General features: G+C 32.6%; 59 protein-coding genes, 1 tRNA gene and 1 pseudogene (1 of these 61 running past the window's edge). 16 read left to right on the top strand and 45 right to left on the bottom strand.

The annotated features are described in order from the left end of the window. Both PXD56_RS13820 and uvrA read right to left on the bottom strand, forming a co-directional pair. Window positions 1-97 carry the 5' end (the start) of a hypothetical protein gene (locus tag PXD56_RS13820; protein WP_276493930.1) on the bottom strand. The gene continues 1085 nt to the left of window position 1, outside the view, so only the first 97 of its 1182 coding nucleotides appear in the window; the start codon lies at window positions 95-97; its stop codon lies beyond the left edge, outside the window. 163 nt (window positions 98-260) lie between these two features. Then, on the bottom strand, window positions 261-3041 hold the full coding sequence (gene uvrA / locus PXD56_RS13815; protein WP_276493929.1) for an excinuclease ABC subunit UvrA: 2781 nt from the start codon (window positions 3039-3041) through the stop codon (window positions 261-263). A gap of 244 nt (window positions 3042-3285) precedes the next feature. On the opposite strand from uvrA, the gene PXD56_RS13810 reads away from it, so the two are divergent. The 3 genes from PXD56_RS13810 (at window position 3286) to PXD56_RS13800 (ending at window position 5070) form a co-directional block, all read left to right on the top strand. Continuing rightward, window positions 3286-3867, top strand: coding sequence for an RNA polymerase sigma factor (locus tag PXD56_RS13810; RefSeq protein WP_276493928.1), 582 nt, complete (start codon window positions 3286-3288; stop codon window positions 3865-3867). 74 nt (window positions 3868-3941) lie between these two features. Further along, complete coding sequence (locus PXD56_RS13805; protein ID WP_276493927.1) at window positions 3942-4085, top strand: hypothetical protein; 144 nt, start codon at window positions 3942-3944, stop codon at window positions 4083-4085. Window positions 4086-4488: 403 nt separating this feature from the next. Continuing rightward, on the top strand, window positions 4489-5070 hold the full coding sequence (locus tag PXD56_RS13800; protein WP_036153733.1) for an RNA polymerase sigma factor: 582 nt from the start codon (window positions 4489-4491) through the stop codon (window positions 5068-5070). A gap of 232 nt (window positions 5071-5302) precedes the next feature. Here the strand turns inward: PXD56_RS13800 and PXD56_RS13795 are convergent, their stop codons facing one another. Beyond that, on the bottom strand, window positions 5303-5965 hold the full coding sequence (locus PXD56_RS13795) for an endonuclease III domain-containing protein (RefSeq protein ID WP_276493926.1): 663 nt from the start codon (window positions 5963-5965) through the stop codon (window positions 5303-5305). Window positions 5966-6020: 55 nt separating this feature from the next. Here PXD56_RS13795 and bcp point away from each other — a divergent pair, with 55 nt between their 5' ends. Continuing rightward, entirely contained in the window at window positions 6021-6473 is a 453-nt protein-coding gene (gene bcp, locus PXD56_RS13790) for a thioredoxin-dependent thiol peroxidase (RefSeq protein WP_276493925.1), read from the top strand. A 76-nt stretch (window positions 6474-6549) separates the two neighbouring features. Here the strand turns inward: bcp and PXD56_RS13785 are convergent, their stop codons facing one another. Then, entirely contained in the window at window positions 6550-8004 is a 1455-nt protein-coding gene (locus PXD56_RS13785) for a nucleotidyl transferase family protein (protein WP_276493924.1), read from the bottom strand. Between the two features lie 170 nt (window positions 8005-8174). Here PXD56_RS13785 and PXD56_RS13780 point away from each other — a divergent pair, with 170 nt between their 5' ends. Together PXD56_RS13780 and PXD56_RS13775 are read left to right on the top strand one after the other, a co-directional pair. Continuing rightward, window positions 8175-8951, top strand: a complete 777-nt coding sequence (locus tag PXD56_RS13780; RefSeq protein ID WP_276493923.1) for an MBL fold metallo-hydrolase — start codon at window positions 8175-8177, stop codon at window positions 8949-8951. Window positions 8952-8953: 2 nt separating this feature from the next. Then, on the top strand, window positions 8954-9469 hold the full coding sequence (locus PXD56_RS13775) for a hydrolase (protein WP_276493922.1): 516 nt from the start codon (window positions 8954-8956) through the stop codon (window positions 9467-9469). On the opposite strand, the gene PXD56_RS13770 is transcribed toward PXD56_RS13775, so the two are convergent. The 5 genes from PXD56_RS13770 to PXD56_RS13750 all read right to left on the bottom strand — a co-directional run bounded on the left by PXD56_RS13770 (window position 9466) and on the right by PXD56_RS13750 (window position 14749). Continuing rightward, window positions 9466-10125 (bottom strand): alpha/beta hydrolase, encoded by a 660-nt coding sequence (locus PXD56_RS13770; RefSeq protein WP_276493921.1) that lies wholly within the window; start codon window positions 10123-10125, stop codon window positions 9466-9468. The two genes, PXD56_RS13775 and PXD56_RS13770, sit on opposite strands and share 4 nt — an antisense overlap. A 4-nt stretch (window positions 10126-10129) precedes the next feature. Next, on the bottom strand, window positions 10130-10459 hold the full coding sequence (locus PXD56_RS13765) for a hypothetical protein (protein ID WP_036153748.1): 330 nt from the start codon (window positions 10457-10459) through the stop codon (window positions 10130-10132). A 1-nt stretch (window position 10460) separates the two neighbouring features. Continuing rightward, window positions 10461-11720 (bottom strand): dihydroorotase, encoded by a 1260-nt coding sequence (locus PXD56_RS13760; RefSeq protein WP_276493920.1) that lies wholly within the window; start codon window positions 11718-11720, stop codon window positions 10461-10463. A gap of 24 nt (window positions 11721-11744) precedes the next feature. Beyond that, window positions 11745-13661 carry a BatA domain-containing protein gene (locus PXD56_RS13755; protein ID WP_276493919.1) on the bottom strand — a complete coding sequence of 639 codons (1917 nt, stop codon included), beginning with the start codon at window positions 13659-13661 and terminating at the stop codon, window positions 11745-11747. 80 nt (window positions 13662-13741) lie between these two features. Further along, window positions 13742-14749 carry a glycosyltransferase family 2 protein gene (locus tag PXD56_RS13750; RefSeq protein ID WP_276493918.1) on the bottom strand — a complete coding sequence of 336 codons (1008 nt, stop codon included), beginning with the start codon at window positions 14747-14749 and terminating at the stop codon, window positions 13742-13744. Between the two features lie 158 nt (window positions 14750-14907). On the opposite strand from PXD56_RS13750, the gene PXD56_RS13745 reads away from it, so the two are divergent. From PXD56_RS13745 to PXD56_RS13735, 3 genes are all read left to right on the top strand, one after another. After that, a tRNA-Ser gene (locus PXD56_RS13745) sits at window positions 14908-14992 on the top strand. Window positions 14993-15159: 167 nt separating this feature from the next. Next, window positions 15160-15402, top strand: coding sequence for a hypothetical protein (locus tag PXD56_RS13740; RefSeq protein ID WP_276493917.1), 243 nt, complete (start codon window positions 15160-15162; stop codon window positions 15400-15402). A gap of 4 nt (window positions 15403-15406) precedes the next feature. Then, window positions 15407-16024 (top strand): hypothetical protein, encoded by a 618-nt coding sequence (locus tag PXD56_RS13735; protein WP_276493916.1) that lies wholly within the window; start codon window positions 15407-15409, stop codon window positions 16022-16024. Between the two features lie 10 nt (window positions 16025-16034). Here PXD56_RS13735 and PXD56_RS13730 read toward each other — a convergent pair whose 3' ends face one another. Further along, window positions 16035-16247, bottom strand: a complete 213-nt coding sequence (locus PXD56_RS13730) for a hypothetical protein (protein ID WP_276493915.1) — start codon at window positions 16245-16247, stop codon at window positions 16035-16037. A gap of 171 nt (window positions 16248-16418) precedes the next feature. On the opposite strand from PXD56_RS13730, the gene PXD56_RS13725 reads away from it, so the two are divergent. Beyond that, window positions 16419-16691 (top strand): helix-turn-helix domain-containing protein, encoded by a 273-nt coding sequence (locus PXD56_RS13725; RefSeq protein ID WP_276493914.1) that lies wholly within the window; start codon window positions 16419-16421, stop codon window positions 16689-16691. 340 nt (window positions 16692-17031) lie between these two features. Here the strand turns inward: PXD56_RS13725 and PXD56_RS13720 are convergent, their stop codons facing one another. The 3 genes from PXD56_RS13720 to PXD56_RS13710 all read right to left on the bottom strand — a co-directional run bounded on the left by PXD56_RS13720 (window position 17032) and on the right by PXD56_RS13710 (window position 18351). Further along, complete coding sequence (locus tag PXD56_RS13720) at window positions 17032-17499, bottom strand: MAG6450 family protein (protein ID WP_276493913.1); 468 nt, start codon at window positions 17497-17499, stop codon at window positions 17032-17034. Further along, entirely contained in the window at window positions 17489-17962 is a 474-nt protein-coding gene (locus PXD56_RS13715; RefSeq protein WP_276493912.1) for a Panacea domain-containing protein, read from the bottom strand. Before PXD56_RS13715 ends, PXD56_RS13720 begins: the two co-directional genes overlap by 11 nt. A 125-nt stretch (window positions 17963-18087) precedes the next feature. Beyond that, window positions 18088-18351 carry a hypothetical protein gene (locus PXD56_RS13710; RefSeq protein WP_276493911.1) on the bottom strand — a complete coding sequence of 88 codons (264 nt, stop codon included), beginning with the start codon at window positions 18349-18351 and terminating at the stop codon, window positions 18088-18090. Between the two features lie 141 nt (window positions 18352-18492). Between PXD56_RS13710 and PXD56_RS13705 the strand changes: the two genes are divergently transcribed. Continuing rightward, window positions 18493-19137 (top strand): DUF3592 domain-containing protein, encoded by a 645-nt coding sequence (locus PXD56_RS13705; protein ID WP_276493910.1) that lies wholly within the window; start codon window positions 18493-18495, stop codon window positions 19135-19137. A gap of 252 nt (window positions 19138-19389) precedes the next feature. Here PXD56_RS13705 and PXD56_RS13700 read toward each other — a convergent pair whose 3' ends face one another. The 7 genes from PXD56_RS13700 to PXD56_RS13670 form a co-directional block, all read right to left on the bottom strand. Then, window positions 19390-19563: a helix-turn-helix domain-containing protein gene (locus PXD56_RS13700; protein ID WP_276493909.1), complete on the bottom strand. Its 174-nt coding sequence runs from the start codon at window positions 19561-19563 to the stop codon at window positions 19390-19392. 307 nt (window positions 19564-19870) lie between these two features. Then, window positions 19871-20578 (bottom strand): hypothetical protein, encoded by a 708-nt coding sequence (locus PXD56_RS13695; RefSeq protein WP_276493908.1) that lies wholly within the window; start codon window positions 20576-20578, stop codon window positions 19871-19873. Then, window positions 20568-21065: a hypothetical protein gene (locus tag PXD56_RS13690; RefSeq protein WP_276493907.1), complete on the bottom strand. Its 498-nt coding sequence runs from the start codon at window positions 21063-21065 to the stop codon at window positions 20568-20570. Before PXD56_RS13690 ends, PXD56_RS13695 begins: the two co-directional genes overlap by 11 nt. Then, entirely contained in the window at window positions 21062-21493 is a 432-nt protein-coding gene (locus PXD56_RS13685; protein ID WP_276493906.1) for a hypothetical protein, read from the bottom strand. Before PXD56_RS13685 ends, PXD56_RS13690 begins: the two co-directional genes overlap by 4 nt. A gap of 5 nt (window positions 21494-21498) precedes the next feature. Continuing rightward, window positions 21499-21783 (bottom strand): helix-turn-helix domain-containing protein, encoded by a 285-nt coding sequence (locus tag PXD56_RS13680; protein ID WP_276493905.1) that lies wholly within the window; start codon window positions 21781-21783, stop codon window positions 21499-21501. 110 nt (window positions 21784-21893) lie between these two features. Then, entirely contained in the window at window positions 21894-23126 is a 1233-nt protein-coding gene (locus PXD56_RS13675; RefSeq protein WP_276493904.1) for a hypothetical protein, read from the bottom strand. A 32-nt stretch (window positions 23127-23158) separates the two neighbouring features. Further along, window positions 23159-24325, bottom strand: coding sequence for a tyrosine-type recombinase/integrase (locus PXD56_RS13670; RefSeq protein ID WP_276493903.1), 1167 nt, complete (start codon window positions 24323-24325; stop codon window positions 23159-23161). Window positions 24326-25001: 676 nt separating this feature from the next. Between PXD56_RS13670 and PXD56_RS13665 the strand changes: the two genes are divergently transcribed. Continuing rightward, complete coding sequence (locus tag PXD56_RS13665) at window positions 25002-26459, top strand: cryptochrome/deoxyribodipyrimidine photo-lyase family protein (RefSeq protein WP_276493902.1); 1458 nt, start codon at window positions 25002-25004, stop codon at window positions 26457-26459. A gap of 455 nt (window positions 26460-26914) precedes the next feature. Here the strand turns inward: PXD56_RS13665 and PXD56_RS13660 are convergent, their stop codons facing one another. The 4 genes from PXD56_RS13660 to PXD56_RS13645 form a co-directional block, all read right to left on the bottom strand. Next, complete coding sequence (locus PXD56_RS13660) at window positions 26915-27439, bottom strand: glutathione peroxidase (RefSeq protein ID WP_276493901.1); 525 nt, start codon at window positions 27437-27439, stop codon at window positions 26915-26917. A 99-nt stretch (window positions 27440-27538) separates the two neighbouring features. After that, a complete protein-coding gene (gene folE / locus PXD56_RS13655) occupies window positions 27539-28237 on the bottom strand; it encodes a GTP cyclohydrolase I FolE (protein ID WP_276493900.1) in 699 nt (232 codons plus the stop codon). Continuing rightward, complete coding sequence (locus PXD56_RS13650) at window positions 28200-28610, bottom strand: 6-pyruvoyl trahydropterin synthase family protein (RefSeq protein WP_276493899.1); 411 nt, start codon at window positions 28608-28610, stop codon at window positions 28200-28202. Before PXD56_RS13650 ends, folE begins: the two co-directional genes overlap by 38 nt. A 177-nt stretch (window positions 28611-28787) precedes the next feature. Then, on the bottom strand, window positions 28788-29015 hold the full coding sequence (locus tag PXD56_RS13645; RefSeq protein ID WP_276493898.1) for a hypothetical protein: 228 nt from the start codon (window positions 29013-29015) through the stop codon (window positions 28788-28790). A 199-nt stretch (window positions 29016-29214) separates the two neighbouring features. Here PXD56_RS13645 and PXD56_RS13640 point away from each other — a divergent pair, with 199 nt between their 5' ends. Continuing rightward, window positions 29215-30561 (top strand): GAF domain-containing sensor histidine kinase, encoded by a 1347-nt coding sequence (locus PXD56_RS13640; RefSeq protein WP_276493897.1) that lies wholly within the window; start codon window positions 29215-29217, stop codon window positions 30559-30561. Here PXD56_RS13640 and PXD56_RS13635 read toward each other — a convergent pair. From PXD56_RS13635 to PXD56_RS13550, 18 genes are all read right to left on the bottom strand, one after another. Further along, window positions 30543-31562 carry an adenosine deaminase gene (locus PXD56_RS13635; RefSeq protein ID WP_276493896.1) on the bottom strand — a complete coding sequence of 340 codons (1020 nt, stop codon included), beginning with the start codon at window positions 31560-31562 and terminating at the stop codon, window positions 30543-30545. The genes PXD56_RS13640 and PXD56_RS13635 overlap by 19 nt on opposite strands. A gap of 144 nt (window positions 31563-31706) precedes the next feature. Then, window positions 31707-32090, bottom strand: coding sequence for a DUF3037 domain-containing protein (locus PXD56_RS13630; protein WP_276493895.1), 384 nt, complete (start codon window positions 32088-32090; stop codon window positions 31707-31709). After that, window positions 32080-32859: a HipA family kinase gene (locus PXD56_RS13625; RefSeq protein ID WP_276493894.1), complete on the bottom strand. Its 780-nt coding sequence runs from the start codon at window positions 32857-32859 to the stop codon at window positions 32080-32082. Before PXD56_RS13625 ends, PXD56_RS13630 begins: the two co-directional genes overlap by 11 nt. Before the next feature lie 44 nt (window positions 32860-32903). Continuing rightward, entirely contained in the window at window positions 32904-33173 is a 270-nt protein-coding gene (locus PXD56_RS13620) for a hypothetical protein (RefSeq protein ID WP_276493893.1), read from the bottom strand. Between the two features lie 98 nt (window positions 33174-33271). Continuing rightward, window positions 33272-33949 carry a hypothetical protein gene (locus tag PXD56_RS13615; protein ID WP_276493892.1) on the bottom strand — a complete coding sequence of 226 codons (678 nt, stop codon included), beginning with the start codon at window positions 33947-33949 and terminating at the stop codon, window positions 33272-33274. Window positions 33950-34128: 179 nt separating this feature from the next. After that, entirely contained in the window at window positions 34129-34950 is an 822-nt protein-coding gene (locus tag PXD56_RS13610; RefSeq protein WP_276493891.1) for a hypothetical protein, read from the bottom strand. Window positions 34951-35080: 130 nt separating this feature from the next. Next, the gene (locus tag PXD56_RS13605; RefSeq protein ID WP_276493890.1) at window positions 35081-40516 is read right to left on the bottom strand and encodes an AAA domain-containing protein; all 5436 of its coding nucleotides are present in this window, start codon (window positions 40514-40516) and stop codon (window positions 35081-35083) included. Further along, the gene (locus PXD56_RS13600; RefSeq protein ID WP_276493889.1) at window positions 40491-41720 is read right to left on the bottom strand and encodes a M48 family metalloprotease; all 1230 of its coding nucleotides are present in this window, start codon (window positions 41718-41720) and stop codon (window positions 40491-40493) included. Before PXD56_RS13600 ends, PXD56_RS13605 begins: the two co-directional genes overlap by 26 nt. 1172 nt (window positions 41721-42892) lie before the next feature. Further along, window positions 42893-43627 (bottom strand): YoaK family protein, encoded by a 735-nt coding sequence (locus PXD56_RS13595; protein ID WP_276493888.1) that lies wholly within the window; start codon window positions 43625-43627, stop codon window positions 42893-42895. 256 nt (window positions 43628-43883) lie between these two features. Further along, window positions 43884-44084: a hypothetical protein gene (locus PXD56_RS13590; protein WP_276493887.1), complete on the bottom strand. Its 201-nt coding sequence runs from the start codon at window positions 44082-44084 to the stop codon at window positions 43884-43886. A 78-nt stretch (window positions 44085-44162) separates the two neighbouring features. After that, on the bottom strand, window positions 44163-45632 hold the full coding sequence (locus tag PXD56_RS13585) for a sulfatase (protein WP_276493886.1): 1470 nt from the start codon (window positions 45630-45632) through the stop codon (window positions 44163-44165). A 302-nt stretch (window positions 45633-45934) separates the two neighbouring features. Continuing rightward, window positions 45935-46330: a hypothetical protein gene (locus PXD56_RS13580; RefSeq protein ID WP_276493885.1), complete on the bottom strand. Its 396-nt coding sequence runs from the start codon at window positions 46328-46330 to the stop codon at window positions 45935-45937. Window positions 46331-46430: 100 nt separating this feature from the next. Further along, window positions 46431-46898 (bottom strand): hypothetical protein, encoded by a 468-nt coding sequence (locus PXD56_RS13575; RefSeq protein WP_276493884.1) that lies wholly within the window; start codon window positions 46896-46898, stop codon window positions 46431-46433. Between the two features lie 6 nt (window positions 46899-46904). Then, window positions 46905-49202, bottom strand: a complete 2298-nt coding sequence (locus PXD56_RS13570; protein ID WP_276493883.1) for an aminotransferase class III-fold pyridoxal phosphate-dependent enzyme — start codon at window positions 49200-49202, stop codon at window positions 46905-46907. A 195-nt stretch (window positions 49203-49397) separates the two neighbouring features. Beyond that, window positions 49398-50144 (bottom strand): DUF6882 domain-containing protein, encoded by a 747-nt coding sequence (locus PXD56_RS13565; RefSeq protein ID WP_276493882.1) that lies wholly within the window; start codon window positions 50142-50144, stop codon window positions 49398-49400. 351 nt (window positions 50145-50495) lie between these two features. Further along, the gene (locus PXD56_RS13560) at window positions 50496-50726 is read right to left on the bottom strand and encodes a hypothetical protein (RefSeq protein WP_276493881.1); all 231 of its coding nucleotides are present in this window, start codon (window positions 50724-50726) and stop codon (window positions 50496-50498) included. A 16-nt stretch (window positions 50727-50742) separates the two neighbouring features. Then, window positions 50743-51543: an SGNH/GDSL hydrolase family protein gene (locus PXD56_RS13555; RefSeq protein WP_276493880.1), complete on the bottom strand. Its 801-nt coding sequence runs from the start codon at window positions 51541-51543 to the stop codon at window positions 50743-50745. A 296-nt stretch (window positions 51544-51839) separates the two neighbouring features. Next, window positions 51840-52250 (bottom strand): OsmC family protein, encoded by a 411-nt coding sequence (locus PXD56_RS13550; protein ID WP_276494137.1) that lies wholly within the window; start codon window positions 52248-52250, stop codon window positions 51840-51842. A 467-nt stretch (window positions 52251-52717) separates the two neighbouring features. Here PXD56_RS13550 and PXD56_RS13545 point away from each other — a divergent pair. Continuing rightward, window positions 52718-53185, top strand: a pseudogene (locus tag PXD56_RS13545) (IS110 family transposase); the annotation flags it as partial. Further along, window positions 53180-53791, top strand: a complete 612-nt coding sequence (locus PXD56_RS13540; protein WP_338088468.1) for a transposase — start codon at window positions 53180-53182, stop codon at window positions 53789-53791. The pseudogene PXD56_RS13545 and the gene PXD56_RS13540, both read left to right, overlap by 6 nt. 442 nt (window positions 53792-54233) lie before the next feature. Here the strand turns inward: PXD56_RS13540 and PXD56_RS13535 are convergent, their stop codons facing one another. Both PXD56_RS13535 and PXD56_RS13530 read right to left on the bottom strand, forming a co-directional pair. Next, complete coding sequence (locus tag PXD56_RS13535) at window positions 54234-54461, bottom strand: hypothetical protein (protein WP_276493879.1); 228 nt, start codon at window positions 54459-54461, stop codon at window positions 54234-54236. 197 nt (window positions 54462-54658) lie between these two features. Next, entirely contained in the window at window positions 54659-55069 is a 411-nt protein-coding gene (locus PXD56_RS13530; RefSeq protein ID WP_276493878.1) for a hypothetical protein, read from the bottom strand. Between the two features lie 430 nt (window positions 55070-55499). Between PXD56_RS13530 and PXD56_RS13525 the strand changes: the two genes are divergently transcribed. Beyond that, the gene (locus PXD56_RS13525; protein ID WP_276493877.1) at window positions 55500-56555 is read left to right on the top strand and encodes an IS110 family RNA-guided transposase; all 1056 of its coding nucleotides are present in this window, start codon (window positions 55500-55502) and stop codon (window positions 56553-56555) included. A gap of 292 nt (window positions 56556-56847) precedes the next feature. Here the strand turns inward: PXD56_RS13525 and PXD56_RS13520 are convergent, their stop codons facing one another. Next, window positions 56848-57393 carry an outer membrane protein gene (locus tag PXD56_RS13520; protein ID WP_276493876.1) on the bottom strand — a complete coding sequence of 182 codons (546 nt, stop codon included), beginning with the start codon at window positions 57391-57393 and terminating at the stop codon, window positions 56848-56850. Between the last annotated feature and the right edge of the window lie 278 nt (window positions 57394-57671).

The following is a 57671-nucleotide window of genomic DNA, read 5'->3' as shown; positions in this document are numbered from 1 at the left end:
TATTGCTGTTTGCAACCTTATCTTCATTAATACCTGTAGCGAAAACACCTGTGGTGCTAAAAATAACCGCTGTCAATAATAGTACTAAGTTCTTCATAATATAAGGTTTTAAATCTGCCCCTTAGGCAGTTGTTCTAAATGTAAATATTTACATTCCCTTAGTACATTACAAACAGCGTGCCAAAAAATAAAAACTCTGATTATGCAATTGATAATCAGAGTTTTAAATATAAATTTGGTTTCTTGTTTTTTGAAGAATATTAATTTAATTTCTCTTTTAGGTAGCTCGCAGTATACGATTTTTTACTTTTTACAACCTCTTCTGGCGTACCCTCAGCTAGTAATTGTCCTCCATTTTCGCCACCACCTGGTCCAAGATCAATGATGTAATCGGCACATTTTATTAAATCTATGTTATGTTCAATGACTACAATTGAATGTCCTTTTTTAATAAGTGCATTAAAAGACTTTAGTAATTTTTGAATATCGTGAAAGTGTAATCCGGTCGTTGGTTCATCAAAAATAAAAAGCGCTTTGTCTTTTGTACTACCTTTTATTAAGAACGATGCCAATTTAATACGTTGCGCTTCACCACCGGATAGGGTAGAAGAAGATTGCCCCAATGTTACATACCCTAAACCTACATCTTGTAATGGTTTTAGTTTGGTAACAATTTTAGTCTGTTCTCCGCTTTCAAAGAACTGAATAGCATCGTCGATGGTCATATTAAGAACATCATCAATATTGGCATTGTTAAAGGTAACTTCTAGTACTTCTTTCTTAAATCTTTTTCCTCCACATGTTTCACATTCTAAGTGAACATCTGCCATAAACTGCATTTCTACAGTGATTTCGCCTTCACCTTTACATTTCTCGCATCGACCACCATCAACATTAAAAGAAAAATGTTTTGCCTGGTAGTTTCTTATTTTACTCAATTTTTGATTGGCAAATAAATGTCTAATATCATCATATGCCTTAATATAGGTAACCGGGTTTGAGCGTGAAGACCTTCCTATTGGGTTTTGATCTACAAATTCAACATGCTTAATGTGGCTAAATTTACCTTCTACGGATGTATACTGACCAGCCTTTTCTCCATAACCTCCAGTTTCCTTTAAAATTATAGGATACAATAATTTTTTCACCAAGGTACTTTTACCACTACCGGATACTCCCGTAACCACGGTCAACATATCTAAAGGAAAAGTTACATTTATATTTTTAAGGTTATGCTCTCGTACACCTTTAATTGAAATGTGGTTTTTAGATGTTCTTCTTTCTTTAGGTACTTTGATCTCCATCTTACCATTTAAGTACTGTGCGGTAAGTGATTTTGATTTTAGTATTTCTTTTAATGTGCCTTGGGCTACAACTTCACCACCATGTGTACCAGCTTCAGGACCTATATCAATCACCATATCTGCCGCTTTCATAATATCTTCATCATGCTCAACAACAATTACCGTGTTGCCTAAGTTTCGTAATGATATTAATACGTCAATAAGATTTTCAGTATCTCTAGGGTGTAAACCAATACTAGGCTCATCTAATATATACATAGAACCCACCAAGCTACTACCTAAAGATGTGGCTAGATTTATTCGTTGACTTTCCCCGCCAGATAAGGTGTTAGATTTTCTATTTATGGTCAAGTAGTTCAATCCTACTTTATCTAAGAACCCTAACCTTGTATTTATTTCAATTAAAAGTCTAGATGCAATTGTGGCATCACTTTCATTTAGTTGCAGTTCGTTAAAGAAAACAATTAATTTTTCAATAGATAAGCCTACCAATGATGAAATTGAAGCTCCGTCTACTTTTACATAATCTGTTTCTTGTCTTAGCCGTTTTCCGTTACAGATATTACATTTGGTTTTGCCTCTGTATCTAGAAAGCATCACTCTATTCTGAATTTTATAGCTTTTCTCCTCTAACATTCCAAAGAACTTATAAAGTCCTATAAAATGTGCATTACCATCCCATACCAATTGTCTTTGCTCCTCAGTAAGCTCAAACCAAGGTTTATGGATAGGAAAATCATATTTGTAAGCAGAATTTACCAATTGATCACGGTAAAAACTCATGCTTTCACCTCTCCACGGAAAAATAGCATTTTCATATACCGATAGCGCTGTGTTTGGTACTACTAAATCTTCATCAATACCAATTACATCTCCATACCCTTCACATTTAGGGCATGCGCCGTAAGGATTGTTGAAACTAAAAAGGTGGACGTTAGGTTCTAAAAAAGTCATTCCGTCCAATTCAAACTTATTGCTGAACGGAGTTTGTTTACCATCTGCCAACTCTTCGATCAAACATTCGCCCTTTCCTTCAAAGAAAGCGGTATCAACGGCATTCGCTAAACGATTGTAAAAGTCTTCATCATCTTTGGTGATAATTCTATCTATGACCAGATCGAATTTTTTACCAATATCTTCAGGAGCTTGGTCTATACGAAGTACTTGGTCATTATACTTTATACGTGCATAACCTTGTTTGGAAAATAGCTCTAATGATTTTAACGCATCTCTATCTTCGCGAATGGTAATAGGCGCTAAAAGTAGAAGCTTGGTGCCCTCGTCATATGTTTTTACATAATTTACTACATCTGTAACTGTATGCTTCTTAACTTCATTACCTGAAATAGGAGAGAAGGTCTTACCAATACGTGCGTATAATAATTTTATATAATCATATATCTCTGTAGTGGTACCTACCGTAGATCTAGGGTTGGTAGAATTTACCTTTTGCTCTATGGCAATTGCCGGTGCTATACCTTTTATATAATCTACTTTTGGCTTATCCAGTTTACCTAAAAACTGCCTAGCATAAGAAGAAAGGCTTTCTACGTAGCGTCTTTGACCTTCTGCATATAGGGTATCAAAAGCTAAACTTGATTTACCAGAACCTGATAAACCAGTTATTACAACAAGTTTATTTCTAGGTATTACAACATCTATATCTTTAAGGTTGTGCAGTTTTGCTCCTTTAATAATGATGTTTTCTTTCGGATTTACTTCGGCTAGTGTAGGCATACAAATATCTAAGTTTACAAAGATACGCTTTGCCTTTTTTCTGAACTAAAAAATGCCGTTTATCTAAAAATTGCACAAGAAATTTTCACATTTTTATAAGAGTATTTATTTTTTTATATCTTTGAGCTCTCACAAAAACTCAATTTGCCTATAACGCAACATTACTTTTAAAAGTTAGAATTTAACCATTAGACCCTTATTCACTATGAATTTGGGGCTGCTTTTTAACCCTACAAGTAACGTTATGGTAGTACAAGTTGAAGATTCCCAATTAGTAAAAAAATACATTCAAGGAGACGAAAAAGCTATAGAAGCTCTTATTAATCGTCATAATTCTCGCCTTACTGGTTTTATATATTCCAAAGTAGGTGACCGTGAGCTAACCGAAGACATTTTTCAAGATACATTCATGAAAGTTATACGTACCCTTAAAAGAGGTGCATATAATGAAGAAGGTAAATTTTTACCTTGGGTAATGCGTATTGCGCATAATCTTGTTATAGATCATTTTAGAAAGCATAATAGAATGCCAATGTATAATAGTAAAGAGAGCTATAATATATTTTCATTATTAGGTGACGATAAATTGAATGCTGAAAAGCAATTGATCAAAGAGCAGATAGATTCTGATTTGCTTAAAATGATTAAGGAACTACCTGAAGATCAGCAAGAGGTTTTAGAGATGCGAATTTATAAGGATATGAGTTTCAAAGAAATTTCTGATAATACAGGTGTGAGTATTAACACCGCTTTGGGTAGAATGCGCTACGCTTTAATTAACCTTAGAAAGCTGGTAGAGGTCAATAATATAGTTTTAACGAATTAATTGGTCACAGGTCGACTGGATCTACTATCTTCATCAATGTGTCGTTCTTTAGATGAACCTAAATAACACGTAGCATGGAAAATATATACACTAAAGACCAGAATAAAACTAAATTAGTTAAAGCTAAGCCAGAAACAATTCAGTTTTTGCTTTCTTATTCTAAGTCTTTAAATATTACAGAAGTAGACGGATTGCAGTTTGAGAGTAACTTAAACTAAAGTATTCTTACATTATATATATGAACCCTTAGGCATTGCCTAGGGGTTTTTTTATGTTCAAAATTGGTTTAGGACTGTTATTTACTGCTAGTAGGTGCCTTTTTCTTTGTAGGATTATGGAGTTTTCTATAGTTCCTTATATATAGGTATACTATTGTGGAGCTAATATTTAAGGGCTTTTAGGCTATTTTACTCTTTCCTACATTTCTTGGCGGAACTATCTGAAATTCTTTTTATTGTGTAGAAATATACTTTTTCGATGTTTCACATCAAAAAAACGCGGTTTGACAACATACTTTTTCCTACAGCCCCCCTTTTCTCTAGTTTTATATCAGAAATAAAAAACAAACCAATTAACTAAAAGGATTAACCCAATCTTAACCAATTAAAGAAAGTAACTCGTATGAAACTACAAATTGAAGACTCAGAATTAGTTAAAGATTACATCAACGGTAACGAAGCTGCCTTAGAAGTTTTAATTAACAGACACAATCAACGTATTACTAGTTTTATCTATTCTAAGGTTTTAGATCGGGATATCACAGAAGATATTTTTCAAGATACCTTTATTAAGGTAATCAAAACTTTAAAAAGAGGTAAGTATAGTGAAGAAGGTAAATTTTTACCATGGGTAATGAGAATTTCTCACAACTTGATTATCGATCACTTTAGAAGAAACAAAAGAATGCCAATGTTTGAAGGTAGTGATGACTTTAATATCTTCTCTGTAATAGGTGATGATAAGTTAAATGCCGAAAAACAATTAATAAAAAATCAAATTGATACTGATTTAAGACAACTAGTAGAAGAGTTGCCAGATGATCAAAAAGAAGTTCTTTTAATGCGTATCTATAAAGATATGAGTTTCAAAGAAATCTCTGAAAATACGGGTGTTAGCATTAATACTGCTCTTGGTAGAATGCGTTATGCTTTGATTAACCTTAGAAAAATCATTGAAAAAAACAATATAGTTCTTACGAATTAATTTGGAGTAGAAAATAGAATAAACAATATTTCCAAATTTGCTGCGTTATTTTATTGTAACAACGTAGGAAGTATGGAAAAAATTTACTCAGATTACCAAGAACAGACCGGATTTAACAAAGTTTGTCCGAAGACAATCAACTTCTTATTGAGCTATTCACAAGCCCTCTATGAATTTGAACACAAAGATTTAGAATTCGAAGTATTTTTGAATTAATAAACAAAACCCGCTTTTAGCGGGTTTTTTTCTTTTTATAGTAGTCGTTTAGTACCGTTTTTCTCCCAATTGTCTTCGTAATTATATCTTTTTCCAAATCCCAACCTCTTGCAGGTGAATATTCTCTACCATACCAGATAATTTGTAAATGAAGATCGTTCCAAATTTCTTTAGGAAATAAACGTTTGGCATCTTTTTCTGTTTGCACTACATTTTTTCCGTTCGTAAACCCCCATCTATATAGTAATCTATGAATATGTGTATCTACAGGAAAGGCAGGTATACCAAAAGCTTGTGAGATTACAACACTTGCTGTTTTATGGCCCACGGCCGGTAATTCTTCTAAATATTCTAGCTCTTTAGGTACTTCGCCATTATGTTTATCGATCAAAATTTGAGATAAACCATGAATACTCTTTGCTTTCATGGGTGAAAGACCTACCGGTTTTATAATTTCCCTAATTTCGTCAACACTTAATTTGATCATGTCATACGGGTTGTCTGCTTTTGCAAATAGTAGGGGGGTGATTTTATTTACCCTAACATCTGTACTTTGAGCTGACATTAATACAGCAATTAATAAAGTATATGGATCTTTATGATCTAATGGTACTGGAATTTCTGGGTATAGCTCTTTAAGAGTGGAAATTGTAAAAGCAATTTTTTCGGCTTTCGTCATTAATTGTTTAATTTTGATTGCAAATATTTAAACACAAATTTATAAAACTTCATTTATGAATACGTTAAAAGTTGGTGATAAAGTACCATCGTTCTCCGCAAAAGATCAAGATGGCAATACCATTACATTAGAGGACTATTCTGGTAAAAAATTAATAGTTTTTTTCTATCCAAAAGCAAGTACACCTGGTTGCACGGCTGAAGCATGTAATTTAAGGGATAATTATAAAGAATTACAATCTGAAGGCTATGAACTTTTAGGAGTAAGTGCAGATTCTGAAAAAAGGCAGGCAAAATTTAAAGAGAAATATGAGTTTCCTTTTCCGCTTTTGGCAGATGAAGACCATACCGTAATTAATGCGTTTGGTGTTTGGGGTTTAAAGAAATTTATGGGCCGTGAGTATGATGGTATCCATAGAAAGACTTTCGTTGTTGATGGTGAAGGTATTGTAACTAAAGTAATTGATAAAGTAAAAACTAAAGATCATGCAGCGCAGCTATTAGGTTGATATTTAGTTTGTTATATGTAAAAAAGCCCATTTTAAAATGGGCTTTTTTGCTTTTATTAAGCTTAAAACCAATTAGTTATTTGGTTTCTTGATCTTCAGTTTTGCGAGTAAATAATTGCTTTTGTTTGATGATTTCAGCAATACCTTCTGGTAACATTTGTTCCCATCCCTCATCATTGTTCATCAGTTTTTTAAGAACATCTCTAGAGAAAATATGCATTACTTCTGGTTCGTAATCTATGATATCCATTACCTTGCCGTTGTACTTAAAGAACTTATATAATTCTTTCATACGTGGGTGAACCTTTACGTTGTTACTGGTCATTATCTGACCGGTATCTGCATTTTTCATTGGGTATAGATACACTTGTAAATCTTTAAAGAACAACTTACCAAATGCTTCTAGAATGCCGCCACTTAAATGACGGTAGTATTTTTCATCGAATATGTCTACCAGGTTATTTACACCCATGGTCAAACCAATTCTATTTTTGGTATAGTTATTAAAATACTCTACCAATTTATAATATTCCTGGAATTTTGAAATCATTACAGAATGACCAAGAGAACAAAGTAATTCTGCCCTGTCCATAAAATCTTGCTCATCAATTTCACCAGATGCCTTAAGGTTAGAAAGTGTTATTTCAAAAATAACGATGGTATTGTTCTGATCAACGCCTTTATCACGAATGAAAATGTCATAAGACTTCTCAAACATATCTAAATTCACCTTGGTTACGGGTCTAAAACTACCACGCAATGCCAAGATATTCTTTTTGTAAAGTACGGCGGCAGGTAAAAGGTTGTTACCGTCAGGACCGAACATTACAGCATCTGTCATGTCATTTTTAATAAGTTGTAAACTCATTAATCGGTTATCAACCTCTTTAAAGTTTGGTCCAGAGAAGTTGATCATATCAATTTCTAATGTGTCCTTATCTATATGGTCATATAGATATTTCAACATCTTCTTTGGCTTGTGATACTTGTAAAAAGCACCATATATTAAGTTGACACCAAGAATACCTAAAGTTTCTTGTTGTAGCCTAGCTTCGTTTTGCTTGAAACGAATATGAAGAATAATTTCATCATATTCTTTTTGGTTAGGGTCTAGCTGGTAACGAATACCGATCCAACCATGACCTTTATATCTTTTAGAAAAATCTATTGTAGCTACAGTATTGGCATAAGAAAAGAATAATCTTTCAGGATGGTTTTCGCGACTAATACGCTCTTCCATCAATTGCATTTCATAATGCAGCATGGTTTTTAACCTTGCTTGGGTTACATAACGCCCATCAGACTCAATACCATAAATAGCATCACTAAAGTCTTTGTCGTAGGCACTCATTGCTTTTGCAATGGTACCGGATGCACCACCCGATCTAAAGAAATGACGTGCGGTTTCTTGACCGGCGCCAATTTCTGCGAAGGTTCCATATATATCCGGATTCAGATTTATACGTAGGGTTTTTGCTTTAATAGAGGGAATATTCTCAAAAACACTATCTCTTTTTAATACCGATGCCATTTTTTACCTGTTTAGCTTTTAACAAAGTTATAAAGAATGGTTGTGACATTTGGCAATAGGTGTAAAAAAAAGGTATAAGTTTCGGTTATTGTTTTTATTCCCTTTTAAATACAGCGATCTTATAATTTTCAATAACCAATTTTATTAAAAAGGAATTAAATTTGTACTACATGACTAATAAATTACGTGTTACTTTTTTAGGAACGGGAACTTCTCAAGGTATTCCCATCATTGGCAGTACGCATCCGGTTTGCTTAAGTGATAACCCTAAGGATAAAAGATTGCGGGTTTCTGTTTTACTTTCTTGGGACAATTTTAATTATGTAATAGATTGTGGTCCAGATTTTCGTCAGCAAATGTTACGACAAAACGTGACACATTTAGACGGTATTCTTTATACTCATGAACATTCTGATCATACGGCTGGCTTAGACGATATTAGACCTTTCTTTTTTAGGCAAGGTAACATTCCCATTTATGCACATAGTAGGGTAGTGCAATCTCTTAAAAAGCGATTTGATTATATATTTCAAGAAGAAAATAAATACCCTGGTGCACCAACAGTAGATATTAATTTTGTCAATAATAATGAGCCATTTCAAATAGGTGATATCATGGTTACCCCTATAAATGTATTGCATAATAAACTACAGGTATTTGGATATAGAATCGGAGATTTTACATATTTAACTGATGTAAAAACAGTACTGCCGGAAGAAATAAAAAAAATTAAAGGTTCTAAAGTAATTGTAGTTAGTGCTTTGCGAATAGAACCTCATATTTCTCATTTTAATTTAGAAGAAGCACTTGCTTTTATAAAAGAGGTAAATCCTGAAAAAGCATACTTAACACATATTAGTCACCTACTTGGTTTTCATGACGAAGTAGAAAAAATGCTGCCGAATAATGTACATTTGGCTTATGATAATTTAACAATCACATTATAATTATGAAGAGTAAAATATATCTTTATTTATTTCTATTTGTATCCTTAATCTGTCTTTTTTTAATGGTGAGCAGTGATAAAATGTCAAAGGATTATGAGAAGAAGTCTAAGTATAATATTGAAAAAATCTCAAATTTAGAAAATCAGATAGTAGCATTAAAAGATTCGGTTCAAAGGTCGTCCTTGAAAGTGTTAGATATGCAATATTTTTCATTAGAGAATAATGATGATGCATTGGCTTATTTTGAACACTTAAATTTGAAAGATCCCGCTGGTTATGTTGCCGATAAATTATTGGAAACCAATGCTCAAAAAGGGGATAATCCACTAGTGCCTTATGAGGGGATGGAGAGTGATTTTAAAATCAATAAAATTAAAGTTCTCAACCATAAATGGATACTTACCGATTTTTCTGATGGCAAATATTGGGGAGACCTTTTAATTAAATACGAATTGAAAGATGACCTTGGGGTAGATTTTACCTTGGTAGATCACTTGCTGTATACGCGTAGTAATTAGATTTTATCTGAAATCCATTTTTTAAGCGAGTAGAAGTTTTGCGGAGCAACGCCATGCCCTGCAGGAAATTCTTCGTAAACATACTTTATACCCAAATCTTCCAATAGTTTTGGTGCCTTTCTAGCCCAGTCTACAGGTATCACTTGGTCCATATCGCCATGAGAACTGTAGAAATTTAGATTATCAAAGTTGTTGACTTTGTACGAATCTATTAAGATAGATTCATTGATGTATCCGCTTAAAGCGATAATATTTTTTACTTTTTCTGGATATGACAATGCCACTGCATAGCTAAGAATAGTACCTTGGCTGAAGCCTAAAAGATTAACATTGTTCTCGTCTAAACCATAGGTGGAACAAGCTTCTTCAATAAAGTTCTTGATTTTATCACGAGAATCTATAGCCTGGTCGTCATCGCTCCATTTTCCCTTTTCATCATCAAAATTAATGGCATACCACGCATAACCGTAAGGTTGTAAAATATAAGGTGCACGTACGGTTATTATGCATAGTTCTTCTGGTAATTCCGGAGCAAAAGAAAATAGGTCTTCTTCATTACTTCCATAACCGTGTAGCATAAAAAGAACCGGAGGTTTTTTATCGGTTAGGCTAGATGGTCTCATGATGTGTTCTAAGGATAGGGGAGCTGTTGTCATTGTATTATTTGATAAAGGTGAACCATTTTTGAAAATACGGACCTACAATAGGTACTATTTGTTCTTTGTTGCTTAATGCGCCAATAAAGCCATATACCCAAAGTACTATATAGCAAAGGTACAGACCGTAAAGAGCGTATTGGTTAAACCATACGCTAGAAAAAATGGCAAAACCATGAAACATTAAGTGCAGACCAAATGCCTGCCTGGTATGAATTCTTGCAAAACGATACTGCGGTTCGTTATTCATAGATAAGGCAATTATAGCCCCAACTATAGTTAAGTAGGCAATTATTGCCGTAGTTCTACCTGGTATTTCGGGAGATTTCTCCATTTTAATTATTTAGTACTAATTGGTTATTTGCAATGCTACCTACTACTTTTCCTTTGATTGGCTTACCAATTGCTATAGCGTTTTTACTGGAGCTAAAGATTTGATCTTCTGAAAATTCATAAGTGTCATCTGTAGTAAAAAGCGAAAGGTTTGCTTCTTTGCCTACTTCTAACTGTGGCTCTTCTATTCCGAAAACGGAACGCCCTTTCGTTAGTAAAGAAATGGTTTCCTCAGTGTCAAAAAGTTCGTTTAGAATACCGAATATGCTTTCTAGTCCTATAGATCCAAAATCAGCATGGTCAAACTCTACATGTTTTAATTCTATATTTAGTGGAGTATGGTCAGATGTTACAAAATCTATAGTGCCGTTTTTTACTCCTTTTTGTAATGCTTTTATATCTGCCGTAGTACGTAAAGGTGGCATTACTTTATATTTTGTATCAAAATCTTCTAATGCGGCATCAGTAATGACAAGGTTGTGAGCAGCTACGCTACAAGATACCTGCAATCCTTTTTTCTTTGCATCGGCTATTAGCTTCACAGAATTTGCTGTAGATATTGTAGGTATAAATAATTTACCTCCCGTATATTCCAATACAAACAAATCTCGTGCTATCTGTAATTCTTCTGCTAGTGCAGGAATCCCCTTTAAGCCTAGTTTGGTGCTGGTAATACCTTCGTTGACAATTCCTTTTCCAGATATGCTTTTATCCAACGGAAAAGAAAACACCATACCATCGAAATTTTGAGCATATTGTAAGGCTATTTTTAAAAGGTTGGCATTTGCCATTGGGTGCTTATAATCATAAAAACCCAAGGCGCCGGCATTCTTCATATCATAAAGCTCTGCCAGTACTTCGCCTTCACCCTTTACCGTTAAATTGCCTAATGGGTGTAAATTCGTTAACTGATCTTTAGCAGCATTTTTTAGGTACACAATATCAGATGCAGAATCTGGTGTTGGGTGACTACTAGTATTTAGGATAACATCTGTAAATCCGCTTTTAGCAGCAGTTGCCAATCCGTTTTCAATAGTTTCTCTTTCTTCATGTCCAGGTTCTCCAAAACTAACTCCGCTGTCAAACCATCCTAGTGATACATGTAAATCTTTAATTGCTATGACCTTTGTTTTGCCGCTAGGCTCAATAGAGGTTTCAATAGCATCTATAATACCTTTTTTAATTAAAATATCCCTCTTCTTTAGATGAAGGTTTTTAGTACTCCCATTTACTATAGTAACTGATTTTAAAAGTATATTCATAGGGTATGGGTTGTTCGTTAATAGTTATTTTAAGAATTTTTGTAGTACCGTTTCTATTAGAACAAAAGCCAATGCTAAAATAGCAAACCATTTCCAAAACTCGTTTATGGTATTGTTATTTTGGCTTTCTAAAAAGAAATTTAATACTGATGTATTACTGTTATTTTCAGGCAGCGTAGTGTATAACAACTCGCTCTCTTTCCTATCGTTATTAAAACTGATGTGCCTAATGGTATTTTCATTATGTATGATTTTGTAGATACCGGCTTCTTTAGGGTTTTCTATAAAAGTTACCTGCACTTTTTTTGGAAGCACACGTTGCTGCGGAATGAATTCGTTTGTAGCGTTTGCTATTTTAATAATATCATCTTGTTGCAATGTAATTGGTAATTCTATTTCTAAATTGCTACCGTTAATTGCATACAATGGAGGTAGCTTTAGACTATTCATACCCATATTATAAAAGGCAGGAACAATCAATGGAGAATTCTTGAAATTAGAATTTTCACTACTGATTGCCGCACTAAAGAAATAGCCGTTTTGCGTGCCTACTAAAAATGGTTCGTTATTCTGAAAAGATAGTGCTACCGGTGCTTTGGTATTAAATTTATAACGCTTTTGAACACTTGGAAATTGAAAATCTGTCACTTTCTTATCAAATACATTCTCAAATAATGGATGCGCAGTCTTTACATTTGCTATGGATATTTCTTGTTCCATAATGTTAGAAAACTGAGTTTGGTTAAAAGTAGTCGATAACTGATTGTATGAAGTAGTATCACCATTTACGGCAGGAATCAATACAAAACTACCACTATTAGTGCTTAGAGATTTTAAGGCAGTTATTAGAGAAGTCGGTAAATTTGTTATTTCATTCAGGATTACTAAATCTTGATTTTCAATTGTACTATAGTTGAGTTGCGCCAAAGTACTACTGGTAAAATTGAACTCATCATTGGTGTATATGCGATTTAAATAATCTGCAGATGTAGTTCCTATTGCCAGTACTTTAATTTTAGACTTTTCGTCAATATTAAAATAGAACTGATTGTCATAATCCAATCCTGTATCCATAATGGCAACTTTGCCTAAAATAATCTCATTTGCGTTTATGGTAAACCGTACATCAGCCTTTTTGTTTCCATCAAAATTGGCTGCTGTTTTGGCTATTAGTTTATTGTTGTTAAATAAAGAAACGGGTATGGTCTGTTCTTTAGAATTTGTGGATATCTGTGCCACTAATTCTACATTGTCATTATTGCGCTCTGCAATAAAAACGGTATCTATAGCAGTATTGGTAATGATGTCGTTGGTAGGTTTTATAAACTGAATATTAACGCCGTTGGTTGAGTCTATAACCGAAAGGTCGCCCATTCGTTTTTGAAAATCTGATATGAGCACTAAATTTTTCTGTGCTGCTGCATTATTGGTGAAGTAAGTTTTTCCCTTTAAAATTATTTCAGAAATCCCTAATTGCTCTGAACCTACAGAAAGGTTAAGCAACTCGTTCTGTATGTCTTTTATATCAACATCCTTAAATACCTGTTTATTGGTAAATAGTGTAAACTTTTGATCAGAAGGTATGTTTTCTATGAAATCTTGAATGGTGTTTTTAAAAAGGCTACCGTTGTTAATTTGCCCGTTCATGCTAAAAGAATCGTCTAGATAAAAAACAGTTTCTTTTTCTTTTAGCGCAGTTTCATTAGCTATAAAAGGTTGTGCAAATGTGAAAACTAAAGCGGCAAGTAAGCCCATTCTAGTAAAGAGCAGAAGCCATTTTTTTAAGGTGCTGCTTTTTCTAGATTCAGAAACTACTTGTTTTAAGAACTTTACATTGGTAAAGGGTGTTTTCTTAAATCGGCGTAATTGAAATAGGTGAATTAGTATAGGAATGAGTAGTAGTAAAAGACCCCAAAGAAGTTCTGGATATTTAAATTGCATTCCTATTTTTGATTAAAGCAAAGATAATTATTTTGAAATTAGAAGCTTGTGAGATTGCAACTATTATTTTTGAACTTGGGTTAGCAAAAGAAGAAATAATCTACTGCTGGCTTTTGTTCTAAATCAGTAAAGAACGATCTGATTGTGTTTTGGTCATCTTCATTAGCTACGGTGATAATAGTTTTAGAGTGTTTTACGTCTTTTAGAGCAGAGAAGTGCTTTAACCGAACACCATAAATATCTTTTCCAATTTTCTTTTCATTATCGCATACCCATTGAAAAGGAATATTTTTCTCGACAAGAGAATTGGCAATAGTTTTTCCTTTCTTACCTGCACCCCAAACTACTAGGTTATTGTTGGGTTTGTATTCTAATTTTAAAAAGTAGTGCAACTTAATATCCAAGAAGTAGTTCTGTGCATAGTGTTCACTGGTTCTAGATGTTCTATTGTCATAATCTCGCCAGTAGTGTAGGGTAGTGGTGCATGGTATACATTTTAATCCCAATTCGTAAAAACGAAAAGCAAGGTCATAATCTTCAGGGTATCTATCTGGATTAAAGGCATCACTAGCTTCAAAGTCTTCTCTATACACCATCCAACAAGGGGAGGGTATTACACATTCTTTATATATCTCATTAAAATTTTCACCGGTAGCGGTCAATTTGTTCAACCACTTCTCATAACGGTCGTATCCATCGTTTACGCCCGCTTTTGAAAAATATTTGACTTTCCCAACGGCAAGACTTCCTTTTCCTTCCTGTAATAATGACTTTGCCATTATATTTATACGATCAGGTGCCATATAATCATCGGCATCCATTCTTGAGATAAAATCGCCGCTACTATGACTGTACGCTTTTCTAAGTGCCGTTATAATGCCTGACTTATCATTTGAAAGTATCTTAAATCTATAATCTATGGTCGCAAATTTATTTGCAATTGCTAAACTGTCATCGCTTGAATTATCGTTTACGGCAACCACTTCCCAGTTTTTATAGGTCTGATTTTGGATGGATTTTAGACATTCTTCAAAATATTCGCCAACATTTTTAAAAGGAATAAGGATACTTACAAGCGGTTTTGTCATCGTAGCAAGGTAATAAATAACTGAAATTCAACCTTTTCATTTCTTTGAAAATGTTTTGAAATAACGGAGATAAAAAATAATTAAGAAAAGGCTTTATTAGATAAGAAAACCTTTATATATTTGCACCCGCATTCAGGGAATACCTGATGAGGCACTCAGGAGAAATGGCAGAGTGGTCGAATGCGGCAGTCTTGAAAACTGTTGAGGGTCACACCTCCGGGGGTTCGAATCCCTCTTTCTCCGCTTTATAAATCCCCAATAAATTGTATATCAATTAGTTGGGGTTTTTTGATTCTTCAATTTGTACGATTATTGTATTGTAATCGTTCTTCAAGGTTATTTTGTACAAGATTTGTCGTTTTCTAATACCTGTCAATAATTGAAATAAAATATTGTGCTATTTTTAAATAATGGGATTATATGAATACATGATGTTACCGGAAACTGATCAATGGAATAATCTTTGGGAAAATAGTACATATTTGACTAACCATACTACCTCCAAACGAAAGTATAACCTCTACGCTTTGTACGCTTTTTTCGTTGAAGTTGAATACGACCCGAAAACCAATAAGATATTAGGTAAAGGGCATTTTAAAACTGGGGAAGCTTTGGATAGGTATTCTGGGAGTATTGATATAAATAAGATTTAGAATTATGGAAGGTAAGGAGAGAGCTGAGCTAAAGAATAAGATTTTGGAATTTCTACTGCCAATAGATGGCAATCCGCACAATGATCATATTTATTCCAAGATGGGTAAACCAGTAAAATCTTTAGCTCATTTTGATATAATATTAGATGAGATAATAAGGGAAGGCGAACGTTATATTTATTATAACAAATCGGGCGGTATGTTTTACCTTGGGTCAAATAATTTTACAGAGGAGTTTTTGATGGCCGGTGGTTTTGTAAATATGTATGAGAGCGAGTTGGAAGCTGAATTACAAGCTGCTAGCATTGCTAATCAGGAACAAGCTATAAGAAATCTTACCGAAGAAAATTTATCTCTCAGTAATCAGGTAGCTAATATGAAACTTAAAACTTACTTGATTCCACTTATAATCTCAGGAGTAAGTGCTGCAGTTGCAATAATTAGTTTGGTGGTTGCTAGTAAAAGCAATTCTAATAGTAGTTCTCAATCCGAAATAAGAAATATAGAAAATAAAATAGACAGTCTTAGAATTGACTTTAAAAAGGATAACGATATTCTAAAAGATAGAATCTATGAAGCTGAAATGCTTATAGCTGTTTATGAATCGGATAGCCTAAATTGAATCAATTGATTTAGCTTAATTCTTTTCCAACTAATACCTCAGCTTGCTCAAAGAACTCTATTAATCTTCTGTATCTGAAATGATGCTGTTTCCTACAATCTACATCGTCGGATATTTCCGATTCTATCCAACCCATAAATAATTCATTTATAGTCTGTTTAAAACTATTTGGTTCTGCACTTTGAAATAAATCTTTTACGGCATTCTCTAATTTACTTTCCATAAGTATTATTTTACTGGTTAATATCTATTAATTGCATCACAAATTTAACTCCTGCTTATCGAACTATAAAACATTTTTGATTAAAATTTAAATAATATATTTGTGATGTGTATTAAATATTATGATAGTATACTTATAGTGTATATTTTTGTGATACTAAATTTATACTAGATGTATACTATAAAAGAAATTGCAAAAGTTCAAAATGTGACTTTAAAGGATCTGGCGCTGCAAATAGACATGGCGCCTAATACATTGAGCCGGATTATCAACGGTGAAAATACAACGGTCGAAACATTACAAAGGCTAGCTAGTGCATTAAATGTAGAAGTAAGGGATTTATTCGTTAGTAATGGCACCCATGGGGTAATTGAACATAAAGGCAAGACATACAGGATAAACTCTTTAAAGGAGTTAAAGATACTGGCTGTTAAATTGAAGTAGCTTGTGCTATTCGATTACTTGTAACTGAAAATAATGTGAAGTAAAAACTGCAGGTTTTAAATTAGTATGGTGAAATTGGTCTGGAATATCCAATATAAAAAAGTCAAAAAATTATCGCTGGACTAAAACTATATGAAGGGGGTGGGGTCAAATATCCTGATTTTCTTATTCGTCAGTTTGCTTGATATACAGTATATCATATCACACAGTATATTATATATCAAATTTTTGATATTTTAAATAAACACTCTAGCTAGATGTAAACTCAATAGCGGAATATGAGTTTTGATAAATTGCTCTAAATTTTCCAACTACAAAAATACCAATCTCATTGAAATATTTAATCTAATAGCTTATGATCTCTATCAAGCCAACAAATATAGAATACTGCTTGACTTCTGAAACCATGAACCCTTATTGTTCTATTTACCCGTAACTCAAATATCGTAATATCAGAAGATAGATTTTCTTTAAATTCAGGATTAGGATATTTACTTAAATCTATTACCGTGTAGCCTAAACCCGATTTATTTTTTTTGTTCTTTGTAGCAGACCCGTACACGCTTGACCATGTTTTTTCATGAATTGAAGAATTAAATCTCCAAAATTCATTCATTTCTTGCTTAGTCCATTGATGAAAACATTGGTATGAGTACTGAATAAATCTCAGAGAGGTAAAAACTAATGAATCGTTTCCTTCCACATTATTATTAAATAAAGTGGTTGCCTCTTTATTAATAAACTTTGTTGTGGTATTTAGAGTGGCACTTTTGGGGATTAAACTTTTTTTTAAATGATTATTCCCCATCAACTTTAAGATTGGTGTAGTATTCAATCATAGATTCCGCAGTAATTTCCTCTGTAGAGCGTTCCCATGGTTTCAAATCTTTTCTTGCTATTATCCAAGGGGATTCTTGATGAGTCAATTTTTCTAGATAACTTGCTGAATGCTCTCCGTAAGTATCTAAAACTTCATTTAAAAGACTATCGATCTGATTATCAAGTTTAGGTATACTCAACTCCATTTTGCTAATATCAATACTATTCTCTCTTGGAATATCAGCAAATCTAGCGTATTGAGAAGGAACAACAGGACCATGAGCCCAAGCTTCTATTCTTTCTTCAAAAAGACTTGTACCATTATAAATAGTTAGACACCATGCTTGAGAATAATATAATAATTTTTGAAGCTTCAAAGGAGATATAGTATCCCCAGCATCTATATTAGTCTTGCTTAAAATCCAGTCCGATATTTGATTTACTTTATACATAACCCATTTCCCTTTTGCAAAAGTACATAGAAAAAGCATGCAAATAATACTGCTCACACAAAAAATAAATAAAACGCATATTTTAAATAGCTTATTTTTAAATAAATAAGACTTAGTCTAAGATTTTATTTCCTTTCCCTAACCCAATTATCAATTGGAACATTCCAATAGCCTAGTACTGGAATTATAAACATTATCACTCTTGAAGGATACTTGTAGTATAAATTGAAATTCAAAGTGTCAGGTTCAAATTGGACATAGAAGCCATCCATCGATAAAGGCTTGTTTTCATATAATTCTGCATCTTTTCTTTCCTTACCTATCTCCTTTAAAAGTCTATAAAACACTTTAAATGATAATTTCTGAATACTGAATTTGATATAATCCAAATTTCAGAATTTATTCTATAATTTTAAAATCTTAAGTTCTTTTATTGTACAGTTTGTATAATTAGTAAAAAAAGTTAATTGATTTAGGATTTTATTGAAATATTAAAAACAGGGTAGAATATGGGTGATAACATATCGAAAATGTCAAGATCGGAAAGACTGAGACTTCAAGCGTTCAAGAACGTTCAGGAAAAAGAGAATAAAGACAGGTTCAGCAAGTTGACGGAAACTCAAAAAGCCAAAATACAAGCGTTCAAGAATGTACAAGAAAGAAAGAAGACTTATTTAAAGTCGAACAGTGGTAGATCCAAGTCGAAAAGATCTAATTATGAATATATAGTTATCTACCTTATTAGTTTCCTGGTTACTTGGTTACTATTTATTTTTTATCTTGAAAAAGAGGAATTTGATATCGAGTATAAAGAAAAAGGAACCACTCAGGCAACGGTGTTTAATCTAGACACTGAGGAAATTGTTGAGGAACTTTACGACGGTAGAAAAGCGGTCAGCAATATAGTGGGGTATTTAGAGTACTCTTATACTGTAAATGGTAAAGAGTATAAGTATGGTAGTTCTCTTGATGGTAAGCGTTTACATAAAGGAGATAATATCAAGATAGAATATGTAAAGGATAACCCGAATAATAGTAGAATGCTAGGTTCTTACACTATAAGTTTTTTTAGAAAGAATTTAGTGCCGGTGGTTGCCGTTTCTTTTTTGGTCATGTTCGGTATTATTTATTTACTCTCAATTTTTAAAAGTAAGGGTTATAACAGCGAAAACTAAGATAACTAACTAACTTAGTATCTTATGCAATACACAAGCAATAACTCTAGTGGAGTTCTATCTGTGTTGATTAAGAAGAGTTATAAAACTATACTAAAGCATTACCAAAGACACTTATATAGGGCAATTCTTAGCTATTGAAAGAAATAAATTAATTCAGTTGCCGGTAATTCATATAAGGCGATTTAAGCGTATAATTTCTGTTTTTGTGATAATGTGTTAATGATTGATACAAAGACACGCTTACACGTCTTATTTTAATTCGTTGAGGTCGATTGGCATAATCACCCTGTTTAGTGCCTTGGTAATTTTTATTACGGTACTGAGTTTGGTGTCTGTTACTTTACAGTTTTCAATATTACTGATTGCACTTCTTGTTACTCCCGACTCCTTACTAATGTAATTTTGACTTATGCCGTATTTCATTCGCGTAGTTTTTACGAACGCTCCAAAATCTTCAATTTCTTCTATCATTTTATTTTATTTATTTTACGCAACCATATGACAACCTATAATAAAGCAGCACAGATTGTTTTGATTTATTTATGGGTTAAAAGGTGCCGGAAACTGTAATTTTTTTATAGTTGGGTTATCTAAGAGTGATATAACATTTATTTTTATGACAACCTATATAAATACATTCTAAGAATACCTTTTAAGAATAAACTTTAAAAAGAAATTAAATCACGTGTTCAAAAGATTTTTTGAACGAGAGACATTTTCCTTATTAGTTCTAAAAATCATAATCATTCTTAAGCCTTCTCATCGCTTGATCATAAGCCTCCTTTTCATCTTGTTTTCTTTTTTCGTCTCTATTCTTTTTTTTTCTTTTCTCAACATAAAAAATCAAATCGGTCAGAGACATTTTATAACTGACAAACCATCCTCTAGTTCGTCTGGAATATTCTATTAGGAACCAGTTATCCTTAAGCTCATTTTTAAGTTTTCGAGTCTGATAATGATTAGTGAATTTTCTAATACTTGGTGATAGCTCCCATTTATCATCCACTGCGTGTGTTTTACCGTCCATTCTAGACCATAGATATAGATTAGTAATTTTACAGTAAGATTTGTCCTTTAGTATGCTTCTTATGGCTAAATGTGCTAAAAGCGTTGCTTTTTGAAAGTCTGTTTTAGGATTTTTGTAATAATCCCAAAAAATTTCCATTTTTATTCCAACCATTGGACTTTTCATTTCTAGGCTATCATATAGGTTTTTGCCCCTTTCATGGGTTTTCCAAACATTTTTTTTTTCAAGGTTAAAAAATTTAAAGGCACTAGCCATTCTTTCCTCTTCTTCCTCCCCAAATTCATAGTTTAGAGACATTAAATAAATACCGTAATCCGATATGTTGTTCAATACTAATTTAGAATCTTCCATAAATCCTTCAACCAATTGAATAGGGAAATTGAAGTATTTTTCTTTATAGTTATCTTCCATTGTATTCTCTTTTGAAGTTTAAATACCAATTATAGAAGTCATCGAAGGTTCGAACAATGATATATATTCCACCTGAACGTTCAATTTTCTTTTGATATTCCATTTGTCCATGGCTCTGATAATTATCGCCTTTAGCCTTACATTTTATTTCTATTTTGACGCTCCTTCCTAGAATGGTGGCAGAAATATCAGCCGTGCCGGTTTGTCCAGTTCCCTTAATCCATATTTTGGATCCTATGGTCCTTGTTCTGCCCAATACATCGGTAACAATTTTAGTGTTATCTATTTGTCTGCCGGTTGAATTGATTCGTTCAGCTTGAAACCCGTTATATTCGATCCAATGAATTACACATTTGGTTAAACCGTTTGATGTTTTATCAGTGTATTTCGTTTTGGGAACGGCGTAACTAGGAATATTTGGATATTTGGCTACCGTGATTTGAATAGACTTTTCCTCTAATATTTTGATTGCGGATATATTTTTCATCTGTAGAGGTCTTTAATATCCATTTTGTTCCATAAACGACCTATTTCAAGCTCCAGGCTTTTATTTTTGGCTTGATTAATCTTCAGTTGTTCCTGCAGATTATTTGCGGCATATCTTTGTAGTTTAATAGCCGTGTCGCTCCTTAATCTAAAACCGATGGCGATTACTTCGTTAAGGTCGAACACTTCTTGAATCCTTTGTTTACCGTCCTTGGCAAGTAGGCGGATTTGTACCCCTTTGACCAATCCATCTACTTTCAGACGTTTTATATTGTCCGAAAGGGTTTTCTTTTGGACTTTATAAATATTCCTTAATTGATTTCGTGTGGCAAATGGTTTGTTTTCTAGTATATTGAGGTAATCTAAATTCGTATCTTTGACCTGATCGCTCTCCAACGATTTAAGGCCAATAGTATTATTTATACTCATGGCCTTTATTTTTTTACAGGAATCAAAGATTCTATTAATTCATTTCTCTTGTAATATCTTCTAGCTCCAATGGCATAGGATATAATTTTGCCTTTATTGGTCCATGACCAAAGAGTGCTTGAATCGATTTTAAGGAAAGCACATGCTTCGTCTCTGGTCAATAGGTCATCATTTGATGACTTATTATCTAGATCTTTCTTAAGCTGTTTTAGTCGGTTTACTAATTTGTCATCGATTAAATTTCCTAACTGTTCATGTGTTAGGTCGTGAAGTAAAATTGAGTTTTTCATTACCATGGGTTTTTAAATTCATGGTAAAACTATTGCGAATTAAAATCTAAAACACTGATATTCAATTACATAAAGTTACGTGTAACTAATTGTAACTTCTGTAATTTGTATTAGTTTGTTCTGTACTTGGCAATAATTGGAAGAAGTTTTATTGAAATTATTTCAATTTCTTCATGATAAGTTTCTGGTCCTTTGTCAACATAAGCCCGAACACTAATTCTAGAGCCGATATTTTGAGTGAAAAAAGATTGAGCACATTCGTGGAAATTTTTAAATTCTCGATTGCCAATTTTCAAAACTTGTGATTCTTTAAGTTGATCAATTAAAATACCGAATTGAATACCTTTTTCCGTATTAAAAACCTCTTTCAATTCTTGTAAACATTTTGACTTATTATTTAAATTGAAAAAGTAATCTATAAGTTCTTTTTTAGAATCGATATCTTTCTCAGTTTGCTTACTTGAAATTATTATTTCTTTATTGATTTTTTTTAAAAATTTATCTATCTCATTTGTGATTGAAGTATAGTATCCTAAAGTTTTGATACCATATAAACTTATCTTTTCGTAGTCAAAAACTTTTACAAAACTGCACCCTCTAATTTTTCCTATAGGATAAAATACGCCACTTGGTAAGTCAAAATTCTCATTAAAATAAAAATGTTTAATTCTTTTAAGATATGTTTCGGAAGGGTCCTGATTCAAATTTAAGGCTAATTCATTTTTCCAATGGATCAATCCTTCATTATAGCCATTGGAATAATACTTTGCTATCATCTCTGAATGAATAATATTGCCTTTATCAGTTTTAATCGAAAGCTTAAACTCATTCAATAATTTTATCTGTGAAGAGATTGCGCTTAGCCTAAGTTTATAGTCATAACAAATCAAGCCTTCATTCCAAAACCTATATTCGTATTTGTCATCATTATCAGCTAGAAAAAAATCTAGAGCTCCCGGCAATTTACTACAGGCTATTATCGCTAAATTTTTAAAATCTTCCATCGAGAATAATTCCTTTTCGAAAGGAATATAATAGCTGTCATAACCTTCAAAAGATTCTATTTCTATTGTGATTTTAGTAAAAAGATTTTTGAATTTACTTGACGTTTGAGATTTTTGAATTTTATTTAAGTAGTCCAGTGTGTCAAATTTGAATTCTTCTTTATTGTTGTCGGTAAGTCTGTTGTAAATGTATTTGAAACCTTCTAAATAATTGTCTAAGGTATTTTTCGCTATATCGTATTGCTCTTTTCTGAATGGCTCTGCAAATGGTTCCACTGTATAATCCTGATTAACTTGGTAATCCTTTAAAGCCTTTTCAAAATCCGGATTGTAATTCATTTATCTACTTAGTTTGTTAGGGAGGTTATATTTTAAAAATATTTGATTAATTCCATAGCCATATCCTTGTTACTCTTACCTATATAATTTAAAAACATTGATTCTGAACTATGCCCTGTAACATAGATTAGATAGTTAGTGGGGATTTTTCCATAAAAATTAGTTGCAAATGATCTGCGTCCAATATGACTGGTTACAAGTTCCCATTTCTCAAACTCTCCGGTTACACTTCTCATTTTTGAAATATCTTTTTCTTTAGAAATGTTTTTTTGAATTTTACCTTGTATTTTACTTTTCAATTCTGCTTTTTCGCATACCTGTTTGATATAATCGTTATACCTCTGGTCTGATATTCTTCTAGGAAACTGACCTTTTCTCTTGTCCAGTACATTCGTAACCTTTTCATGTAAAGGAATTGTCATTAGTTTTTTTGTTTTTTGTTGTGTAAATTCTAGTAAGCTTTTACCTTCTTCTATTCTGATCATATCTGAGTTAAATCTCATAAAATCGGAAATTCTTTGTCCGGTAAAAGATGATACAATCAACCAATCCCTGGCATTGTCTAAATAATCAGGTAAATCTTTCAAATTTTCAATTTTATTAAGTTCGTCAAAGTCCAAGTATAATGGTAAACTTTTTTCTTTTTTTAGTTTCAAATCATCTAATTGAGTATGTGTTTCAATACCTAATCTTTTTGCTTGTTTACAAAATGTCTTTACAATGCCTAATTCCCTTTGCATTGTGTTTTGAGCATAGTTTTCCAAACGGTAGTAGTTAACGAACTCATCTTTAAAATCCTCTCCAATTTCGTTGATGTAGATAGTGTGACCTCGATATTCTTCTAGCCTTTGCATTTTATGTTTTATCACATTGTATTTGGTTACTGAGGATTTTGTTATTTCTCCTTCCTTGTGTTCAATGTAATAACCTATGAAGTTTACTAAATCATTTGGTATTTTAACTTTTGTAAGTTCTTTCGGGTTGTAGTATTCTTCAATAACAGATTTTAACCAATTCTTATCTAATATTTTAGAATTTGTTTTCTCAAAGTTTGTAAGAACATGATTCTCTATCTTATTTAATTCATTGTTTGTTTCAGTCTGCCTGTTTGCAATTTCAATATCTCTTACTCTTTTCAGCGAGTGTTCCTTTGTCCAGTAATGTTTTGAAACTATTAAATTTATTTTAGCTCCTAGCACGTGGTCAGTGGTAGTGTCGTTTTCTGTAGTTCGATAAAGAAGTCTAATGTTTAGTGGAGCTCTAACCTTTGTGGAACGGTATAGAAAATTAATAGACGCCATAGAATTTTCTGTTTATTCAAAGATAATCCATATGTACGATACTTGTACGGTGTCGTACAAATATATTTAAATACATACAAGCTTATTCAAATAGTATGTTTAAGGTTTAAATAAGTAAAGTATTGTAAATGTTGTACTTTAGTAGCTATATCGATATTCGTGAATATATGTATTTTTTGAGTAAGCGTTCCCTCTTTCTCCGCATAAAGTTAAGCTCAATATCATATGATATTGAGCTTTTTCTTTTTTATGATATTTTGGGTGTTATTTAGAAACCTTTAAATAGTGGCTTTGGTTGTTCTGATATTTAGATTTTAAAGTGGGGAAGCATATTATTCTCGTTTTTAATAAACAGAATTAGCTTTTGTATTTTCTTAAGATGAACTACAAAATTTAGTTTTGCGCCTTTTTTAGTACTGTGTATTTAATTTTTTGTTTAATAATATTTAATTTTGAATAAACATAATTGTATCTTGACTACGTTGAACACACTACTTTTTTAAGTTTGAAAGTACATCTCTTATTACTTAATGCTTTGGTGTTCAATTCGTTTGTTTTATTTAAAATTTAAGAGTTGCATAAAAAGAAGATAAATTTAGTATGGTTAAAGCGTGATTTACGTTCTCAAGATCATGAACCCTTACTTAAAGCTGAAGAATCTGGTCTGCCTTATTTAATTATTTATCTATTTGAGCCTTCTATAATACGTTATCCAGACACTAGTTTAAGGCATTTACGCTTTGTTTATAAATCGATAGCAACACTAGATCAAACGTTAAAAGCTTTTAATAGAAAAGTGAATTTGTTTTATGGTGAAGCAAAAGATATTTTTAAATATCTAATGGGTAATTATGATATAAACTCGCTTTATAGTTATCGTGAAAGTGGTATTCTTTTGACTTGGGAGCGAGATAAATTGGTGAAGGTTCTATGCAGAAAAAATCATGTTCATTGGTACGAGTTTCAACGCGATGGAATTTTAAGAGGTATTAAGAATAGAAAAGATTGGGAAGAAAAATGGCATAGAAAGATGCATGAACCAATTATTAAGAATGTCTATTCTGTATCTAACCTAGCGGTGTTGAATCATCCTTTTGTTTTACCTGAAAATTTTAAGGATAAATTAAAAAGTGAGCAAACTAATATTCAACCTGCCGGGGAGGTAAACGCTTTTAGATATTTAAATTCATTTGTAGTCAATAGAGGTCGTAATTATCAAAAACACATTTCAAAACCTCTTGAAAGTAGAAAAGGGTGTAGTAGGTTATCTCCATATTTGGCTTGGGGTAACTTGAGTATAAGACAAGTTTTTCAGTTTGTAGGTACTCATCCAAATGGCACCAAATATGACAAAGCTTTTTCTGCAATGTTAACTAGGTTGTTTTGGCGATGCCATTTTATTCAAAAGTTTGAAATGGATTGCTCTTACGAGAAATCTTGTATAAATAAGGGGTTTGAGTTACTGGAACACAAAAGGAATGACGTTTACATAAAAGCTTGGAAATTAGGATTAACTGGTTACCCATTGATAGATGCTTGTATGAGGGCTTTAGAGGAAACAGGATGGATAAATTTTAGAATGCGTGCCATGCTAGTTTCTTTTTTTACGTTTAACCTTGATCAAGATTGGAGGGACGGGGTGTATCATTTAGCACGCTTGTTTTTAGATTATGAACCTGGTATACATTACCCTCAATTTCAAATGCAAGCGGGAACAACAGGGGTTAATACAATACGTTTGTATAATCCTGTAAAGAATTCTGAAGAGCATGATAAGGATGGTGTTTTTATAAAAAAATGGATTCCGGAATTGACTAATGTCCCCGTAATTCACATACATGAACCTTGGAAGATGACTTCTTTAGAACAATCTTTTTGTGGTGTAATCATAGGAGAACATTATCCTGCTCCTATTGTGGATTTGGTAGAAAGTTCAAAGTTTGCGCGAGAGAAAATATGGAACCATAGAAGTGACCCTTCAGTTAAAAAAGATAATAATCGGATATTAAACACACATGTAAATCATAATTAAAGTCTACGATTTATTAATGCTTTGTCGCCAATGTAACTTCTAATACATTTAGTTTTGACCAAAAATAAACTCTGTTACAAATATACCGGTCCACAATATAGTTCTTGACCAATTTTTGTTTGACAAGGATAGTAAAGTTGAATCAGTAAAATTATTAGTGGTAATACGTTGATGTAGCGGTACAAAAATTAACATTGTTATGAGCCACACAGTTATTATAGCTATAAGTTTAGCCAATTGATAGATTTCTGTATTGATAAAACTAAAATAAATTGAAAAAATAAGTTGTATGGTCATTAAGGGGCCTACTATAACTGCAATTAGTTTCGTGTATTTTTTATGCCATATGACTAAATAATCTTTTGAATAGTATAAAAAGCTTGGGTAGAAAATTAATTGAACTATCCAAATTAATATAACTAAGCCAAAATCAACAAGTAAGTTACAAGTTGCAATCATTTTAAATGCTTGGTTATTTTTGAACTTAATGGCTTAGTTGTAGAATAGAAATAATCAATTAAATCACCATTCTTGTTGATTAAATATTTTTGAAAATTCCATTTAACGGTTGAGCTTTTTTTACCATTTAACTCTTTTTTAGTAAGCCATTTATATAATTCATGCTGGTTACTTCCTTTGACATCAACTTTTTCTGTTAGTAAAAAATCTACGCCATAATTACGTTCGCAAAATGAAACGATTTCATTATTTGACCCAGGTTCTTGACCACCAAACTGGTTGCAGGGTATACCTATGACAATTAAATCCTCAAAGGTTTCATATAGTTTTTGTAGTTCTTTGTATTGACTGGTGAAACCACATTCTGATGCCACATTGACGAACAGAACATACTTGTCTTTAAAGTTTTTTAAATCAACATTTTCACCAATAATGGAGTTGATTTTTAAATCATATATGGATGATTTAGTTTCAACTTGTTTGGCAGAACTAAAAATTTTGGCTTTGAGGATTTTTTTCATTTATAATTAAAGTAGCGATGGGCAATTATAGTTTTAAATAAATACTTCCGTTTGTTGTTTGTCTGTGTGATTTCTAAGTTTTTCTATACTAGATACCCGTTACTTTAAATAATTTTGTAATTCGGCAACTTTTGAAGCTTCGTTGAAAACACCACCATAAAAAGAAGTTACGGTAGCAGATGTGTCATCTTTTATACCACGAGACGATACACACAAATGCTTAGCGTCAATTATTACCGCAACATCTTTTGTATCTAGTATATTGCTTAATTCGGCTGCTATTTGGTTTGTTAAACGTTCTTGTACTTGAGGTCTTTTGGCATAATACTGAACAATTCTATTAAGTTTAGATAGCCCGATTACCTTACCTGATGATATGTAGGCAATATGTGCTTTGCCTATGATTGGTACAAAATGGTGTTCACAGTTAGAATAGAAGGTAATATCTTTTTCAACCAACATTTGATTGTATTGATATTTGTTTTCAAAAAGAGCAATTTTAGGTTTGTTATTTGGGTTTAAACCAGAGAATATTTCTTCTATATACATTTTAGCTACTCTTTTTGGAGTTCCACTTAACGAGTCATCGTTAAGATCAAGTCCCATAACATCCATTATTTGAGAAAATAAACCTTCAATTTGTATCTTTTTCTCTTCATCTGACAATAAGAATGCATCTTTTTTCATGGGTGTTTCAAGACCTGTGTATATATGGTCGTCACCAATTTCTTCGTCAGAAAATCCGTTTAGATTATTTTCTTTAATAAGGGTATTCAACATAGTTTCTTGGTGTTTCATATAATTTTATCTTTAATTCTAATTGTTCTTCAATGTCTTGCCTTAATATTTCATAAATAACAATGGCTATGTTTTCAACGGTAGGGTTTAATGTTTTAAACTCTTCTGTGTCTAAGTTTAAGTTTTTGTGATCAAACCTCTTTAAAATTTTATCTTCTATTAAATCTGATAAGATTTTTGTATCTATTACATAACCGGTTTCTTCATCACAATACCCAATAATTTTTACCTCTAATTCGTAATTGTGACCGTGAAAATTTGGGTTGTTACATTTTCCAAAAATCTCCTTGTTTTTTTCTTCGCTCCATTTGGCATTATGTAGTCTATGCGCGGCATTAAAATGTTCACATCTTGTAATCGCTATTTTATTCATGTAATTATATTTGTTCTAATGAGGGATAATTAAAGGCTGAATTCGAATGAATTTTATCTTTAAAAATTCTCCATGTGTCCAATTTTAATAGATAGGCTTTAAAAATCCATATATTGAAGACAATGGTGACGGTTCAATGCAACATATTTTTAAATGTCTTAGAACATTTCTTTAATTTTAAATTCCTGTATCTACTCTTCCTTTTAATCTTTTGTCTATTCTTTTTTTCTTTACGGTTAAACGTTTCATAATATCCATAAGACTAACATCTTTTTTTTTCTTATAAATCTCGTTAATTGCTAAAATTAATCTTTTGGCTTCTCTAGAGGCAACTACTCTGTCACTAGTAGACATGTGACTCATTTTTGCATTTTCAAATATTTGGGCTTCTTTTAAAATATCCATTTTATTAATGTTTAATCTTATTCAAAATTAATTAAACAAAATAGATTTTCAAAAGAAAATGATATTTTAACTCCTAGTTGATTGAAATATTGGAAATTGATATTTGTATAATTCTTACTTTAAAGTCATTAATTTCACTTAAATTGAAAGCTCTTTTATCAATTAAATAATAATTCAATCAATAGTTTTCTCCTAGACGATGAGTATAAATAAAAAAGCTAAAATTCATGAAAGGGAAAAAGAGAGATTAGCGCTTCTTGATTCGTATTCTATTCTAGATACTTTGCCGGAGAACGATTATGATAATCTAACCAAACTTGCAGCAGAAATTTGTCAGACGCCCATTTCATTAATCACCTTGCTTGATGATAAGCGTCAATGGTTTAAATCTCACTACGGTCTAGGTGTTTCAGAAACTCCTATAGAAGATGCTTTTTGTGCACATGCCATTGTTAGTGAAGAGTCGATCTTTATTACAGAAGATGCACGCCAAGATGAACGCTTCTATGATAACCCATTGGTTACTGGCGACCCTAATATTGCTTTTTATGCAGGTATTCCTTTAAAAACGGCTAACGGTCTTCCATTAGGTACCTTATGTGTAATAGACAGTAAGCCCAGAAAATTAACCGATAGCCAGAAAGAATCTCTAAATATTCTTTCTGAACAGGTCATTAACTTATTAGAACTAAGAAAGAACAAATTAGAATTAGAAAGAGCACATAAGAAATTGAAGAAATTCTCTAAAAAATTAGAGAAAAAGGTTTTTCAACGAACCAATCAGCTGGAAATCAAAACGATTAAGTTAGAACTTATGATTAATGATTTGGAATCTTTTAACCATATCTGTAGTCATGATTTGCAAGAGCCTCTGCGCAAAATACAAATGTTCATTTCTCAGGTTAGTGATAATGAGTTTAATAATCTGTCAGAAGCCGGTAAACATAAATTAGAGAGAATTGATAGGTCTGCAGCTCGTATGAGAGACCTTATTCAAGATTTGTTAACCTATGGTGCAACAGAGACTATTGATAATAGTTTAACAACGGTTTCCTTAAAGGACTTGGTCTTAGATGTAAAAGATGTTTTAAGCGAAGAACTTAAGCAGCACAAAACGGCATTACGGATACCAAAAGACTGTGAAATTACGGTGAGACCTATACAGTTTAAGCAGCTGTTGTTTAATCTGTTCACTAACGCTATTAAATTTACTAAAAAGGAAGACAAACCTGTAATTAAGGTAAGTGGCAAGATTGTAAATGGTGCTGATTACCCTGAAATGGATTTAGCGGAAGACAAGCGTTATTCTAGAATTATGGTATCTGATAACGGTATTGGGTTCGATCAAAAATATGAAAACAAAGTATTTGAAATTTTTCAGCGTCTACATAACGATGAAGAATATCAAGGTACCGGAATTGGACTCGCCATTGTAAAACGTATTGTTACTACCCATAACGGTCAAGTTAGGGTAGAGAGTTCTTTAGGTAATGGTGCTGTTTTTGAGATTTTTATTCCCCTTGCAGATCAAAGTGTTTTAAAATAATCTTTTACTTCTTTAATATGCTGTTCTTTGGATTCGGCGCTCAACCAGCTGGCTTCAAATCCGTTTATGGCTAACTGTTCTATTTGCGCTAAACTTAAATTAAGGGCTTTTGCCGTTTGGTAGTAGTTCTCGTTCATATACCCACCAAAATAAGCAGGATCGTCTGAATGTATGGTGGCTACAATTCCCTTCTCAAGCATGGTGGCAACCGGATGTTCTTCCATCTTTTGAATGACTTTTAAAGCAACATTACTGGTTGGGCACAGGGTCAATGCTATTTTCTCCTCTACCAATCTTTTAACCAAAGCTTCATCTGTTAGGCATCGATTACCGTGGTCTATACGTTCTACGTTCAATACATCTAATGCTTCCCAAATGTATTCTGCCGGTCCTTCTTCACCTGCATGGGCAACTAACTTATACCCTTGTGCTGCAGATGCCTTGAAAACTTTTTCAAACTTGCTTGGCGGATTTCCCATTTCTGATGAGTCTAAACCAACACCATCAATAATGTCTTTAAAAGGGATTGATTCTTCTAAAGTCTTGAATGCATCTTCTTCGCTTAAATGACGCAAATAGCTCATTATAAGTTTGTAAGATATATTTAGTTCATTTTTAGCCTTTTCCAAAGCACGGTATATTCCTTTTATAACTACTTCAAAAGAAACGCCTCTTTCCGTATGTGTTTGAGGGTCAAAAAAGACCTCTACATGCTTCACATTTTCACTATGCACTTTGGTCAAATACGCCCATGTTAAATCAAAGAAATCTTGCTCGTGTAATAATACTTGAGCACCTGCGTAATAGATATCTAAAAACTCTTGTAGGTTATTAAATTTATAAGCCTCTTTAACAGATTCTATGGAATCATATGGCAAGGTAATATTGTTTCTTTTCGCAATCTCGAACATTAACTCAGGCTCAAAGCTACCTTCTAAATGCAAATGAAGTTCTGTTTTTGGTATGCCTTGAATTATAGTTTGAAGTTTTGATGATTCCATTTGTAAGAGATTTTGCTTTTTTGTGGTAAGTAGGTCTACTTATTTTTGATAAACTTACTTATTAAACTTGATATTAAAGAACGGTAAATGTTTTAGCGTCTTTTTTTGATTAATTATAGATTTGAAATTGATAATGTTTAAGCGTTATAAAACATACTTGTTGTAAATATCGTCTAACTCTTTTGCAGGATCTGTACTTAATCCGGATCGGGTAGTGGAGCTTTGTATTACCGTACTTCTGCAAGCAGTTAGCCAACCAAAACGGTCATTTAAATCTAATTTACCTATGGGTCCGCCAGCTTCTTTTCCCACACATATTAGTTTCCAGGCTTTCAAATATTCATTTAATATCTCGTATTCTATTTCAGGAGAAAAAGCCTTTAGTTTTTCTTCATTGATATGATATTTGATATCTAGAAATTTTGTTCGTTTACAGAATAATATCACACCAACATTGAAGAATTCTTCTCGTTCAACTTTAGGTACTATTCTCACTATCGCAAATTTAAATGTGTGTCTATCTTGCATCTTCAGCTTCTTTTACTAAAACATCGATCATAGATAGCTTAGTGGTTATAAATTGAATGTATGCAGTTCTTTTTTCATCCGCATTTAAAACATCAGATTCACTCGTTAACCAATCTTCCGGTATGTTTGAAACAATTTCAGTTACTTTCTCCGGAGTAATGAATTTTTGAATTTCTGTGGCAGCATCGGGTAGGGCAGTGGCTTGTTTTAAAAGCACGTGGTCTTTTATAAACGGAAATGTTCTGGTAAGGTGACTTTCCCAAGTTTCCCAATTATGATGAAAGTAGAAACTTGCCCCATTATCTATGACCCACAATTCATTGTGCCAAAACAAGAGATTGGCATTTTTAGCGGTACGGTCTATATTACTAATTAAACTGTCTAAGATCACAACTTTAGATGCTGTCATGGCATCTGCCGTAGAAATTAAAGGGTCAAAGGTAATTGCCCCAGATAGAAAGTGTAAACCAAGGTTAAGTCCTACACTAAACTTCAATAAATCTTGAATTTCTTCGTCAGGTTCTGTCTGTCTAAAAGAATCTTCTAAGTTCATAAAGACCAACTCAGGTACTTTTAAACCAATGGCACGTGCCAATTCACCACCAATAAACTCAGAAATGAGCGATTTTTTACCTTGCCCAGAGCCTCTAAACTTCAATACATACAGAAAATCATCATCGGCTTTTACAATGGCGGGCATAGAGCCACCTTCGCGTAAGGGCTGTAAATATTGAACAACGTCTACTGTTCTAATATCAAGTGCATTCATACTGCGAAGATATAATTTGTAGTGTTATCTATGCCTTGGTCTAACTAAATAACATTGATTACTTTTTCTAAAATATAATGTGTGCCACCAACAATAATAGCTATTAAAGAAATAATATTAAAACGAAATAGCGTTGCTTTACTGTTATTTTGGAACTTTTTGTTTAGATAAAAAACATCGAATAAAATAAATATTAGTGCAATAATACAGCCAACGATTGTGCCTACTTGTACTAAAGCCCATTCATATATCATACTTGCAAATGAGAACTTTTCATCGTCAGATTTTGGTGGTCCCCCTAAAACTATGCGCATATGTAGAAAACCCAAAAGTATGGCTATAATAAACCAGCCGAGGTAAGTAAGTATTCGTTTTACCATACATGGTTAACGCTTTTTAATTCGCTTTGTTATTACTCTACTTCATTTGCTAATGGAGAAATCATAATGTGTGCTCTGTGTGTACCGGGATTCATGATCCATGGGTGATTTGGTGCTGTAGGAGTCTCAGGTAACCCAATTGATGCAGATGTGGCAAAAGGTGTGTATATAACATAACGTAGCTTGGCACCGTCAACTTTAGAGGTTTCTACATCGTACATTGTATTTTGTCCATAATAAATATGCAAGGCAGAGCCTTGGGTTATATTAATTTTACCAGATTTTACTTCGGCCTCTCTAATCGCAAATATTTCATCTGCTGATTTGCCTTCGGCACGTAAAGCTCTACCTCTTGCCATAAAAGGGTCTAGGTCTTTATGATAGCAAGCAGCGTTGAAACCATCTTTCTTTGGGTCGTCCGCAAGAACAATATATTCGCTATCACCTTCTTTTAACGTAACAAATTCACCCGCCATATTATAACCAATTACTTTAGTGGTAGCTCTACTTTCTGCAGGTGCTGCCATTAGGGCTGTTGCTATCAAATCTTCATCTGTAGATATAGGCTTTAATTTTTTTTCGATTTCAGAGACCACTTTTGTAGCTGTTTCTGTTTTTAAAACTTCTGTATCTGTAGTTTTTGTTTTGTCGGAAGAGTTACAGGAAATAATTAATACAGTAAATAGAAATAAGGCTATTAGGTTTTTCATGATAGGAAGGTTTAATTTACACTAAAATACGAAGAAATAGCATTAAATAATACGAACGTATAAAAGCAATGACAATACTAACGTACCTAAAGTTAGTATTTATTTACCTACACTTTTCAAGAAAAATAATTTCGATTCCTTTTTATTCTTTTTGAAGTGTAAAGGATATAACGAATAGCTTAAAATTTTTGATAAATACCTACACTTAAAGCAGCTTGTTTTGCCACATTGTTACCAAAAAAGGCACCACCTATACTTGCCGATACGCCAAAAGTATCTGTAATTTCACCTATGCCTTTAAAGCCAAAAGCTCCATATTCTTGGTCGTTAACATATAAACCATTTAAGATGTTTTCAACTGGTAATTGTATAGCTCCATTTTCAAGCGACTTTACAATGTCTAAAAAACCTACAAGCCAAATATGATTAGATATTTTATAGCCAACTTCACCGCCTAATTTTAAATTAGACGAGTAGTCATTAGTTCTAATATTTGCTCCAAGAAAAGTCTGTATGTACGTTTTTGAAAAACTTTTGCCAGCCAAAATTAGTGGTGTAAAGGTGAATGCATCATAACCAGTTCTTATTCCAGAATTAGAATTATATGTTGCTGTATTTGCTTCTACAGAAAACTGCCCAGATAGTAACCAATCTTTTTTCATGAAATTATGCTTTACACCAATTTCAATATTCCCCAATGCAGTTGTATTAAAATCTGGATTGCTAGAATTCTCAAAAGCATCAATTGAAATTAATTTTAAAGGTAAATTTACAAGTAAACTAGTTTTGTTCGATAAGCCATATTCTCCATAAAACTGAATAGTGTTATCTGTTATGTCTCCAGGTGCACTGTAATCTGGGTCACCGAATAAAGTATCGTAATTAGAGATGCTTGTAAACGACAGTTGGGTGTACACTTTTCCTTTTTCTTGTGTCCATGGGCTTTGCGCGAATATGGAAAAACTTACGAATAGGAATATAACGACAAAACTACTTTTCATAACAATTGCTTTAGAAACCTATTAGTTGTAAAAATTATTGAAAACTCTCAATTAAGTTTAAAATTAATTCAGGTATGGGTTTTATAATACAATTTTAAAATGCTTAATAAACTCAGTTTATAGATTTTGATCAAACTTTTTTATACCCTTTAGCTAATTTTTTAGCAATCATTTTATCCATTTCACTTTTAGCAAGGTCTTTATTCTCAAACTCTTTAACTCGGTTTTGAGGCTTGTTTCCAATTCTACCAAATTCTATCTCAATATTATTTTCTATTTGTTTTATCTGCCAAAATTTTGAGCTTGTTCCCTCTATAAATTCTAGTCTTATGAATTCTTTGGTAGCTGTTGAAATAATTTCTTTTTCTTCTACTTCTATTGTTATAGGTTCTTCAGCTATTTCATTATTAGATTTAGCTTTTTTTAAATCAATTAATTCAGGTTTTTTAACTACTCTTCGTTTTGGCTCAATAGGTTTATCAGATTTTAAAGCACGTTCTATTTCAGAAAGAACGTAATCGGGATTTAATAACCAATCTTTTGCGTACACTAGAGTTACCTTCCATCCGAAATTCGATAAAATTGATGGTCTTAAAACATATTGTTCTAAAATATCGTCATTATTATAATGCTGTTCATGGTCAATTAGAATTGCTAAGTTTCTATCTGGCTTATGCTTTAAACTAACTGCTAAATCACATTTAAAATTAGATTGTCCTACTGCCTTTCTAACTTCATATCCTTTTGCTAGTAAAGCACTTTCAATCTGCTTAACTAATACATGGCTCTGTGTATTGCTAACTGCTTCGTCTATTTTATTAAGACCATCTAATATTGTGTTTGCACTTCTAAGAGAACCTTCAGAAATCAATTTAGAATAGCTTAAGAATTTTTTAAAGTAGTTTGCACCTTCATTGTAATCATTAGTAATTTCATGAGGTAAAATTGATGAAACCACCATCATATGCATTTTTGACCTAGAGAAAATTACATTTAGTCTTTTTTCACCGCCTCGTCTATTTATAGGTCCAAAATTCATATACATTTTACCCTTCGCATTATGGGCGTAGCAAATACTCATAATAATTACATCTCTTTCGTCACCTTGAACGTTTTCTAGGTTTTTAACGAATAAACCATTAAACTGGTCATCTTCTTCTTTTTGGTATTCTTCTTCTAGTAAAGCATCAAAAGCTAGATCCTGTGTTCCTAAAATTTCTAATGCATTCTCAATTTCACCTTGTTGCTCCATAGAAAACGCAACAATACCTATACTTAGTTTTTTATCATTAACCAGTAATTCACGTACCAATCTTGCAATATATCTTGCTTCATCTTTGTTAGATCTTTTTTCATATAAACCATTTTCCAAATAGTGATAGCTTATACTTTTCTGTAAGTGGTCGTCTATATTAATAGTATCTTCAGGGCTTGAAATACCAACAGTTTCTTCTATCTTATTACTAGATTTATGAGCGTCTGGTATAGTTAATAGAGAACGGTTGTAGAATGCTGCGTTACTAAAGCTAATTAGACTTTCTCTTTTGCTTCTATAATGCCAGCCAAGCATTACGTTAGAAAGTTTTCGTGAACTTTGATTTAAAATGCTATCGGCATCTAAGGAAAAACCTATTTCTTCTTCTGCATCGTCTTCTTCTAAATTGGTATTTGAACCAAAGAAATTTGTGGGCGGCATTTGCATTTCATCACCAACAACAATAATCTGTTTTGATCTAAAAAGTGCAGGCACACCTTCTTCTAATGTTATTTGACTAGCTTCATCAAAAATAACAACGTCAAAAGTATCTTGGTCTATCGGCACAATGTCCGATACACTTAAGGGAGACATTAGCCAAACCGGTTTAAGAGTAGTCATTATTTTATGCGCTTCATTATTAAATAATTCGCGAACAGATTTATAACGCATGCTTTTACCGAATTCATTTTCTAAAATTCTTCGGGCAGATTTTAAATTTTTCTTCTCATATTTTTCATCTTCTGTTAGCTGAGCCGCAGTAGACTCGGTAATTCTAATTTGATTTAAAAATTTAGAAACTATTTCGCTTTTGATAACCTTTACATTAGATTCAAAATATGATTCTAGTAATTCTTTTATATTCGAAATTGCTCCTTCAATATTACCAGCTTCTAAATCGTTCGTTTGTGGATATTTTTCCATGAGATTTAGAAAATTTCCGTAAGCAAAATGATAAGAGAATTCTGCACTTGTCCATTTTTTATTCAGAATTATCTCCTGAAAGTTTTCTGGTAGTGTTTTTAATTTTTCAAGAAAATTTTTGAACGAAGAAAAATGGTTTAATTCTAATTTAAGAGTTTCATACTTTATGGAAATAGATTCAATTTTAATAGAAGGCTCCCCGTTAAATAGATTGGATAAATTATTTTTTAATTGAATAAATGTTTCTTCAATATAACTGTAAAAAGTAATTTCTTCAAAATTTTGATTTGCACAGAATTCTGTAATTAACTCGTTACTTTTATTTTGAGAATGTAGTAACCATTCTGTTTGTTCCTTAATGTCTTTAATTCCATAAGTAGCTACTAGTTCATGCTCAAAAGATTTGATGTCACTTTTACATTGATTTAATTGTTCTAATTTTTTTATAATACTGTCTAAAGAAGGTTTTACTTGGTGAGCATCAAAATTATAAAGTTGCTTTATTTCATTTTTTATTTTATAAAAACCGAGGTTCAAAAACTTAAGGAAGCCACTGTTTTTTGCTTTCCAATTTTCTACTAATATTTTAGAATCTTCTAAACTTAAATTAGAATTCCAGTTGTTGTTTTCTTGCTCTTGCTGGTCTAGATTAAGAAGTAGTTTTTTGTGTTCTTTAATTTTTAAAATCAGGTCTTTACCATTATTGCTGCTAGCATCGAATATGTCTAGTTTTCCTTTTTCGTATATAGGACGTAATTTTTTTGCAATGTCTATTCTATCTTCAACCTCAGAAATGGTAAAATCTTCAAGTGCTATATTGCTAGCCATTTCAGCATCTTCTAAAAGAGCATCTAGTTTATATTCTAATTCTTGAATTTGGTCATTAATAGTAGTCTTATCAGTGGAATATAAAGATTTATTTAGATGGCTTATTTGGCTTTCGCTTATATAATTGCCTAAACCCTTTTCTTGTATAAGTTGTATCCAATCTTCTAACCAATTTAAATTTTCTTCTAAATATTTAAAGGAAGGCAAATCTCTGTACTCTCTTTCAGATAAACTTTCTTTACCTTCTTTGTGTTGCAAAATAGTTTTTACTAATTCATAAGCAGGGTTGTCACCAGTTGACATTTCTTGATGATACTTTTGAATTAAGTTTAGTTCTTCTTGAATTTTTTGAACTACCTCTGTTCGTTCTTTAATTAACCTTTCTTTATTATCATGTTCTTCGGAGAAGCCTTCGTAAGTTCCTTTGAGGTTTTGTATGAATTCTTTTTTATCAGATTTTGTGTCGTGAACTAGTATGCATAAATCATCTAATTCCCTACTTTTTAATCTATGGTAAACAACATCTAAAGCAGCACGTTTTTCACAAACAAAAAGTACCTTTTTTCCTTTAGAAATGTAATCTGCAATTAGGTTTGTAATTGTTTGAGATTTTCCTGTACCTGGTGGTCCTTGAATAACATAACTTTCACCAGACCTAGCATGGCTTACTGCTGTGTTTTGCGTTGGGTCTGATGATATTATAGGAAAATCATTAGCGATATTTCTTAGTTCATTTTTTTGTTTAGTACGCTGTGGTATTTCGCTAAACAATTTATTGAATACATCGTCTTGTACTTCAGCTTCAATAATGTGATTGTAATCTCTTACCAAAGACATTTTTCTATAATTAAAATTGCCGATGGTCATGTTGGTAGTGTCAATTTCCCAATTTAAAGGATTAGACTCGCCTTCCTCATCATGAAAATAAAATGAACGTTCTGTATCCGCTACTATTTTTTGAGTAGATGGCATTAAATCTTCATTAATAAGATATTCTAATGCTTGATTTTTATGTTTTATTCTCGATTTAAAAATTTCTAGACCTAAAGGTTTAAATTGACCAGATTCGTAAGAGTAATCTAAATTTTTTAAGTTAAAACCTGCAGACCGTCTATTGGATTTTTGCTTTTTTAGATTTAACTTTTTACGAGCCTTAATCTGCATTAATTTTATTCTAGGCTTCTTGTTTAAATATATACGAACACCTGTTCCGCCTTTTTCAATTTGGGTTTTTAAATTTTCTGTCAAATCTTCAATAGAAGACTCTTCTAAATCAACAAAGTCGGGTAATATAATTCCAAAATTATCATTGAAGTATTGAGAAAGAACAGGATTTACTTCTGCTACGAGATTTTGAAATTCAAGCGTGAATTTATCTTTTACACCTTTCTTTTTTAAAAGATTTGTTTTTAATAATAAAAAAGGTGACCTGATTTTTTCTTCCGGATTTTCTTTAAAATTATACCAGTTAATATATGCCAAAACAGTTCTTTGAGGATTAAAACCAAATTCGTTATTATTTTTTCTAGCCTCTAGTCTAATCTTATTGATTGATGCAGGTAAATACTTGTTTGTTTCGAACTGTAAATATTGATTTAGGTCTATTTGTTTTTTGCTTTTTACCTTTTTTTCGATTTCATTATTCCATAGAAGTAAATCTTTTTCTTTAATGTTTTTATGGTCCAACAAATGAGGAATAGAGGAGATGGTTAGGTTAACAAATCTGTCTTTATCTTTATAATAAAGTAGATTGTTTCTTCTACTCATATCATAAAGTCTATTCTTAAGTTTATTTAATATCCAATGACTACGCTTAGAGGTGTCTAGGGTTTTAAAACCTTCTGTTTTAGTAAGGTCAACTATATTTTCTGGATTTACATCTCTGTAGTTTTTAATACGTAATAGTACTTCATGAAAATCTTGAATTCTATCTTCTCTGTATAATTCAGTCATATTAGAAATTAATTCTAATAATGACGGGTGTAATGTTTTATTTAAATAATAAAGACGATGTTTGTTATTCACAAATTGTTCTAAATCATCTTTTTCATTGAAGTTTAAACCAAATGCAAGTGAAGCAAAAATTAAACCTACACAATAAACTTCTGTTACAGGATCATAGTGTCCAAATGATTCTTCCCAACTACGGTATCCTAGAAAATAAACCGGCTTGTTTATGCCTGTAGTAAACTCTTTTAAAATATTTGTATTTTCATAATCAGAATACCCGTCATTTACTTCTATGGTTTGTTTGTATTCATTACTAACTGCAATAGAAGTTTTCTCCGTACTTTTTTTAAAAAGATTTTTTTTAGAGATACATATTTCTCTTTGGCTCTCTTTAGTCTGTAGAGCTTCTGAATTATAGATTACTTTTTTAGAATCGTTTAGTTTTAAGACCTTATTTTGCGCATGAATATTGGCAATATATTGAGTTAAAGGAATAGTGAAAGATTCAAAATCTTGTGATTTTAAATCTCCGTGGTCTTGTATTTTAGTTAGTAATTCACTAAAAGATGATTCTTTCATTTCCCTATTCTTTGTATAAGCTTTCTCCATCACCTTCTCTAATGTTTTGATAATCCTCTAAGATTTGTGATTGAATTTTTTTAAGCTCTTTTTGATTAAGTTTTAATTCTTTTTTTACAACTTTGACATAATCTTTATTTATGTCTAGTAATTCTGAAATTTCCATCGTATGCCCTAATGGTAGCAGTTCTAGCTCATTATCTGCTCTAGTAAAATCTAGTAAAATATAGCTTAAGTAATTTTTGCAGTTTACATGCATTTCACTTATAAAATCTTTTATCTCAGTAAGACTAAAACCAGACTTTTCTTTACTATAATTGGCAAAATATTCATGTGCTAAATTTTGGGTTAATTCTGTTTGCATCCATTTAGGTTTCAGAATTAATTGTATTAATGACAATGAAATATCTTTTAATTTGTGTTGCTGAAATAAATCTAATTTATTTAAATCTAGACTGCCTTCTACTAATTGTTTAATAGCTACAATTTCTTTTTCTTCTAAATTTTCAGCTTTTTGATGTAGCGCTATTGACCTTATGTAAGATTCTGGGTGTGTTGACCTTTCTGTTATTAAGTCTTCATCTTCAGATATTATTTCCATGGCTTGTTTAAGGTAGCTACTTGCATTTACTTCACTTAAGCCTGTCTCTAACTTAACAAGTGTAGATATCATACTTTCTTTTTCTGCGCATACATTAAAGGCGCAACTATCACAAAACAGTTCTAAGTATAACTTAAACTTTCTAAATGTTTCAATATACGCGTCATCGCTATTTACATCTGCAGAAAGTGCATCTATAATTCTTTCTGTAACCTCATAAGCTTCATTATCCATTTTAGAAAATAGGTAATGACCAAGCTCATGGCCTAAAAGTGCTTTTTGCTCGTCAGAATTTAAAATATTCAAAACGTTTCCACTAAAGACGATATGAGCTTCATTTTCAATGATACAAATGCTAGTATTTAGTTGTACGCTGTTTTGTTCTTGATAAAATGTTACTTGTGCATCAATTTGTAAAGCGGAACAGACTTCATCACTTATGGTATATAAGTTTTCATAATCAGTTCTTTCAAGTCTAAATGTGTTTTTAAGTATAGATGTTTTTACTTCTTTCTTTTGGTCCGTTTTTATCTTTTGGTTTGCAAACCAATCCCAAGTTTTCTTTCTCGATTTAAAATGATCTTTAAGTTTTGTGTGAAAATCATAAATCTCAATTTTAGAGGTAGATGTCATTTTATTTTAAATTAATTTTAAAATTTACATTTATTGGCCATACTAGTGTTTAATGGCTTTTGAAAATGATATATAAAAGAAACAGAGATATTTAGAGAATGTTGTAAAATGTTCTGATTTTGTTGAAAAATATAAAGGATATTTACATTAATCACAGTTTTAGAATATTGAACAATAAAACCTCATAAACCTTCCAAAATCTAAAAATTATTTAAGGCTATTTTATTTTGTTATTAAAAAAAAACTGAATTTCTTATTGTAATTTATTTTGTGATAATTAATAAATTATAAGTAAAAAAGATAGATTTTTTTACTAAGCTCCATTCATATCTTGTGCCGCTGCCCCAAATAACGCTAAATTGGCAAATACAAATAATAGTAAAATAATACCAATTAAAGAGATAATCAGACCTATAATAGCCAAAGTTCTGGGTTTGCTAAAAATACCAATAAACGATAGTATTAGACCTAAAAACCAAATGCACCAACCTAGTATAGGAACACAACCAATTATCAATCAAACTATAGAAATTACAAAGCCAGCTGTGCCTATGCTGTTTGTTTCTTTTTGCTGATTTATAATTATCGTTTGTCCTTTATTGTTTTTAGACTCTTCATTTTGCATTTGGTTCGGTTTTTTAAAATATGCTTATTAATTAGCGGTGGTTGGTATTTATAGATATAAAAATTATAGTAACCCCATTTTAAATGCTAAGGTTTTAAATTTTTCTACCAAAATAAGAATTTATATCCGATGAATTATCTGACATTAAAATGTAGTATTAACAAGTTTGTTAATAAGGTTAAAAAATGTTTGGTTGAAACTAATTTTAATATCAATTATTAGCTAATAAGAGTTTATTCAAATTCTTAAATTCAACTAATCTTTTTTATTAAGACTTGAGATGCTATAAATAGTTGATTCTATTCTTGTTTTAGTTCCCAAAAAAATTTTTTTTTTTATTGTATGGGTTTAATTCTACTGATTTTTTATATTTCAATTGCTATTCAAGTTTAACATAAGTGCCTGTAGTTTTTTCTGTTTTGAAAACTTTTGTAGTTGCAGTTTTATCTTATAAGTTACAAGAAACTAATTGTTTTGCGAGAAGGAATGTGGACAATATATTTTTCATAGTCTTTGATGTATTTTAGATTTTATTGGTTATTATAATTCAACTACGCTGCGTATATTTTCTTCTAGTACGTATAAATTGATATCTAAAATCGTCATAGAATAAGCTTGCTAATAAAATAAATGCAGCAGCAATTAGGGTATTTAGTTTTAGGTTAAGCTGCAAGTAGAGGAAACCACCAAATATTCCTCCAAGAAAAAAGAAGCAAATAATAAAAAGGCGGAGCCTAATAGTGGATTTTAATTTCTCTTTATTAGGATGCTGTTCCGGAAAAAATAATTGTGAAAGCTCAATTCCTAGGTCGGTAAATAAACCTGTAAGGTGTGTTGTTCTTACAACAGCATTTGAAATTTTGGTTACGAAAGAGTTTTGTAGTCCCATTGCAAATAGAAGCGCACTTACAATTAAATTTGGATGGGTAATTGGAAAGGCGTTACTATAAACCGGTATGGCTATTAGTATTAAACATTCTACTATAGTTGGTACCATAAAAACGTTTAGTTGTTTGTTCTTTTTAAATTTTTCAATTAGAAAACTAGAGAAGAATGATCCAAAAAGGAAAGAAAATATATAAAGGAAATAAACCGTGCCTTTCCAGAAATCTAAATTTGCAACATCGTTCATGAATAAGGCAAAATGCCCTGTTACATTTGTGGTAAGTTGATTGTATGCTAAAAAACCAGTTACGTTTACAATACCTGCAACAAAAGATAAAATAGTGGCAATCTGCAGATTGTGCTTTAATTTCCTGCTTTTACCTTGGTGTCTAAACATTGCGTTATGATTAAATCGATACTAGAAAAAACACAAATAGAAACTACTTTTTTCCTTTATACAAATAGCTAGTTTTAGATGAAGTGTTACTGTTTATTAGTAAGATTTCGGTGATTACAAAGATATTTAAATCATTGACTAATTAAGGACTATAGTCCCTGTAATTGAGAGGTTCTAACATGCAAAAAGAAATTACTATATTAAAATATTCTTTCTAAATAACGATGAAGATATATTAGATTTCAAATAAACGTACCTAGTTTTTAGCTAATGAAACACTAAAATAATTAATGAAATTGTTGTTTCCTGCAGCATCCACGTGATAATGGTAGCCTCTTTTTTTATCAAAATGACCACGGCAATCATCTAGGTCTTTTGATTTGTTATTATCAATATTCAATTGCGCGTATGAGCCAAACCCGTCCATAGCATAACCAATCCCTAATACTATCGGCATCACATGAACATCCCTTATGATTTTATATTATAAATTTTGATAATCACTGTAATGTTATTTTCTTGATCAATTTATTTCTTAGAGGTGGGGTATTGCATGTTTCCAACCTTTTTCAAGTTGTTTTGATAAGATAATGGTTACCTCGCTTAGTTCTCTGTTACCTGCGATATTGACAGTTTCATAAGGGTCATTTATTCTGTCAAATAACTCTTTACTGGTCAATTCTCCTCTGGTGCCCGTTTTTGCATCCCAAGTGTACCATTCAATATAATGATATTCTTTTGTGTTGATGGAATAGCCCATGTAACGATTTCCATCTGCAGAAACTTTAGGTCTTCTATGAAACTGACTAAAGGCTGCACTTTTCCATGAACGTTTCGGGTCTTTTATTAAAGGCAAAAAGCTTGTTCCTTGCATATAGCTGGGAACTTCAATACCAGCAATTTCACATAAAGAAGGAAACATATCTACCAACTCGGTTATTTCAAAAGTTTGAGCTCCTCTATTTTCTTGGTTTGGATATCTAATAATCATAGGTACTTGTAAATCAATATTATAATTCGTCATTTTACCCCAACTATTATGGTCTCCTAATTTCCAGCCATGATCACCCCAAAGTATAATAACAGTGTTGTCGTAAAGTCCTATTTCTTTTAAATGTGCAACTAAATTGCCAACTAAAGCATCTACATAGCTTACACTGGCATAATACCCGTGTATTAATTTACGAGACCTTTCTTCATTCATTTTAAAATCTGACTGAGGGTGCCCGATATCATTAAAACCATCATAATGTCTTAACTCATACATGGAGTTCATGGTATGGTCAGGAGCGTTTTTGGGCACTTTGGGGTTTGCCGCTAATGGAATGTCTTTAGCATCATATAAATCCCAGTATTTTTTTGGAGCGGTAAACGGCAGGTGTGGTCTAAAAAAACCTAAGCCCATATAAAATGGAGTCTCTGAATTTGCTAAACGGGTAAGCGTTCTTTTTGCTAATTCAGTTTGTGCACCATCATAGTATAGTGTATCATGAACATCGGCTGCTTCCCAAGCCGGTCCCGTATTCCAACCATCGGCGTATCGAACCGGTTTTAATTTTAATAAAGAATCTCGTTTTACCGCTTGTGATTTATTTACTTCGGCATCAATATAGAATGTTTCTCCATCTCTTTTTAACCAGTCTTTTTGAAGATATTGCGAAGGTCTCAGGTCAGGCTCGTTCCATGATATAGAATCGGGCATATAATTATGAAAAATTTTACCGAGATTAACTGTATGATAACCATTTTTTGCAAAATGCTGTGGCATTGTTACCGTAGAAGGGTATATTTCTCTAAACTTATCTCCTAAATGCCATACACGCGTAGAGTCTGGTCTTAACCCGGTCATTAAACTGGCTCTAGATGGTGCACAAACCGCTACTTGTGAAAATGTTTGCCTAAAGGTCATACCCTCACCAGCTAATTGATCCATATTAGGCGTAATGGCTACCGTATCTCCATAGACACCTAAAGTAGGTCTTAGGTCATCAACGGAGATGAACAATATGTTTGGTTTGCTATTTGCTTTCTTTTGAGCGTAACAGGAGTATATGCTAAGAAAGGTGAACAGAAGCAGTTGGAGATAGTTGTAATTATTTTTCAAATGGTCATGCTTTAAATGAGCCATAACATTTAATGGCTCTTTAAATATACATAGACCTTTTTCTTTGACCTAGAATCTGTGTTTATTCTGGTGTAGACTTTGGTTGATTATAATACAGACACCCAATTATTCCTAAAATTTTAAATTATTATACAAAAAAGGTACTTCAATACGCAGTATACAAAAATGGAGTTGAGTTAATTTTATTTTATTTCAAATGCTATTTTACCATTATCCAATTCGTGTAATTGCCATGTATATTCATACTTTCCACCGTACGTGTATATATCTATAGTTTGCTTTTCCCTATCGTATTCATATTTGCCAAATTTGTTTGTTTTCTTTACGATATAGTTTCCGCAACGTTGCGGACTATTTAAATTTGCTGAATAAAGTCGATAAACTCCGCTTTTTCTAAAATTGATTTTTAAAGTGCCTGAACTAGTATCGCAACTACTATAAACATTTAAGTTTTCATTTTCATGTGGAACCATAGATTTTGTCCAACAACCAATGATGTTAATTTTTTTGATTTCCTGATTTTGGGCAGAAATAGATAGGCTAAAAAGAATTATTGAAAATAATATTATTTGCTTCATGAAAATTCATGTTTCAAGAAACGTACCAAATAAATTATAGAAAAGAGAAAATTAAATTTTAGTTTTTTACAAGTATTATTTTAAAGAAGCTAAGATTAAATCATTCCCAATCTAGAATTTCTAATCCTATTTCTCCACTTTGAAGTGTAACTATTTTAAGCTCCATGGAATTATACTTTTCGGGTAAGCCAAAATCTTTAAAATCTTCAGGACTTTGTTCTTTAAATTCCTTTAACCACTCTTTGGAATGATAAATATTTATGATGCCTAAATCTTTGTCAAACGACCAGCTATAATCTTTAAATGTTTCATTGCCGCAAAAACCTGAAGTTAGATCGTAGTTAACTCTGCATTTGCCTAACTCAAGAAGTGTGACTATTATATTTAATTTTTCTTCTTTATTATTTGATGATTTCTCTTTTTTAAAAATGTATATATCATCTTCTAATTCATAGTTGTGTAAATACCATGTGCCATAAAAATCAGAATTAGTGTATAATTTTTTCTGCGCCTTCACAGGTAATGTAAATGCCAAACCAATAAGAATTAAAAAGACAGTTTTCCCCATACTTATTTAAACATCAAAAATTGCTCCAACATTATAATATTCTTCAAGAATATCACTGACGGTCGCAACTACTTTTTCAGCATTTTCTTTATTAAAGCAGAGCGGTGGCTTCGTTTTAATCACATTATCGAACGGTCCGTCTGTGCTTACTATAATATGTCTGTTTCTTAATTCATTTTTTATATGGCTGGCTAGTGCAGTATTTGGTGTTTTGGTTTGATCCTTAACGATGTCAAAACCTATAAATAAACCTGAACCTCTAACATCGCCAATGCAGCTATATTTTAGCATTAAATCTTTTAAAAGAGCCATGTAATGATTCCCAACAATTTTTGCGTTCTCTTGTAGATTTTCTTCTTCAATAACATCTAGAACTGTACTTGCAATAGTGCAAGAAACTGGGTTGCCGCCAAAAGAACTGAAAAACTCAACGCCTTTTTCAAAAGACTCTGCAATTTCTTTTGTACAAACAACCGCTCCCATTGGGTGACCATTGGCTATAGGTTTTCCTAAAATAACCATGTCTGGTATTACACCATGGGCTTCATATCCCCAAAAATGCTTTCCTAACCTTCCAAAACCTGTTTGTACTTCATCACTTATACAAAGGCCACCTTGTGCTCTAATAGCTGGGTATACTTCTTTTAAATAGCCATCAGCTAATGGTACTTGACCTGCGCAACCCAATATTGGTTCACTTATAAAGGCAGATATAGGTTGTTTACTTTGTTTTATTTGAGCAACGGCATCTTTGCCATATAATGTTCCGGCATTAGGGTTGTTAGCACTGTATTTACCTCTGTACGTGTCTGGGAGAATCGCTTTAATAATGTGGTTTTTTTGACCTTTACCTTTTGCATTATTGAACTTATAATCGCTAATATCTATGGCAATTTGGGTATTGCCATGGTAGCCAGATTCCATGACCATCATGGTATCACTTTTGGTGTGATTATTTGCCATGCGTACGGCTAAATCACTTGCTGCGCTACCTGAATTCACGAAAAAAACTTTATTCAGATTTGGTGGAAAATGTTTTAATAATTTCTCTGCATAATCTGCTAACTCATCATAGATATAGCGTGTGTTTGTATTTAATTTAGTTAGTTGCCGTTGGGCAGCTTCTACCACTTTTGGGTGAGAATGACCAACATGGGGTATGTTATTATAGGCGTCTAAAAATGTATTCCCCTCTGCGTCATACATATATTGAAATGCAGACTTTACCATATGTATGGGCTCTTTGTAGCTCGTTGATAAAATAGAACTTATGTGTTCGTACCTTCTTTTGATGAGACTTTCAATTGATGCAGGTTTATCTATAGAAAGATTAGCTGCTTTTCTAAATTCGTTTTCAGCATGTATGGGGTTTATAGTCAACCAACAGTGTAGTGTTTTCCAAGCCGATTGCTCGCTTATGGATGCGTAACTATTATCTGGATTCACCTTTTTTGCATGTGCAGAGTTGCAAACACTAGTACATAATCTGGCAGCTATTAAGTAGTATAGAATGCTTATTTCTTTAGCTTCTAGCGGAAGTTTTTGGTGGTAAGACTTCAATAGAAGTATAGCCCACTCTAGCGGATTCTCTTTATCATAACATATGTATGTAATAGCAATGGCGAGCTCGTTGATAAGAAATGTATGTGCCAGATTTCCAAAATCTATAATACCGGATATCTTGTTGTTCTGTACAAGAATATTCCATTCGTTGGCATCATTATGTATAATTTGCTTTCTTAATTCTGGGAATAAGGGTTTTACATTTTCTTCAAACTGACTAAAAAAATAACGGACAATATTTCTATCTGTCGCATTTTGGATGTCATTGATATACTTTTTGTTTAAATGAAAATATTGGAGGTCCCATTCCCATTCTCTACTTTGTATGGTGTAGTCTTTAAGACCTTTTAGTTTTAGGTCTAATTCTGCTAGAAAAGTACCTAAAGATGTAACTACTTTCTTTGTGGGCGTAACATCCCCTAAAAAATCGCCCTCCAAAAAAGAAAGTATTCTGTATATGGATGGTTTCTCGTTATTTGAAAAAGCTTTCAAATATGTGTAATCTTTGAAGGGAATTGGTTTGGGAACCATATCTTCAAAATCGTTTTGTATAAACAATAGCGCGTTGTTCTCTGCTTCAACCATATCATAAGTAGCTTCTGAGTATGGATAGGTTTTAAAAATGTAGGAGTTATCGGCAGTAGTAATTCGGTAATTTAGATTATCATATCCATCTAACTTTTTACAATCAATAATGGTTTCTTCTAGTTGGTTTTTTAAAACACTATTCACTTCCTTCATATGATTAGATTATATGCCAACGATAATTTTCTCAAGTTATCAGCTACTACATAAAAATATAAAAAACCAAATATTATGGAGACCAGCTTAGAAGTATTATAATAAATGACTTTGATTATCCGATAGTTTTGTACATAGATACAGTTCTTTTGATATTCAGGTAACGACCAATAACCTAAAAGGTTGAACAACCATTTATAGTTTTCCGTTCAATGATTTTAATCTATTAAGTTCATCAAATTCAGCAGTTAAAACCTTACCGTTCTTCATACCCTCAATTTTGTTTTCTGAGATATTCAGTTCAAAAGCTCTGTCAATTAAATAGTTTTTAAATGTATTCTTATGGTTTAAATCTACAGCGCCAATTAGTTGAGGAAAATTGGTCAATACTTTTTCTAATCTGTTTTTATCTATTTCAGGTATTTTGTCATCGTCAATGGTGACTACAAGAGTTCCTTGTCCGTAATTGGCACAGTAGTAACTTTTACACTTAAATAAGCCACATGCCATCATACCTATTTTATGCTCAAAACCTTCTGCTACATTAAAATGCCCATCAGTTAGTTCTTTAATGTTCTTTTTAAGTCCAATTTCTTTAAGCTGGTTAGATTGAACCAGAAGATTTTCTGGCATGCCACTTTTTGCGTTAGCCCATCCCCACATCCAAGAACTGTCATTAAAAGAAAGCGAACCTATAATTTGAATAGGGAAGTCCAAATCTCCAAAAATGATGTTTCCTTTTCCCATATCAAGTTCCCAGGCACTTGATCTAATTACATCACTAAAATTCATTTGTTTCTCAAAAGAGAGTCCTGCATGTTGCTCTATTAACTCTTTAAGAGTGTTGTAATCTGTTTTATCAAAAGCTTTGAAATTAGAAGATTCACCTTCTGTTTTTCCTTTTGAAGCTTCACCGCCAAATAATTTTTTAAATATGCCCATGTTGTTGTTTTAGATGATGTTTTGGTGTTTAACTATTTCAAGTTTGTATTGAAAAAATCTAATCAGAAAAAATAAATAGTAGTTACTTGCTATGTTATTTAGAAAGGCGTAAAGCCATATTTATTAATAGATGTCAACGTTTGTAAGAATGCCATTTGTAAAGTCAATTCCTATGGTATCTAAGTTTTCTCCATCTTCATGTTCAAGTGAAATTTCAAAATCAGTATTTTTTTTGTTCTTAGCATAAATGGCAGCTAGGTAGAGGTCATTTTTCCAATTAGAAAAGCCTTCAGCTTGATCAATTCTTTTTTTTATAATTTCTTCTTCAATATCAGGTAGATATGTACGCTCCTAATTTTCTAACAGTTGACTAACAAAATCTGTGTGATTGCTGAAAGGGGCGGAGTAGTTGCCTTCTAAGTACATAAGTGTTTCTATGGTATTGGTGCCCATTACAATACTGCCCCGCCAAGTATAGGTTTTAGTTTGGTTATTTCCTTTAATTCTATCGCTTTTTAATATACCTAATGTGGGATGATTAAAAGTTTTCTTTTTTCCAAAAAGAAGGTCGACTATACTCATGTAACTGTTTTTGATTTTAAGTTGTGGATAGTTCAAGAACTAAGTTATTTTTAATTTCCTTTGATAGGGTTATAAAGTTTGAAATATCTTTTGCCCAAATATGATACGTTTGTTTTGAGGGATGAACGCCATCAATAAAAAAATCTGAAGGGGCTATATTTAAATTGAACCTTTTAATATAGTCTTTGCTTGAAGGTTTTAATGCATAGTAGTACACCTTATCATAGTCTCTTACAATGTCAATTAATTCTTCACCAAGAATATTTACCAGACCACCAATAGTAAACTTAATAAGGGATGTAAATGCCGGGAATTCTTTAATTGGCGGCATATTTGTAAATACAATAGGGGTATCTTTAAATTTACTTCTTATACTGTTGATTAGTTCACGAACGTCTCGGTTCCATTTTTTAGGCGAGTTCAATTCAAAAGCATCGTTACCACCTAGACCAATGACAATAAGATCTATGGTTTCTTCTGTTATAAGATGTATAATTTTATCGTTTACATTTTTTGCGGTATAGCCGCTCTTAGCATAAACTTTCCAATCTACACGTGTGTTAAGTGCTGTAGATAATTCATTGGCTAGTGCACCGGTGAATCCTTCTTGGTGGGTTTTGACGCCAACACCAGCTATAGTGCTTTCGCCAATAGTCAATAATCGAATTACTTTTTTAGAAGAAATTAATGATGAACCTTCAGAGCCTTTTGCTTCTGGTAATTTAGGGACAGTTTTCTTAATTTTTTTACCTTGAAAATACATGATGGGTAAAAGCGGAATAGTTAAGAAAGATCCTAATATATATTTTAAGTTCATCTAAAAATTGTTAAATGGCAATAATCAAATGTTGATTAAAGAGTTGTTTGCATTCTTAGATTGAAGATAAGATAATTATGTTCCAAAGAGACGATGTGGTACAGAGAAATTGGGTATTTATGTGAAGAGTAGGGGAAAGCTGATGGTTGATTTCTGTTGGGCAATTTGGATTTTTTTTGTTTGATTTTCTTTAATAAATATAGCCAAATGAAAATTTGATATACTTTGTAAATATGCGAAATTCTCTTGAAAAGCCTATAATAGCTATGTTTTATACACGTTGTTGTAAGCCGTTTTTATTCAGTTGTTGTATTTGGTTTATGTTCTATTTTAAAGTTGCAAGAATTAGCAATAAAACACATTTTGTTCGCTTCTTCGTGTAATTCATTTGCTTTTTTAATCATATTTCCGTCAGTTATTTTCACCTTTGGATTAAGAGTAACCTCGGTAAATTTTCCGCTTCCATTTTCAGTTTCCTCCATAATTCCTGTGGCATTGTCCAAATATTCAGTCACTATAATTTTGTGTACTGAACATAAATGTAAATACCAAAGCATATGACAAGCCGACAAGGAAGATAAAAAAAGGTCTTCTGGATTATATTTTGTTTTATCTCCCAAAAATGAAGGGTCAGATGAACCATTAATCACATCATATTTTCCGTCAGATATGATTTTATGATTTCTGTTATAAGATTGGTAATTCAGAGTTCCGTTTCCTTCGTTTCCTGTCCACTCCCCTTATTATTACATAAATGAAAGTCAAGTTTAAAATAATTAATAGTCCTATGCCGAATTTGCGTCTCATTTTAATTGCTGGTAACGGCTCGGCTCGTATGTTTGATTTTCAGTTTGAATATACTATTAATTATATAAATAAGTAGAGAGATTAAGAGGTTGAGCTAGATACAAGTTCCTTGATATCGTTTCATAGATTAACTACTCTTCTTAAGCTACTACTTTTATAAAAGTAGTAGCTTGGATACTAACAAAAGCTAAAATAGGAGGGACAGAGAGGTCTCGGCTAGATACACTTTAGGGTGATATCGTTTCTTAGAAATCCCGCCCTTCTATAATTTTCTTGGAATCTGGACAGTACCTAGGTCCTTTGTATAGAGACCGAATCAAGTGCGAGCAAAGATGATAAAGGGAATTATAGCTTAAAAACCGAAGAAATGGAAAAGCGTTTAAAACAGAGTCTTGGCATCGATGTTTCCAAATCGAACCTGTCATTGTCACTAGGGTTTCTAAATGAAAGGCTGGTCAAGGAATTCAAGTCCCGTCCCGATGTATCCAATGACCTAAAGGGCTATAAGGAGCTCTTGAAATGGTTGGGGGCATCAGTTGATAGTGAGGTGGAGCTATTGGTAGTGATGGAAGCTACCGGAGTATATCACCAAGGTGTCGCTCATTATCTATACGAACATGGCTATAGCGTTTGTGTCATGCAATCCGGTCGTGTAAAGCGCTATGCGTAGAGTTTGGACCAACGTTCCAAAACGGATGTGTTGGACAGTAGAATGTTAAGTATGTTAGGCCTGGAAAGGAACATTCGCCTATGGCACCCTCCCAGTGAGGAACTACAAGAGCTAAAAGGGTTGAGTAGGGAACGTAGTTCATTGCTCAACGATAGAACGATGGAGACCAATCGGCAAGGGGCTATTGCATCGAGTGTTCATAACAATGCAAAGGCATTGAAAAGGCACAAGGTCAGGTTAGAGCTTCTCAATACGCAGATAGCTGCAGTTGAAGAAGAGATGCGATCATTGATAGCCGACAACAAAGAGTTGAAAAGAAAACTTGAATATTTGACAAGCATACCTGGTGTATCGTTCATATCCGCGGCTACGGTAATCGGGGAAACCTTGGGTTTTGAATCGATAGTCAACGCCAAGCAGTTGACCAGCTACGCCGGTTATGACGTGGTATTGAGGGAATCGGGCAACTTCAAGGGAAAGACTAGGATCAGTAAAAAAGGCAATAGCCATATCAGGGCGGTACTGCACATGCCCTCGATGATCTGTGTGCGTTGTAATCCGACATTGAAACAATTCTATAACAGACTAAAGCCGAACAAGGCAAAACCGTTGGTGGCGCTTGTAGCGGTGCAGAGAAAATTATTGATATTGATGTACACCTTGTGGAAAAACGAAGAAAATTATGATGCTGAATATGAAATAAAAAAGCAGCAAAAGCATGAAGCCTTTGCTGCGCGGGATAACAGTTTGATAAATCAACCTGTTTCCTAAATTATTAAAGAAAAAACTTGTTTTTTGACACAGTACCTATGATTAGTGTGGGGAGCAAAGAAGCAATTCCTAAACCGCCACAGCCCGTAGCCAAATCTTTTTGTTTTGTTTTATTTTTTCTTGTCTAAAGCAAAATCCTAAAGATTTTGCGACCTCATAAATATATACAGACGTTGGCGTAAAAACCTAAACCCCACATTAATTATAGCCATTGTTACCATTAGTTGCGAAACATAGCAGTAAGCACAGGCTCTTTACGCAGATTACACAACGATTGCCCAACGATTAGAATTTGATTGCCTTACGATTGCGCAGATTGGCAGGTTCTGAAACCCATTCGAGTATGTCCATTTGCACAAACAAGCTAAGAAGTCCATCTGCGCAACAGTTGCGTTTGAGTGGAATCCAGTTCTACAGATATTATTAGTTTGATTTTAGTTTCTTATTCCGAATCTGGAATTGAATTTTCAGGGTTTGTGATTTTTTTCTTTTCGCTTTCTTTTTTAAAATAACCGACTGTCCAGATTCCAATTCCCAATATACTTATCAAAGGTAAATCAGAGAACATTTCAGCCGTTTTTGGTTCTAAAAATTTACCAATAAATCTTACTGACCATGAAAGTATGATTATTGCTATTCCTATTTTTTGAAGAAGATTACTATTTTTCATATGATAAAGCTCTATGTATTTCAGATTAGTATTTATAAATCTAAAAATGTTACATTAATTAGAAATATTTCGAGCTATTAATGGTAACGGTTTTGTATAAGATTATTTGCGTGATTTAGCAACTAACTTTTCAAGTACAGACCGAATAGAAAATCCGCGAGGATTTTCGTAAGTAGGCTCGAAACAAGCAATTAATTTTATACGTTGTTGGCAATAGTATTTTTTATAATTATTTCGTTCAGTTTTTGTGTGTCAGATTCTACTATTTCGCTCAAGTCAAACTCGATTATCTTTCCGTTATCTTTTGTTATTATTAATTTTTCTTCATTCAGTTCAGTTTTTTTGATTTGGTCAAAACTTAATGATTTTCCCCAAAAAGAGTTTACTCGAATATTTGCTCCTTTTTTATTCCATTGCACGTAGTTTTTGTACCAAAACATTTTACTGTAATAAAGAACTTGAAGAAAAAATCCGACTGCTGTTATTCTTTTATTCAATTTTGGGTTTTCAAATAATTCAAAAATTCCATTAAAAATAAATACGAGAGATAGAATTAAAATACTAATCCAAATCCAACTTTTCATATTGTCAAAATGTATTTTTTTCATTTTTACACTATTGATTTAATTAATTTATAAGCATATAAAGTTTACGATTAAAACATAATTCCGCAAATCCAATATTCTGTTTTTGAATAATAATTTATTCCACCAATTATTCCAAATACTGTCCACAATGGGTTTGTCAGAATTTCGGTTTTAATCAATTTGTTCATTTTTGTGTTCGTCTGTTATATTATTGCCAACGGTTGAGCTATGAACAGTACGGTTGCAAACTAGCGTTTGCTTTCCGCCACGCACATAGCGAAATCTTTTTGTTTTGATTTATTTTTTCCTGTCCAGAGCAAAATCCAAAAGATTTTGCGGACTTCATAAAAATACGCAAACCTTGCGATTAAGCCCAAAGCCCGTATTGTTTATAGCATATATGTAAAAGCAGCATGTCCTTTATCTTTAAAGTATACTAAAACAAAAAGATATGAAAACGGAACACACTGCAAGACCTAAGTTATTCATTGGTATCGATATTCACAAACGTAGTTGGAAGATTCATTGTTCGACCGATATTTCCGGAGGTAAGACATTTTCTATGTCCCCATCACCCGAAGGTCTTTTGAACTATGTGGAGAAGTATTTTAAGGGACATGAAGTAACGACCGCTTATGAGGCAGGTTGTTGCGGATACCACGCGCATCGTAGTTTTGAGAGTTACGGTTGGCGCAGTTTGGTGGTCAACCCTGCCGATATTCATAGAAAAGGAAAAGAGAAACACACCAAGACCGATCGCATCGATGCCCAATTGATAGCAAGGGAGCTTAAGGACGGCCGGCTGGAGGGTATCCATGTTCCCGATATGGAACGAGAACAACTACGGAGTCTTTTCCGTAGAAGGAACGACCTGGTCAAGGACTACCGAAGAATAAAGAGCCTTATAAAATCACAACTTTTATATTTCGGGGTGGTGATTCCCGATCGGTACGACAATAGCCATTGGAGCCATGGTTTCCGAGACTGGCTCGATACTTTAAAATTCGAGTATTCACCTGCCCGTGCTACCCTAGATAGCCGTATGCGGCAGTTCCGTTTTGTAGATCAGGACCTTAGGGGTGTATCGACGCAATTAAGACGTTTCTGTAAGTTGTATTACAAGAAGGACTATAACCTGCTCAGGAGTATACCGGGGATCGGTGGTATCGTAGCCTGTGGCATTCTTTGCGAACTTGGAGATTTGAGAAGGTTCAGGAATTTGAAGCATTTATCAGGTTATGTCGGTTTGGCACCGGGCATCTATCAAAGTGGCGATACGGTTCGATCAACGGGTATGACCAGACGAGCCCACCGTTTGATACGGAGTTATTTTATAGAAGCTTCATGGCAAGCCATACGCACCGACCCTGTGATGCAAGCTTATTATAGAAAGCATTTAGGTAAAAACGTAAAGAGTATTATCATAAAAGTGGCAAGAAAGCTTTTAAGTAGAACACTTGCCGTTATCAAAACGGACACACCCTATGTGATAGGGGTATTGAAATAACATAGAATCAAGAAATCATAACAAAGCTCAAGAAGAGGTATTAAAAACCTGTATCACAAAACACAACCGGTGACCGTCCAAGGACAGGATCACATCGTATAGCCAGTGAACGGGTTTATTATAACTTATAATCATACAGATGCTGGTGAAGACCAAAAGGTCTATCACATATAGGAGTGCGAGCAAGTTATATCAAAACAAAAAAAGGTGGTTTAAGGCAAAAAGAAAATATTGACTAACTTTAAGGAACTGGAACAAGGCTTTTCATAGGAGGTTGTGTTGTATATAGTTTTTACAACCGATAGCCTATTCCAATTTTCAAAATGTTGACATTGGTGTTGAATTTTGTATTTGGCACATTATCCTCAACCCCAAGTCTCACAAAGTCATATTGTAATTGGGCAAAAAACTTTTCCGAAAAGTCATAAGTAAATCCAAAATTTAGATTGAATCCATTTTGATTGTCACTTCCACCTGCAAAATCAAAAACCATAATAGTGTATCCAAGTCCAAGATGAGGATGTATTTTTTCGATAGATTCAAGATTCAGTTCGCCAAAAATTCGAGGTTGTAATATATAATTGCTGACATTAGCTCCTTGAAAATCAGTCTTACGAGTAAGAATTCCCCCATTAAAAGAAGCCCCAACTTTTATAGGATTTAAATCAATAAAACGAAATTTAATGCCCAAATCAACAATTCCATTAAAATTTTCCCCTAGGAAATTATTATCTATCGGGATTGGGTAATTTAATTCAGCGGTAATTTTTGAGTCCTGTGAATGTGAAGTAATTGTTATTATTAACAACGATAATGTCCAGAAAATTTTTTGTTTCATTTTTCTTTTTTTGAATTATATACAACGTCTTGGCTATGAGCAGTAAGGGAGCAAACTAGCGTTTGCTTTCCGCCTTGCACAAAGCGAAATCTTTTGGTTTTGTTTTTTCTTTTTTTTATGTCAAAGCGAAATCCCAAAGATTTCGCGACATTATAAATATATACAGACCTTAGCATTTAAAACCTAAGCCCTTATTGTTTATAGCATCGATGAAAAAGCAGCAAGTCGAGTATCTTTAAAGTTCTCTAAAACAATAAGATATGAACACTCAACAAACT

The sequence above is a fragment of the Maribacter zhoushanensis genome (genome assembly GCF_029350975.1).
Taxonomy (GTDB): Bacteria; Bacteroidota; Bacteroidia; order Flavobacteriales; family Flavobacteriaceae; genus Maribacter; species Maribacter zhoushanensis.
The sequence above is the reverse complement of the archived record's forward strand: the minus strand, read 5'-3'. Positions and strand labels throughout refer to the sequence as shown.

Coding starts and splice junctions, on each gene's coding strand:
- uvrA (WP_276493929.1), bottom strand. CDS start 3,041: ATGCCTACACTAGCCGAAGTAAATCCGAAAGAAAACATCATTATTAAA.
- PXD56_RS13810 (WP_276493928.1), top strand. CDS start 3,286: ATGGTAGTACAAGTTGAAGATTCCCAATTAGTAAAAAAATACATTCAA.
- PXD56_RS13805 (WP_276493927.1), top strand. CDS start 3,942: ATGGAAAATATATACACTAAAGACCAGAATAAAACTAAATTAGTTAAA.
- PXD56_RS13800 (WP_036153733.1), top strand. CDS start 4,489: ATGAAACTACAAATTGAAGACTCAGAATTAGTTAAAGATTACATCAAC.
- PXD56_RS13795 (WP_276493926.1), bottom strand. CDS start 5,965: ATGACGAAAGCCGAAAAAATTGCTTTTACAATTTCCACTCTTAAAGAG.
- bcp (WP_276493925.1), top strand. CDS start 6,021: ATGAATACGTTAAAAGTTGGTGATAAAGTACCATCGTTCTCCGCAAAA.
- PXD56_RS13785 (WP_276493924.1), bottom strand. CDS start 8,004: ATGGCATCGGTATTAAAAAGAGATAGTGTTTTTGAGAATATTCCCTCT.
- PXD56_RS13780 (WP_276493923.1), top strand. CDS start 8,175: ATGACTAATAAATTACGTGTTACTTTTTTAGGAACGGGAACTTCTCAA.
- PXD56_RS13775 (WP_276493922.1), top strand. CDS start 8,954: ATGAAGAGTAAAATATATCTTTATTTATTTCTATTTGTATCCTTAATC.
- PXD56_RS13770 (WP_276493921.1), bottom strand. CDS start 10,125: ATGACAACAGCTCCCCTATCCTTAGAACACATCATGAGACCATCTAGC.
- PXD56_RS13765 (WP_036153748.1), bottom strand. CDS start 10,459: ATGGAGAAATCTCCCGAAATACCAGGTAGAACTACGGCAATAATTGCC.
- PXD56_RS13760 (WP_276493920.1), bottom strand. CDS start 11,720: ATGAATATACTTTTAAAATCAGTTACTATAGTAAATGGGAGTACTAAA.
- PXD56_RS13755 (WP_276493919.1), bottom strand. CDS start 13,661: ATGCAATTTAAATATCCAGAACTTCTTTGGGGTCTTTTACTACTACTC.
- PXD56_RS13750 (WP_276493918.1), bottom strand. CDS start 14,749: ATGACAAAACCGCTTGTAAGTATCCTTATTCCTTTTAAAAATGTTGGC.
- PXD56_RS13740 (WP_276493917.1), top strand. CDS start 15,160: ATGGGATTATATGAATACATGATGTTACCGGAAACTGATCAATGGAAT.
- PXD56_RS13735 (WP_276493916.1), top strand. CDS start 15,407: ATGGAAGGTAAGGAGAGAGCTGAGCTAAAGAATAAGATTTTGGAATTT.
- PXD56_RS13730 (WP_276493915.1), bottom strand. CDS start 16,247: ATGGAAAGTAAATTAGAGAATGCCGTAAAAGATTTATTTCAAAGTGCA.
- PXD56_RS13725 (WP_276493914.1), top strand. CDS start 16,419: ATGTATACTATAAAAGAAATTGCAAAAGTTCAAAATGTGACTTTAAAG.
- PXD56_RS13720 (WP_276493913.1), bottom strand. CDS start 17,499: ATGGGGAATAATCATTTAAAAAAAAGTTTAATCCCCAAAAGTGCCACT.
- PXD56_RS13715 (WP_276493912.1), bottom strand. CDS start 17,962: ATGTATAAAGTAAATCAAATATCGGACTGGATTTTAAGCAAGACTAAT.
- PXD56_RS13705 (WP_276493910.1), top strand. CDS start 18,493: ATGTCAAGATCGGAAAGACTGAGACTTCAAGCGTTCAAGAACGTTCAG.
- PXD56_RS13700 (WP_276493909.1), bottom strand. CDS start 19,563: ATGAAATACGGCATAAGTCAAAATTACATTAGTAAGGAGTCGGGAGTA.
- PXD56_RS13695 (WP_276493908.1), bottom strand. CDS start 20,578: ATGGAAGATAACTATAAAGAAAAATACTTCAATTTCCCTATTCAATTG.
- PXD56_RS13690 (WP_276493907.1), bottom strand. CDS start 21,065: ATGAAAAATATATCCGCAATCAAAATATTAGAGGAAAAGTCTATTCAA.
- PXD56_RS13685 (WP_276493906.1), bottom strand. CDS start 21,493: ATGAGTATAAATAATACTATTGGCCTTAAATCGTTGGAGAGCGATCAG.
- PXD56_RS13680 (WP_276493905.1), bottom strand. CDS start 21,783: ATGAAAAACTCAATTTTACTTCACGACCTAACACATGAACAGTTAGGA.
- PXD56_RS13675 (WP_276493904.1), bottom strand. CDS start 23,126: ATGAATTACAATCCGGATTTTGAAAAGGCTTTAAAGGATTACCAAGTT.
- PXD56_RS13660 (WP_276493901.1), bottom strand. CDS start 27,439: ATGAAAAAAATCCTCAAAGCCAAAATTTTTAGTTCTGCCAAACAAGTT.
- folE (WP_276493900.1), bottom strand. CDS start 28,237: ATGAAACACCAAGAAACTATGTTGAATACCCTTATTAAAGAAAATAAT.
- PXD56_RS13650 (WP_276493899.1), bottom strand. CDS start 28,610: ATGAATAAAATAGCGATTACAAGATGTGAACATTTTAATGCCGCGCAT.
- PXD56_RS13645 (WP_276493898.1), bottom strand. CDS start 29,015: ATGGATATTTTAAAAGAAGCCCAAATATTTGAAAATGCAAAAATGAGT.
- PXD56_RS13640 (WP_276493897.1), top strand. CDS start 29,215: ATGAGTATAAATAAAAAAGCTAAAATTCATGAAAGGGAAAAAGAGAGA.
- PXD56_RS13635 (WP_276493896.1), bottom strand. CDS start 31,562: ATGGAATCATCAAAACTTCAAACTATAATTCAAGGCATACCAAAAACA.
- PXD56_RS13630 (WP_276493895.1), bottom strand. CDS start 32,090: ATGCAAGATAGACACACATTTAAATTTGCGATAGTGAGAATAGTACCT.
- PXD56_RS13625 (WP_276493894.1), bottom strand. CDS start 32,859: ATGAATGCACTTGATATTAGAACAGTAGACGTTGTTCAATATTTACAG.
- PXD56_RS13620 (WP_276493893.1), bottom strand. CDS start 33,173: ATGCGCATAGTTTTAGGGGGACCACCAAAATCTGACGATGAAAAGTTC.
- PXD56_RS13615 (WP_276493892.1), bottom strand. CDS start 33,949: ATGAAAAACCTAATAGCCTTATTTCTATTTACTGTATTAATTATTTCC.
- PXD56_RS13610 (WP_276493891.1), bottom strand. CDS start 34,950: ATGAAAAGTAGTTTTGTCGTTATATTCCTATTCGTAAGTTTTTCCATA.
- PXD56_RS13605 (WP_276493890.1), bottom strand. CDS start 40,516: ATGGAGAAAGCTTATACAAAGAATAGGGAAATGAAAGAATCATCTTTT.
- PXD56_RS13600 (WP_276493889.1), bottom strand. CDS start 41,720: ATGACATCTACCTCTAAAATTGAGATTTATGATTTTCACACAAAACTT.
- PXD56_RS13595 (WP_276493888.1), bottom strand. CDS start 43,627: ATGTTTAGACACCAAGGTAAAAGCAGGAAATTAAAGCACAATCTGCAG.
- PXD56_RS13590 (WP_276493887.1), bottom strand. CDS start 44,084: ATGCCGATAGTATTAGGGATTGGTTATGCTATGGACGGGTTTGGCTCA.
- PXD56_RS13580 (WP_276493885.1), bottom strand. CDS start 46,330: ATGAAGCAAATAATATTATTTTCAATAATTCTTTTTAGCCTATCTATT.
- PXD56_RS13575 (WP_276493884.1), bottom strand. CDS start 46,898: ATGGGGAAAACTGTCTTTTTAATTCTTATTGGTTTGGCATTTACATTA.
- PXD56_RS13570 (WP_276493883.1), bottom strand. CDS start 49,202: ATGAAGGAAGTGAATAGTGTTTTAAAAAACCAACTAGAAGAAACCATT.
- PXD56_RS13565 (WP_276493882.1), bottom strand. CDS start 50,144: ATGGGCATATTTAAAAAATTATTTGGCGGTGAAGCTTCAAAAGGAAAA.
- PXD56_RS13560 (WP_276493881.1), bottom strand. CDS start 50,726: ATGAGTATAGTCGACCTTCTTTTTGGAAAAAAGAAAACTTTTAATCAT.
- PXD56_RS13555 (WP_276493880.1), bottom strand. CDS start 51,543: ATGAACTTAAAATATATATTAGGATCTTTCTTAACTATTCCGCTTTTA.
- PXD56_RS13540 (WP_338088468.1), top strand. CDS start 53,180: ATGGAGACCAATCGGCAAGGGGCTATTGCATCGAGTGTTCATAACAAT.
- PXD56_RS13535 (WP_276493879.1), bottom strand. CDS start 54,461: ATGAAAAATAGTAATCTTCTTCAAAAAATAGGAATAGCAATAATCATA.
- PXD56_RS13530 (WP_276493878.1), bottom strand. CDS start 55,069: ATGAAAAAAATACATTTTGACAATATGAAAAGTTGGATTTGGATTAGT.
- PXD56_RS13525 (WP_276493877.1), top strand. CDS start 55,500: ATGAAAACGGAACACACTGCAAGACCTAAGTTATTCATTGGTATCGAT.
- PXD56_RS13520 (WP_276493876.1), bottom strand. CDS start 57,393: ATGAAACAAAAAATTTTCTGGACATTATCGTTGTTAATAATAACAATT.